Origin of the sequence: Streptomyces sp. NPDC005374 (assembly GCF_042872225.1) — a bacterium.
Classification (GTDB): Bacteria; Actinomycetota; Actinomycetes; order Streptomycetales; family Streptomycetaceae; genus Streptomyces.
The window spans coordinates 168,807-224,327 of record NZ_JBIAKA010000011.1; the positions used below are offsets into that span (position 1 = coordinate 168,807).

The window sequence follows — 55,521 nt, forward strand, 5'->3', positions numbered from 1 at the left end:
TCTCGGGTTCCTTCGGCGGGGACCGGCTCGGAGCCGGGAACGGGCCGGGAGTAGTTCGGCTGCTTCCACAGCAGATGGGCCTTGGCCTCGATCTCGGGTGTGTGCACCCGTTCCGTCCACCGCGACGGCTCGACGGGCTGGACTGCGATCGACACCGCACCTTCCTCGACCCCGAACACCCGGGTGACGGTGTCGGTCAGGGCGGCGACCAGCTCGGATCGCTCGGCCTCGGTGAAGGTGCGGGGGAAATGGCTGATGGTGATGTGCGGCACGGCCGCGTCCCTTTCGGTCGGGACCTCGCCCCGCGGCGGGGGAACTCACGGGGCGAGGAGTCTCAGTGACGGTGTGTCAGATCCCGTATGCGGGCGATCAGTTCGTTCACTCCGTGCTTCTTGAGCACGCCGTAGTGGTCGCCGTCGAGGTCCACGAGCACCGGCGGCCGGGCCGAGTAGCCGGAGCTGGCTTCCAGGAAGGAGTAGTCGTCGCCGCGCGCCCTGAAGACCGTGACGGGCGCCTCGATGCGGCGCTCGCGCAGTTCGCGGAAGCTGTACTCGAACTCGTAGGTCCCGGCGACGATCCGGGTGATACGGCGGATCGTTTCCTCACCCAGGGCCGGCAGCCGGTCGTGGACGAACTCGACGAAGGAGTCCTCGTCGGTCACCTGCCGCAGACAGGCCTGTACGGCGGGGCCGTGGGTGGTGCCCGCGAAGACGGAGAACAGGATGGTGACGTAGGCCGGGTTGGCGAAGGACGCCTCACGGCCCCACTGCCGCCCGTCCCCTGATCCGACCTCGGGGTTGCCGGGGCAGATCAGCAGCAGGCTGTCCACCTTCTCGCCGGACCGCTCCAGCTGCCACGCCGCCTCGAAGGCCACGCGCGCGCCGAAGGAGTAGCCCCACAGCGTGTACGGTCCGGACGGCTGGGCCCGGCGGATCTCCGCGACGTCCGCCGTCGCCATCTCCCGGATGGTGCCGTGCGGCACCTCGCCGGGGTTGATCCCGTGGGCCTGGATCCCGGTCACGGGCCGGTCCAGGCCCACCCCTTGGGCCAGCAGGCGCAGGTTCATCGGGTAGCCGCCGAGGCCCGGCCAGCAGAAGACCGGATCGCCGGGGCCGCCGTGCAGCGGCACCAGCCGGGAGCCGGTCTCCGGGGCGCCGCGGTCGATGCGGGCGGCGAGGTCGGCCAGCTTCGGCGACTCGAAGATCACCTGGAGCGGCAGGCCGGCGTCGAACTCCCGGTTGATCCGGTTGACCAGCGCGACGGCGTGCAGCGAGTTGCCGCCCGATGCGAAGAACTCGTCCTGGACGGACACATCCTCGTACTTCAGCATCCGGCCCCACTCGGCGGCCAGCCAGCGTTCCGTCGCCGTGGCGGGGGCGACGTACTCGGCGGCGCTGCGGATCGCGGCGACCTCCGGGAGCGCGGCCGTGGCCTTGGCGTCGATCTTCCCGTTGGCGGTCAGCGGTAGTTCGTTCACCACCACGACCCGGGCCGGGATCATGTAGTCGGGCAGGAACCGCGCCATGTCGTCGCGGATCAGTTCGGCCGGGCCCCGGGTGTGCACGGCGTCCTCGGCCATGCCCTCGTGCGCGGCCTGGTCGGTGCTGATCCGGCCGCCGACGAAGAAGTACGAGGCGGGAGCGGGAGGCGCTCCGGCGGCGGCCAGCAGATCGTCCAGGCGGCGGGCGGCCGGCAAAGGATTGCCCGACTTGGAGGAGTAACCGGAGGACATCAGACCGAAGCCCGCGGTGCGCTGGAGGCGGTGCAGCAGGGTGCCGAGGACGATGTAGTGCCGCCACGCGTCGGTGGCCCGGGAGACGGCGCTGATCCCGAAGGCGGAGCGCTCGTACACGCTCTGGTTGATGGCGATGACGTGCCGCTTCTCCACGACCCCGGAGCCGACCGGGTCGAGCCGTCCGTCCCGGTGGCGGTAGAGCCCCGCCGGCAGTCCCGCCACCAGGTCCCCGTGGGCCTGGACGAACAGCTCGGCCTCCTCCGGCCGCTCCCGGTCCCGGTACGGGGTGATCTCGAAGGTGCCCAGGTACCGGTCGCCGTCGGCCGCGTCGAGCCGGTCCGCGACCGCCGGGTCGAAGCCCACCGGGGCGATGGTCAGGCCGAGTTCGGGCAGAACCTCCTCGAAGACGCCGAGCATGTGGCCGGCCTCGAACTCCAGGACCTCCAGGATGTTGTTCTTGTACACGGGCTCGATGGCCTGTGTCCGCCCGAGGAAGTGCACCCGCAGCACCGGACGGGACGTGCCGTGGCCCGGGTCGCCGACGCGCACCAGGGTGTGGTCGGCGGGGTGGTGGTAGTAGACGCCGGACAGCCCGAACAGGCCGTCGATCTCCAGATACGTCTGGGTGGCGTACAGGGCGCCGGGCGAGGCGTAGGCGTACTTCGGCAGCAGCCGTTCGTCGCTGCGGAACGGGCCGAACCAGCGCAGGAGCCGGCCGAGCTCCGTCAGCGTGAGCTCGCTGAGCGCCCGGGGCGCGCAGAGCGTACGGCGGCGCGGGGAGAGCAGGGCGAGCACGTCGTCCGCGGTGACCGCGCCGCCGTCGTAACGGCGGTAGGTCTTGCGGGCGAAGGCCTCGCGGCGCTGTGCCTCGGTGGCCTGCCGGCCGGGCAGTTCGAGCACGGGGCGGCCTGCCAGTTCGGCGGGGCCGCGCAGTCCCGGGTTGGAGAGCTGGGCCCTGACCTGGACCTTGGACGCCTTGGACCGGTGGTGGGCGGCGTCGTCGCGGCCCTGGTCCATGACCGCGGCGGTGCGCTCGTTCAACTCCACTGCCGCGACGAGGGACTGGCCGCCGGTGCGGGGATCGTCGGTGACGACGGCGGCCGCGCGCCGCACCCAGGTGTGCTCCTCGATCCGGGACGCCACCTCCTCCAACTCGACCCGGTAGCCGCGCAGTTTGACCTGGTTGTCGGTACGGCCGGTGAACTGGACGGTGCCGTCCGGGTTCCACTGGCACAGGTCGCCCGTGCGGTACAGGCGTTCCGTCGGATTGAACGGCGAGGTGAGGAAGCGTCCGGCGGTCGCCTCGGGCAGGCCGATGTAGCCGCGGGCGACCTGGACGCCGCCGACGAACAGCTCACCGCTCTCGCCGATGTCGACCGGCTGCATGTTCTCGTCGAGGATGTAGCAGGTCACGTTGTCGGCGGGCACGCCGACCGGCAGGATCCCGGCCGGTGCGGCGTCGAGGGCGTCGGGGTCGATCCAGTGCGAGGTGGCGTTGATCGTGGTCTCGGTCGGGCCGTAGAGGTTGACCAGGGTGACGCCCGGCAGGGCCGTGAACAGCTCCTGGGCCAGTGGGCGGGTGAGGGCCTCGCCGCCGGAGAAGAGCCGGGTCAGGGAGGTGCAGGCGCCGAACTCCTCGGTGTCGACGAGGGCTTGGAGCAGGGTGGGCACGGCCTGGAGCGCGGTCACCCGGTGCGCGCAGATCATGGCGATGACGGCCTCGGGGTCCCGGAAGATACCCGGGGTTCCCATCACCACCCGTGCTCCGGCGGCGGGGGCGAGGATCTCCCACTGTGCCGCGTCGAAGCTCATCGGCGTCTTCTGGAGGATGGACACCCCGGGGCCGAGGTGTCCGCAGTTGGCCAGCCAGCGCAACTGGGAGACGATGCTGCGCTGTTCGATCATCACCCCCTTGGGCCGGCCGGTGCTGCCCGAGGTGTAGATGACGTAGGCGAGATGGTCGCCGTGCGGGGCCGGCAGGGGCGACGCCGCGTCCTCGGGGATGTCGGTGAGGTCGAGGACGACCGTGCCCTCGGGAGCCAACTGCCGTGCCTGCTCGCGCAGATGGGGCTGGGTGACGATCACCCGGGCGCCGGAGTCCTCGACCATGTGTCTGAGCCGGGCCTCCGGGTAGTCGGGCGAGAGCGGCAGATAGGCGGCGCCGGCGGTCAGGATGCCCCAGGCCCCGGTCATGAGGTCCGCGGAGGACTCGGTGTAGAGCCCTACGCAGGTGTCGGGCGTGACGCCGAGTCCGACGAGCCGGGAACCCAGCCGGTCGGCCAGGGACTTGAGCTCGTGGAAGGTCAGACTTCCGTCGGCGGTGGTGACTGCCGTGTCGTCGGGGCGCAGTCCCGCCTGGTGGGCGAGCAGGCCGCGCAGCGACGCGGGCTTGAAGGACACACCGGATATGGGTGCCTCGGTGTTCATGCGGTGATTCCCCCGAATCATTGATGAGAGTCGATCAGACCCGGCTCGCCACGCGTTCGGGCGGCGCCGGGGCGGGTCTGCGGTCCCGGCCCCGCGGCTGGGCGAGGACGACCGCGCCCACGACGGCGGCCGCGCCGAGGAGTTGGAGCGGGCGCAGGGTCTGGTCGAGGAAGAGGTAGCCGAGGACCGTCGCGCACAGCGGTGAGGCGAAGGACAGGAAGGAGGCGGCGAGGGCCGGCAGCCGGGACAGACCGCGGAACCACAGGACGTAGGCGATGAGCGCGCCGATGACGCTGAGGTAGAGGAAGCCGCCGACGTTGGTCCAGGTGAGGTGGTCGGGCAGGCCTTCGCCGGCGAGGGTGACGGGCAGCAGGACCAGTCCGCCGACGGTGAGCTGCCAGCCGGTGAACGTCAGCAGTCCGACGCCCTCGGGACGGCCCCACCTCTTGGTGAGCACGATGCCGGAGGCCATGGACAGGGCGCCGAGGAGCCCGGCCAGGACGCCGACGCCGTCGAGACCGGCGCGCGGCTGCAGCACGAGCAGGGCGACTCCGGCGGCGCCGACCAGGCAGGACACCAGGTGGACGGGCTGGATCCGGTCCTTCAGCAGCGCCGAGCCGAGCAGCAGCACGATCATCGGCTGGATCGACATGACCAGCGCGGCCACTCCACCGGGCAGGTGGTAGGCGGCGAGGAACAGCAGATAGAAGAAGGCGCCGATGTTCAGGACACCCAGGACGACGGCCCGCCACCACCAGATGCCCCTGGGGAGCGTCCTGGTCATGAGCAGCAGGAGAAGTCCCGCGGGCAGGGCGCGCAGGGTGGAGGCCAGCAGCGGCCGGTCCGGCGGCAGGAACTCGGTGGTGATGAGGTACGTCGATCCCCAGACGGCGGGGGCGAGCGCGGTGAGGGCGGAGGTCGCGGCGAGGCGCTGACTGCTCACGTGGTGGCTCCGGAGTCGGTCGTCCCGAAGAAACGGTCGCCGAAGTCGCCGATGCCCGGGACCATGAACGCGTGCTGGTTGAGCCGGTCCTCGATCGCGCTGGTGACGATCGTGACCTGGGGGCGTTCGGTGCCCACCCGGCGCAGCCCCTCGGGGGAGGACAGGAAGTTGATCATGATGATGTGCTTCTCGGGCACCCCGGCCTCGCGCAGCACGTCGATCGCGGCGATCGCGGAGCCGCCGGTGGCGAGCATCGGCTCCAGCAGCAGTACGTGGCCGTCGGCGATGTCCGCGGGCAGGTGCTGGTAGTACAGGTGCGGCAGTTTGGTCCGCTTGTCGCGCTGGATGAGGATCTTGCCGACGCGGATGCCGGGGTGGAGGTAGCGCAGTTCGCCCTCCATGGCCTCGCCCGCCCGGATGACGGGCACCGCGCAGATCTTCGAGGCGAACTCGAGTCCCTGGTAGGTGGTGCCGACCGGGGTGGTGACGTCCTTCTTGGTGAACGGCAGGAGGTCGAGGCCGGCTTCGAGCAGCTGCCGGATGACACGGCGCGAGTGGAAGACGAAGTCCTCCCGGGTGCAGTCCTTGTCCCGGACGATCGTGTGGATGGCGCGGAGCTGGTCGGTCTGCGGGAGCAGATGGACGTTGTGGCCCGTGGTCACGGCGTGGGCTCCTTCGGGTCTGTTGGGTCCGACTCGTACGACTCGCTCGACTCTCTCGACTCGTTCGGCGAGGGCACGGCGAAGGGAGGGGCGTCCGGGCCGGATCGCGGTCCGGACGCCCCCGCTTCGGTGCTGCGCTCAGCCGATCTCGTCGAAGGCGCGACGAGCCTCGGCGACGAACTTCGCGACCTTGGCACGGTCCTTGCGCCCGTCGGGGCCCTCCAGGCCGGTGTGCGCGTCGACGGCGGCGGGCCGGACCGCGCGGATGGCGTCGCCCACGTTCTCCGGGTTCAGACCGCCGGCCATCATCAGCGGCTTGGGCGAACGCCGGACGAGCTCGGCGGAGACGTTCCAGTCGTGGGTGAGGCCGGTGGCACCCTTGGCGCCGGTCCTCGGGTCGAAGGTGTCCGTGATGTACATGTCGACGAAGGCGTGGGTGTCGTCGACGAGCTTCAGCAGTTCCTCGGCGTTGTCCTGCTTGACGACGAGGGACTTGAGCACGAAGAGGTCCGGCCGGATCTCCTTGAGGCGGCGCAGCTGCCCGGTCTCCACGTCACCGTGCAACTGCACGGCGACGACGCCGAGTTCGTGGCAGAAGTCGCTGATCTCCTGGGCGTCGGTGAGATAGCTGATCAGGACGCCGGCGTGCGGGGCTTCGAGGCCCTTGATGATCATCGCGGCGTCCTGCTCGGGAATGTCGTCCTTGCCGGACGGCAGACGCAGCGCGAAGCCGATCCAGTCGGCGCCCTGCCCGATGATCATGTCCGCCTCGGCGGCGTCGATGACGCCTGCGACCTGGACGAGCTTGTTGACTGTGGTCACGAAGACCAACCCCCCTGTTGGTGCGCGGAGTTCGCGCTTGGTTGTGATGTGGTGTCAGCGTCCGTACGTCTCGCTGAAGCAGGTCAGCGCACGGTCCCGGCGCCCCGGGTGAAGCCGGCTCTCGGCCGGGTGACCCAGCGGCATGAGCAGGGCGATGTGCAGGTCGTCGCGGCCGTCGATGCCGATGGCCTTCTTGACCTCCCCCTCGTCCCAGCCGTTCATCGGGCTGGTGGCCAGACCTGCGGCCTCGGCGGCGACCATGAGGAAGGACGCGGCGATCATGGCGTCCTTGACCGCGTACTCCCGCTCCAGGCCCCGGCCCGCAAGGTCCTCGTAGAAGAGGCGGGTGTCGTCGGGCGAAGCGGCGGCGAACCGTTCGGACCACGCCCCGCGATGCGTCGCGGTGTCCCACACGTCGCCGCGGTCCTCGCGCCAGGCGGCGGACTCGGCGACGAACACGAGCATCACCGGCGCTTCCTGCGGATGCGGCTGTCCGCCGGTGGCCGCGGTGAGCGCCCGGCGCCCCTCCTCCGAGGTGACGGTCACGACGGAGCGGGCCTGCAGATTGAAGCTCGACGGCGCCTCCAGGGCCAGATCCACCAGCTCCGCGAGCAGCGCGCCTGGTACCGGATCGGGCCGGTAGTGGCGAATACTGCGGCGGGAACGGATGATCCGGGAAACGGTGGCGTGATCGACGTTCGGTGCGTTCACGACCTTACCCCCTGACTTTTCGATGTCGAACTATCTGACGTCGAGAAGCTATGCCATGAACTACACTTGCGTCAAACACTTCGTTGTCAAACTAAATCTGAACGGGAGGTGACCTCATGCGTGACTCCGTCGACGAGTTCATGGACCAGTGGGCCGCCCAGCGCACCGATCTCGACCTCGACGCCATGGGCACGGTGGGCCGCATCCTGCGGCTGTCACGACTGGTGAACGCCCGGCTCAAGGACTATTTCACGCAGTACGACATGGAGACGTGGGAGTTCGACGTCCTCGCCACCCTGCGCCGCAGCGGGCAACCGCTCACGGCCAAGGCGCTGGCCGGCAGCATCATGATCGGCTCGGCCGCGCTCACCAACCGCATCGACCGGCTGGTCGCCCGCGGTCTGGTCACCCGCGAGTCCGTGCCCGGCGACCGGCGCAGCCTGCACATCGCCCTCACCGACGAGGGGCGCGACCTGGTCGACCGCACCGTGGAAGGGCACGTCCAGAACCAGCTGAAGATCCTCGCGGGCCTGACTCCGGACGACCGCGAGGACCTCACCCGCGTCCTGCGCACCCTGCTGGTCTCGCTCGGCGACACCCGCTGAACCCGCCGCACACACAACGCCTCGCCGCCGCCCGGCAGTTACGGCACGGACGACGACGAGGCGGACACGGGGTCACCGGCTCGGCCGGCTCACCGTCAGTAGGCGACGGGCCAACCGCGGAACGACCAGCCGTTCCAGGAGGAACGCCTCCACGCTGGGCGCCAGCTGCTCGAAGCGCTCCGCGTCGATCCAGTCCGGGCCCTCTTCCGGTGCGCCGAGGACACCGCCCGCGCGGTCGAGGAAGACCGGTGCCTCCTGGACCATCCCGACACAGTAGAACTTCTCGGGGGACAGAGGCAGCGGGGAGTCGACCACCGGCTCGCAGTAGAACTGGTGCTCCTCGGCCTCCTCCAGACCGAAGAGCTGCACGGACGGTCCGCAGCCCACACCGTCCAGCACCCGGCAGAAGTCCAGGAACTCCCGCGGCACCCCTCCGGCCTCCGCGACCGCCGCCGTCTCCTCGTCGATCGTCCCTCCGAGCGTGAACCCGAGGAGGTCCACGCTCTCCGCCAGTGCCAGCCGAAGGGCGTCCACCGTCGTGATCAGAGGGGACGGCGTATCGCTCTCGCTAGTCATCCGGCCACCGCTTCATGTCGATGTTGATCGGATCTCCGTGCGGGAGATCCAGGGCGGCCGTGCACTGCGGGTCGGTGAAGGCCTGTTGCGCCGTGAGGTCGCCGCGCAGCAGGCTACGGGCCCGCTCCTCGTCCTTCGCGACACCCAGCAACTCCCCCTCCTTCCCGGCAGTCGCTCCAGTATCCAGCAGCGGCCCGGGAGCGGAGGTCGGAGTGAGGGACTCAGACCCGGCCCGCTCTTGCGGCCACGGCCGCCCACCCCGGCAGATCGACCTCGGCACGCACGGTCTTTCCCGGCGGCGGCTCCCGGTCCAGTACCTCCCACCGGTCGGCGAGGGCGTCGACGAGGACGAGCCCGCGACCCCCGTCGCCGAGCGGCCGCAGCGGTCGTACGACGGGAAAGGGCTCGTCGCGGGTGTCGGTGACCTCGATACGGACACTGCCGGTGACGAGAGCGAGTCGCAGCTCGAAGTCCCGCCCCGGGACCCGGCCGTGGGTCACCGCGTTCGCGGCGAGTTCGGCGACGATCACGGCGACGGCGTCGGAGACCGGGGTGCCGTGCGGGACGCCCCAGTCGTGCAGCTGGTTCAGGGCGAGGTGGCGGGCGAGGCGGGCGCCGCGCGGGGTGGGACTGAGGCGCTGAGTGAACATACGTACGGTAACCGGCGGTTGGTGGGTGCGAGGTGCGGTCATGGACCCAATCTGGCGGTCCTGCCGGGCCCTTCACCAGGTGGGGCGCGCGTACGCTGCGGCAGCGTACGCGGTCACGGACTGGACAGTACGAGTTACGTACCGTGACCATGAGCGCGGGAGGTGACCGACTGTGGTCGAAGGTGGCGGTGAGCCGGAGTCGTCGGACAGCATGCGGACGTTCGGGGCGGTGCTGCAAGCCCTGCGGGAGCATTCGGGGTTGAGCCGGGAGGAGTTCGGCGACCTGGTGGGCTTCTCCAAACACACTGTGGCGTCAGTGGAGTTGGGTCGCCGGATGCCGGATCTGGTGCTCGTGGAGCGGGGCGAGGAGGCGACGGGGAACACGGGTGCGCTGCGGAAGTCGTTCCCGAAGCTGGCTCGGCAGCCGGGACTGGCGGCGTGGTTTCGGCAGTGGGCGGGGCTGGAGGCGACGGCGATCACGCTGTACACGTATGAATGCCGGTTGATTCCGGGGCTGTTGCAGACGGAGGCGTACGCGCGGCAGCTCTTCACCGACGAACTCCCGCCGCTGGACGACGAACAGATCGAGGCACAGTGGGTCGCCCGGGCGGAACGACAGAAGTTGCTGCGGGACCGGCCGAACACCGCCTACAGCTTCATCATCGAGGAACATCTGCTTCTCCGTCGCACGGGCGGAACGCAGACGACGCGGGAGCTCGTGGAACACCTGCTGGAGGTCTCTGAGCTGCGGAACGTCGAGATGCAGGTCATGCCATCGGTACGCGAGTCGCACGCTGGACTGCATGGCCCAATCCGCCTGGCGGAAACCTCGGAGACCCAGTGGTTCGCCTACAACGAAGGCCAGTTGAGCGGCTTGTTGATCTCCGACCCGAAAGCGGTCAGCGTGCTCCAACGGCGGTATGCCAGGATGCGTTCACAGGCTCTCACCATCTCGGACTCCGTGAGCCTGTTGCAGCGGATGCGAGGGGACCTATGAGCACCAGTGAACTGGCCTGGTTCAAGAGCAGCTACAGCAGCGGCTCCGGCGACGACTGCGTCGAAGTCGCGCTCTCCTGGCGCAAGTCCAGCTACAGCAGCAGCGGCGACGGCGACTGCGTCGAGGTGGCCGCCTGCCCCGCCACCATCCACATCCGCGACTCCAAGAACCCGGACGGCCCCCACCTCACCGCCGCCCCCACCCCGTGGGCCGACTTCCTCACCCACGTCACGAAGTGAGCGCGTCCCGCATCCCCTTGGCGGTGGCCGCCGGGTCGTAGCCGTCGGGAACGCCCTCGACCAGGATGATGTCGCCTTCGATGTGCCATGAGCGCAACGGGGCGATCTCCTGGTACGCGGCGGAGTCCCACCAGGCCCGCGCCTCGGCGATTCCCGGAAAGCCGATCACGACGACGTGCCCCGGCCAGCCGCCCTCCTTCACCTCGTGCTGGGTGCCGTGCACCAGGAAGCGGCCGCCGTACGGCTCGAAGGTGCCCGGGATGCGCTCGATGTACTCGGCGATCTCCGGGTGCGGCGCGGCGTTCCGCAGGTGGGCTATGGCGTAGGCGGTCATGGCGTCCTCCGGGTCGGTGCGACGGGGTACGCCGGTGAGCCTGGCACGCTGCCGGACCGGGGTCGATGACCTCAGAGGTAACCGCCGCCCCCGAAAACCACCTCGCCGACCACCGCGCCCCTCAGGGGCGATGCGTTCTCAAGCTGTGAGTCCGAGCGTGGCGATTGCGTGCTGGGGGCGTGACCGGTAGTAGTCGACTGCTGCGGATCCGGGCAGGCGGAGTCGATGCCCTGGCAGTGGCGCTGCAGGACACCGACCAGGGAGGATGGCACGCGAACGCGACCCCTGTTCTGATCAAAGGCTTCGAGAACCTTGATCATCGGCCCAGTGCCCGCACGAGCGCGTCGACGGTCACACCGACGATCGCCCGGAGTTGCTCCGGACTCGACCCGGCCCTCCCCATCACCGCGAGAGACTGGTTCACGGCCGCTACGTGCACGGCGAAGTCCTCGGCGTTCTCGTCGGACATTCCGCCGGCCTTCAGCGCGGTGCGCAGGCGCGGGCGCTGTAGGCCGAACAACTCTTTGGCACGCTCTGCGACGCTCGGGCTCAGCGCCGGACTCGCCATGACCGACTGGGCCATCAGACATCCGTCGGGCACGGCGGGGTCGGCGATGCGCCCCAGGGTGACATCGAAGAACGCACGGACGGCGGCGACGGGGTCCTCGGCCGCGCACGAGAGGGCGGCGTCGAACTTGCCGCCGTAGCGCGTGGCGTAGCGATCCAGGCAGCGAAGGAAGAGCGCGTCCTTGTCGCCGAGCGAGGAGTAGATCGAGCTGCGGTTCAGGCCGGTCGCCCGGGACAGGTCGTCGAGCGAGGTGTCGGCGTAGCCGGAGCGCCAGAACTGGATCATCGCGGCGTCGAGCACCGTGTCCATGTCGAACTGCTTCTTGCCTGCCATGCGGCCCATTCTCGCATCTTGAACCGATCAGTCCAAGATGTGCTAGCGTCAAATCACGGTCCACTTGCCTCGATGGAGGATTCCCATGACCAACCCCGTCCCCGCCCTGCCCCTGCATGACCTGACCGGATTCACGCACCGCTGGGTCGACGCCGACGGCGTCCGCCTGCACGCCGTCGAAGGCGGTCGGCCGGACGGGCCGGCCGTCGTCCTGCTCACCGGGTTCCCGCAGACGTGGTGGGCCTGGCGAAAGGTCATGCCTGCTCTCGCCGATCGGTTCCGGGTCATAGCGATCGACCGGCCGGGCCAAGGCAATTCCGAGCATCCGGAGCTCAGCTACGACACGCACACGGTCGCCGCGCACATCCAGGCCGCTGTGAACGCTCTCGGCGTGCGGGACTACTGGCTCGCCGGGCACGACATCGGCGCCTGGGTCGCCTTCTCCCTCGCCCTGAACTACGAGAGCCGACTGCACGGGGTCGCGCTGCTCGACGCCGGAATTCCCGGTATCACCATGCCGGAAGCGATCCCTCTCGACCCGACTCTGGCGTTCAAGGCCTGGCACTTCGCGTTCCACGTGGTGCCCGATCTTCCCGAGACGCTGATAGCCGGCCGCGAGCGGGAGTACATCAGCTGGTTCCTGAAGACCAAGTCCCTCGCGCCCGACGCGTTCGAGGAAGCAGAGCTCGACCACTACGGCGCGGCCCTCGCCGTCGATGGCGGCCTGCGCGCCGGCCTCGCCTACTATCGCGATGCCGCCGAGTCCGCGCGCAAGAACCACGCGGCGCTCGAGCAACGGCGGCTGACCGCGCCCGTCCTCGGAATCTCCAGCAGCCACGGCTCGATCCCGGATATGGCGGCCTCCATCAGCCCGTGGGCCGAGAACGTGACCGGCGCCATCGTGCCCGACGCTGGTCACTACATCCCCGAGGAGCAGCCCGAGGCCGTCGCCGCCGCCCTCACCGACTTCTTCAGCGGCCGTTAGTGCTCTAGCAGGAGGGCGATCCCCATTGCCGTCGGGGCCCGTCAGTTACGGGCCCACCCCGCGCGCCTACGGACGTGCCGTGAACCGCCCGTCGCCCCGCTTGTGCAGCCAGCCCCTGGCGGCGAGCTTGGTCATCTTCACCCGCAAAGGTTCCAGCTTGCCGTGTACCGAGGCGTCCAGCCCCAGCCGCTCGCCGACCGCCCTGACCTGCACCGGGCCGCCCGCCTCCCGCACGATCGCCAGGATCTTGCGGTAGTCGCCGGGCAGCCCGCCCTCGACGGCCGCGCCGCCGCGGTGCGGGATGAGCAGGACCGCCCGCCCGGCCACCTTCGCCGATGCCGGAGCGACAGCCCGGCATCGGCCCGGGCCTGCTCGGCCAGGCGGTTCAACACTCCGCTCCGCGATCGCCAGCTCGTGCCGCTCGGCCTGCCTCCTGGAGTCGCTTGCCCAACTCCTCGGCGAGAGCGTCCAGTTCGCTCCGGCGGGCGGTGATCCGCTGCCGCTCCTGCATCCCCGCGCCTTCCCGCATTCTCACGGTGTGCCGACCTGCTGACGGATCTCGCTGGCTGAGAACGCATCAGCCCTGCCGCGCCCCTGGGTATGTTCGCCCCGTGTGCCACTACGCCGAGACCTCCCACAAGCTGCACTACGCGTGCGTGTCCTGCCGCGTCGCTTTCAAGCGACACCCGGCTCGCGGCGGACACCGTTGCCCCGACTGCTCCCAGCCGATGACCTGCGCCGGCCACGACTTCGCGGCACCCAGGCGCCGTAACGTCAAGGCGTGGACCGTGGTGGCCACGGTCCTGGCGGCCGGCCTGCGCTACGAGGGCTTCGAACCCTGCGGCTGCGGCCGAGAGCCGAAGTTCCGACCCCGGACGCGAGCCCAGCTGCGAGCCCGACGTGCGGCAGCGGCCCGAACCGGCATCCCCCTGGCCGACATGCTGCAACGCCGCGACCCGGAAAACCCCGCATGACCTGCCGGCTCCCAACCGTCCGCGTCGACGCGCCTTGCCGCGACAGCGGTGCGCCATTTCGGCGAGCCTATTCGTCATCGGCGGCGGTCAAGGGGCTTGGCGGTTCCGTCGGCCAGCCGTTCTACCACGGTTGTGCCGCAACATCGTTTCGTTGACAGGCCTGCGGGTTGCGACATGATCGTTCTGCGTAACCAACAGAAACATTCATCGCAAGCCACGGGAACCTTGCATCGGAAGCGCCAGCCTACCCAGATCAGTCACAGAATCTGATGCCTCGTCAGCAGCGCAGGCGGGACATACCGCTTGGTTCGAGGACCCACCTGCGCTCGGACCTGCTACGTGGCTGCCGGGAAACGACTGCCACCTTGTGTACCGGCGACCCATTGGATCCCTGTGGGCCGGTTTCCCTCAATCTCGCAGTATTCCTCGACCACTTTACGGACTTCCGCAATCGGGAGAACGCATTGCGGGTCGAAATACAGCGGACTGTAGTGATCCGACATCACTTCTGGATCGATTTTCGGGGGGTTCTCGCTGTCGGACAGCCAGAAGTGATCACCCAAGTCGTCTTGCTGGTCCTCCGGGTTCCGCTTGAACCGCCTGGCGTCATCCCATCCAGCGAACCAGACGACACCGCCAAAGCAGCTTTCTATATTGGCACTGACCTCCAGAATACTCACTGGAGCCTGATCGCCTTCACTCTCCAGGAATACCCATTCCGCCTTCACACGAATATCCGAATCCGGATCCCTATTGAAGACCTCGTCAAGAGATCGCGAGACGTCTTCAGGACCATTGAGTTGACGAGTTGCACCGAGGTGGTCGAATGACAGAATCAACGCTTCCCTTCATGAAATGATTGAGGTCAGCCCGGCTGCGCGCAGTGCGGCCCTAATCCTGACCCTCTTCTGCGTAGAGTTCCCCCGTATAATGACCCTTGACCCATTGCACTTGCGTAGGCCTGAATCCGGTGCCCTCCCGATAGCACTCTTCCACCACTGGCCCGACGCTGGACAAAGGCAGCACGCTGACTCGGTCGAAGAAGGTAGGGCACCCCGGATCCGAAAGAACCTTGGGATCCAAGTCCGGATGGGTCGGGTTCAGAGACACCCATGCATGGTTCGCGACATCATGACCGAGCTCTGCGGATACCCGATGGGAAATAATTCCCTCACAATACCAGAGAATCCCCGCATATTCCGACGAAAAATCGATTCCGATCGAAAGCACGTTGTCTGGAGTTGATGCGTAAACCCTGTGTGCCGCCACGTCCCAGATGACCTGGAAAGCCAAGTCCACCGAGGACTTAATACTCCAGCTGCAGATCGTGATCTTCATGTCTGGGATGCGGCTTGCCGCCGATAATGGCTGGTGCGGGACCGGGCTTGGTGGCGACGTCGCCAGTCGGACCAGCCGATCCGGTGGGCTGCGTTGTGGGCCGGCCGAACGACGAGCGTGCTGAACAGGCGCTGGATCTCGCTGCATGCCGTGCGGGGCAGCCTCCCCGGCCCACTCCGCGATCGTCCAGCAGTTCTTGCGCGGCAGGCCCGACAGCAGGCCCAGCACCAGCCGCCCGGCCCGCAGCCGCGGTTCGACCCGCGCGAACCGGCCCGCTATCCGGCCCATGGCCATCTCGAACGCCTCCCGCCAACGCACGGAATCTATGCTGTGGCCCGCGGCCACCGTCTCTTCGTCAGTCCACACAACTCACGGTGATCAACGGTGGTGGCACCTCCACGGTCTCCTGTCAGTGCCGGACGAGACAGAACGGGTGTCCTGCCGGATCCGCGAAGATGCGCCAACTCCGCTGGCCATCACCCGCGTCGAGCAGCGTGGCGCCCCGCGTGAGGACGTCGTCCTGAGCTTGTTCCAGGTCCTTGACCTCCAGGTCGAGGTGGAACTGCTGAGGGTGAGCGGAGTCCGGCCACCGCGGCGGCTGATAGTTGTCCACGCGCTGGAAGGCCAGTACGAACCCACCATCGGTGTGGAGTGTCGCCCAGCCCTCCCCGAGCGCCCACCGCGGATCCGGCTGGTTCACTACGCCGCCGAGAAGCGACTGGTAGAACCGGGACAGCCCAACGACTTCGGCACAGTCCAACACCACGCACTGCAGCTTGGCGATCACGAAGGGCAGCGTCTCACGACACCTGATCACGATCTACAGCTGGAGTACTGGTACGGCTGATGGGGTTGGACTATCCGTTGTGTGCTTCGGGCTCGGTCGCCAGGGTCTGTTGGGTGGCCGCCCACGACGCCAGGAGCGCCAAATTGTCAGCGGTCGGTGTGCCCGCGGGTGCGGTGTAGATGTTGAGGTGCAGGCCGGGTTCGGCGGGCAGTTCCAGGGGTTCGACGTCCAAGTCGAGCCGACCCACGATCGGATGGCGCATACGCTTGCGGCCGGACCGGTGCAGTCGCACGTCCTGAGATGCCCACCGCTGCCGAAACAGCTCACTGCACGTTGACAGTTCGCCGACCAGGGCGATCAACTCCTCGTCGTGCGGATTGCGGCCGGCTTCCATGCGTAGCTTCGCGGCCACGCCACCGGCGACTTGGTCGTAGTCGACAAAGAAATCTCTGGCCGTCGCGGGGGTCAGATAGACGAACCGCGCTATGTTCGCGGGCCGTCGCGGGTCGGCCAAGACCGGTGAATACAGCGCGCGAGCGAGTTGATTCATGGCGAGCACGTCAAAACGGCCGTTACCGATCCAGGCCGGCGCATCGGAGATCGCGTCGAGCACCTGCTGCAGCGTCGAGCGCACCGCCACGGCAGGCCTGCGCCGGCGTGGGCTGCGGGGCGCCCCGGATTGGCGCGCGAGGTGGAACAAGTGGTCGCGCTCGGCTTCGTCGAGCTGCAAGGCGGAGGCCAACGCCTCGAGCACGCCGTCGGAGGCACCGGCGAGGCTGCCGCGCTCCATGCGCACGTAGTAGTCGACCGATACCCCCGCCAGGAGCGCGACCTCCTCGCGGCGCAGACCTTTGACCCGGCGGTTGCCGCCGTAAGCGGGCAGGCCCGCCTGCTCGGGTGCGATGCGGGCGCGACGTGAGCTGAGGAACTCCCGGATCTCGGTGCGTGGATCCATCGCGGTTGTCTCCTGACCGTAAGCCCGTCCCGCAGACTAATGGATACCGGATGCGGTCGTTGCGGTACCGCCGTCCACCGGGATGATGGCACCCGTGAGGTAGGATCCGGCCCGGCTGGCGAGAAACACGGCGGCACCCGCCATGTCGTCGTCGCGGCCGAGCCTGCGCAGTGGGGCCGACGCCGCGATCGTGTCGCCGATGGCATCGAGCGTGGAGTCCATCATCTGTGACGGGAACACTCCCGGTGCTATCGCGTTCACCGTGACGTGCTGTGGGCCCAGTTCCCTGGCAAGTACCCTGGTGAGTTGATGGAGTGCCGCTTTGCTGCCGGCGTACGAGTAGTTGGGCGACGGGGCGACGTGGATGGCGGCGATGCTGCCGATGTTGATGATCCGTGCGGGATCATCGGCGGTGCCCGCCTTGCGAAGTGCCGGTAGCAGTGCCTGCACCAGCCAGAACGGCGACTTGAGGTTGAGGTCGAGCACTGCGTCCCAGGCCTCGTCCGGGAACGTCGCCAGTGGCTCGCGCCGCATCGCTCCCGCGTTGTTGACAAGGATGTCCAGGCATTCCGAGTCGGCCTGGACAAGATCAGCGAGGCGCTGGCACTCGTCGTGCCGGGACAGGTCGGCGGGAATTGCTCGCACGTCGCCGAATTCGGACAGTAGACGCTGTGCCTCCGCGCACGTGTCTGCGTTGCGTGAGCTGATGACGACGCGGGCGCCCGCCTGGAGAAGGCCGCGCGCTATCATCATCCCAATGCCTCTGGTGCCGCCAGTGACAAGGGCGTACTTTCCCCTCAGATCGAAAAGTTCTGCGTGAGTGGTGAACTGACTGTCCGCCATTGGTCTCCGACCCTTCTGTCGTAAAAGAACGCGCCGACACGGTCGCTTATTCGGGGCAGCTGAATTGAATGACGAGAGTAAAGCTGCAGTGCGTATCCATGGAGTTTTGTCGGCGCTTTCGGCTCAACCAGGTTGACAGGCGTTTGGGACGTCGGGGAGACCCTGGTGATACAGGTACTGTCAGACCCCCCTTGCCTGGTGCGCCGAGTCCGGATCACCCCGGCTCGATTCCCGTGGATGGTTCACCCAGAAACGAAGAAGTGCCTTGTGATCTGCGATGATTTCCCAGCCTCGATCGTTCATGAGTCCCCGTCAGCTTGCTGGTGGGGACTTTGTGTCTGTGCGGTGGGGCCTTTTCGGGACTGGGGCAGGTTGAGGGCCCGGCTCGCGCGCCGGGTGGGCCGTGGTCGGCGAACGCGACGAGCGGATGGTGGCCGAAGGTCTTCTTCCACGTTGGGGTGGCGTCCTGCTTCTCGGAGTACGCAAGGACCAGCACCCCGTCGATGTCCACGATCACCTGGCCGTCGGCGGCCGGAATGTCCGCGCTGGCCAACTCCCATACCCGCGTGCGTACTCCTCCAACAACCCCCCGACCGCTGGCGGGACATCCTTGCCACTCTCCCCGAGGAGGCCGTGCCGATGGTGGCGGCCCAGTGGTACGAGATCGAAGAGATCGACTTCGCCGACTACCTCGACGTCAAGGACACAACGGACACGTTCATAGCCCTGGCGCGCCGGGCGCGGACAGCGGGCGCCCACCTGTACTTCCGATGCACCCCGTGAAGCTGCTCGCAAAACGCTGGCTGTCGCGGGAGGCCAAGCGGCGCGTCGATGTCGCTCACCGCCGCCGCCCTCCTCATCGAGATACACAACGAATGGATCGCCTTCTCCCGCCGCTGCCTCCCAGGGCACATGACCCGCCAAGAAGCGCGCGGCCCCGCCGTCCCGTCGAAACCAAGCGGTTCGACAGTGACGGCGGGGCCCACGCCCGCGTGTCAGCCGGAGGAAACGGCCGGTCCGAAGTCCGCCTCCAACCGCTCCCTCCACCCGGCATCCGCAAGCCCCGCCCCCACCAGCACGTCCCGCCAGTCCTCCTTGGCCAGCTGAACGGCGTCGAGGATCCGGTCCACCCGGCCCTGTCCGCACAGCAGGGTCGCGGCCGCGATCCGTTCCTTGTCCCCCTGGTCGCCCCGGTCGGTCAGGTGGTTGACCAGTTCGGTGAGGAGATCCCCGACCACCTCGCCCTCCCGACCGGGGAAGTCCTCGGCGATACGCCGTTCGACCCGCACGGTAAGCCCCATTCACCCTCCTTGTTGTCATACGCCCCGATAAGCTACCGCGTCCACCTCGAAGCACCCCGCAACCTGTCTCGCAAGAAACTTGACGGTCCCTCACTTTGCCGAACCCACAGCTCACCGACAGCCACCATCCCTAAGATGCCGTGTTCATGACAGACACCCCCATGAACGACGCCCCCATGAACGACACCCCCATGAACGACACCGCCCCGATCGGCCGCCGGACCGTCCTGGTCGCCACGGGCGCCACCGCGGCGACCCTCGCCGTGGGGGCCGCCGTCTCCAGGACTCCCGCGGCCCCCACGGCCGACACGGCAGACACCGCTCCCGTCGCCGCCGCGGCGGTCTGCACCCTCACCAAGGAGATGACCGAGGGCCCCTACTACCTCGACGGACAGTACGTTCGCGCCGACATCACCGAGGGCAAGACCGGCTTCCCGCTCAAACTCGCCCTCACCGTCGTCGACGACGACACCTGCGCCACGATCAGCAACGCCCTCGTCGAGATCTGGCACTGCGACGCGCTGGGCGAGTACTCCGACTACGTCGGCGCCAACGGCCACAGCGAGCCCGACAGCGGCACCTTCCTGCGCGGCGGGGTCCTCACCAACTCGGGCGGGGTCGCCAACATCACCACGGTGTACCCGGGTTGGTACGTGGGCCGCTGTGTGCACATCCACGTGAAGGTGCACGTGAACGTCACGCTCACCTCCGACGGCTCCTTCACCGGCGGTACCGAACTCCACACCGGCCAGCTCTTCTTCGACGAGGCGATCACCGCCAAGGTCGGCGCGCTGTCGCCGTACTCGGCCAACAAGGTCACCCGCACCACCCTCGCCCAGGACGGGATCTACGACGACCGCGGAGCCTCCTCCGGCCTCCTGACCCTCACCGCACTGGGCAGTTCACCCTCCGCCGGCTACACCGGCACCCTGACCCTCGGCGTCGAGCGCTGACGCGACGGCTCATCCCCACGCGCCCTGGGCGACCGTAGGCCAAAAGCACGGTGGCCCAGGGCGCGTGCTTCCGGCTTGATAGCCTCTCCGGCTCCACGACGACCGGGAACGGGAGACGGGCGATGGCAGGAGCGGGACCGGCGGGGCCGGCCGGGTCGGCGAGCACTCCGGGATCCTGGTCCACGGGCATGCGGTTCGGCGTTCCTGTCGGAGGGCTGGTCGCCCTGGTCTCCGTCGCCGCCATCGACAGGGTGTGGGCGGACTGCGACACCGGCGTCAACACGGCGGCCGACAGCCTCGCCCTGCTCTTCCTCGCGCCGCTCATCTGGATCGCCGCCGCCCTGCCCTGGGCCGTCCTGCACGGCACCCTGGGAAGGCGTCACCGCGGCGCGGCACTGGCCGCGGGGCTCGCGTTCACCGTGTGGTTCACCTGGTTCCTGGTGACCTGGCTCGGCGTCCTGGACTCCTACCCGGACCCGACATGTCCGGGCAACGTCCCTCCCTGGTGGCCGAGTTGGCTACCTTCCTGACCGACAGGGGCCGTCCGCCACCCCGTCGGGTGACGGACGGCCCCGTCTCACCTGGCGCCGCTCACTTGGCGGGGCACGGCTGCCACGCCATGTGGTAGACGGTGCTGATGTCGCCGTCCGTCGAGTCCATGGTCATGAAGCTGACCTTGGACGGCGAGGAGGTGCCCGCGTTGACGCGGATCTCGGTGTTGATGTTGAAGTTGCGCTGAACTCCGCAGGGGGCCCAGACCAGTTGGGCCCAGTCGGTGGTGTCGGTCGCCTGCCAGTTGTCGTTGTAGACGCCGGCGAAGTTGTGGGTCTTGAAGGCCGTCTGCGAGGAGCCCTGGAAGTAGTACGAGGCTCTCTGGACGGCGCTCGCGCCGGACTGGAGTGCGGCGAAGCCGCGGTAGTCCGCCTGGGCGATGGCGTAGGTGAAGCCCGAGGGGACGTGGACGATCAGGTTGAGCTGGCAGTTCTTGCGGAACGCCGTGGGGTCGGAGTTGCCGCCGACCTGGGCGAGGTAGTCGCTGTAGGTGACCGTGAACGCGGTGTTGTCCTCGGAGACGGCGACGGCCGCCGTTCCCGCGGGACAGCCGGAGCCGTTCACCGTGGCCACGTCGATGACGATCTTGTCCGGGGGCGGGTCGACGAACCCGCCGGACGGGTTGTGCGCGGGCATCGCCGCGGTGACGAGGGCGGCGATGGCGCCGCCAAGGAGCAGTCCGCTTGCCATGGGGGGTCTCTCCTCTGCGCTGAAGTGTTGAAGCGTGGAGAACCTGTGTGTTTTCTGTGGAGCACCGCGGCGTTGGAATCGTAGGGATCCTGTCGTGACCCTGACAGTGCGAACTCCGGCCATTCACCCCGGCCGGATCACACGCCCCGCCCCGGGACCCAAGGCCTACGGGTTCTCCCAGGCCGCCGGTTCGGCCGCCAGCCGCTGGACCGGCTCGGGCAGCGCGTCGCCCGCGATGTCGGCGACGGTGACACCCTCCAGGATCTTGCGGACGTTGGCCCGCAGGGCGATCCACAGCGGGAGCAGCGGCTGCGCGGATCCCGTGTACTCCAGGCCGGTGGGCCGCTCACCGCGCACCGACACGATGGGCCCGTCGACGGCCCGGATGACGTCGGCGACGGTGATGGCCGACGCCTCGCGGGCGAGCCGGTAGCCGCCGCCCCCGCCACGCCTGCTGTCGACGATTCCGCCGCGCCTGAGATCGCCGAGAATCCCCTCCAGGAACTTGTGCGGAATGCCCTGGACCGCGGCGATGGCCTCGGCCTTCACCGGCCCCGCGTCCTGCCTCACGGCAAGCTCCAGCACCGCCCGTACCGCGTAGTCCGCCCGTGCAGAGATCCTCATACGACAATTGTGCGGCGTCCGGGCATAGACAATGGCCACATCACCATGACCCCACCACTCACAGCACGGGCGAATCGGCCGGGCGTACGGTCCGGGGGCGGACACAAGGAACGGGCACGACCAGGAGGCGCTCCCTTGGAGCTGAGCAGACGTACATTCAGCGCCCTCGCCGGCACCACGGCGCTCGGCTTCGCGCTGAGCGGCAGCGGTGGCGAGACCACCCGGGCGTACGCCTCCCACAGCGTGCCCACCGGGCCCGCGCCCGGCGCGCCCGCCGCCGACCGGCTGCGGCACAAGGTCGGCTTCGACAGGTACTCGCTGCTGGTCGACGGCCGGCGCCTGGTGCTGTGGTCGGGCGAGATGCACCCCTTCCGGCTGCCGAGCCCGTCGCTGTGGCGGGACGTCCTGGAGAAGATGCGCGCCCACGGCTTCAACGCGGTGAGCGTGTACGTCGCCTGGAACTACCACTCCCCCGGCCCCGGCCAGTACGACTTCACGGGCGTCCGCGACCTCGACCTGTTCCTGCGCACGGCCACCGAGACCGGCCTGTACGTCATCCTGCGCCCGGGCCCGTACATCAACGCCGAGGTCGACGGCGGCGGCTTCCCGGGCTGGCTGACGGCCACCGCGGGCCGGGCCCGCACCTCCGACCCGACCTATCTGTCGTACGCCGACGAGTGGCTGACCGAGGTCAACGCCATCGCCGCCCGGCACCTGTTCACCAAGGGCACCGGCACGGTCCTGCTCTACCAGATCGAGAACGAGTACGACGCCTTCACCGACGAGTCCCTCGGCCGGGACTACATGTCCCACCTGTACAAGAAGGTGCGCGCCGACGGGATCGACGTACCGCTGTTCCACAACGACAAGGGGCGGAACGGCTACTGGACCCCCGGGTCCTTCAACACCGGTGGGCAGGAGCGCGGTTGGCTCTACGGCTTCGACGGCTACCCGGAACCGGCCCAAGTGCCCCAGGACTGGGGGGACTTCGGTGCGGGCGGTCTCAAGGGCGGGGCCACGGCCAGCCCCAGGACTCCCGGGTTCATCCCCGAGTTCGGCGGGGGCTGGTTCGACCCGTGGGGCGGGGCCACCTTCGACGGCAAGGGGTACGCCGAGGCCCGGCACACCCGGGACGCGGCCTACGAGCGGCGCTTCCAGCTGACCAACCTCGCCAACGGCATCACCGTGCACAACGTCTACATGACGTTCGGCGGCACCTCCTGGGGCTGGCTGCCCGCGCCGCAGGTCTACACGTCGTACGACTACGGGGCGGCCATCGACGAGGCGCGCCGGCAGACGCCGAAGCTCGCCCCGACCCACCAGCTCGGCCATCTCCTGCGGACCGTCCCGGACTTCGCCAAGCTGGACCGGGCGGACGCGGTCCGGGCCGAGGACGAGCGGCTGAAGGTGTACCACCTGACCAACCCGGACACCGGCTCCCAGGTGTACGTCGTGCGCAACGACACCGACGCCCCGATCACGACGACGATGCCGGACGCCGGGATCGACGTGGGGTTCACCGTCGCCGCCCATGACGCCCGACTGCTCGCCGCCGACCTGCAGTTGGGCGCGCGCACCCTCAAGTTCGCCACCGCCCAGCCCATGATGTACCTCAAGGTCGGGCGGATGGACGTCGCCGTGTTCACGGCCCCGCACGGCGAGATGGCGCAAGTGCTCCTCGAGTGCCCGGAGGAGCCGCTGGTGACCCGGGGCGACGCGGAGCCCGCGTGGAACTACGACCTCGGCGTCCTCAGGATCACCGCGCCGATGGGCGTCGGCGGACTGGCCCGGGTGCGCCTCGAGGGCGGCGGCAGCGAGACCCCGATGCTGCTGGTCTTCGCCGACGACGCGACCGCGCTGCGCCTGTTCCCGCTGGACACCCCGACCGGGCCGGTGCTGGTGTACGGCCCCTCGCTGGTCCGCGGGGCCACCCTGGACGGCGTGACCGCCCATCTGACCGGCGACACCGTCGAGGGGACCGGCATGGAGGTGTGGGGGCCGCGGGGCATGGAGCGGATCACCTGGAACGGACGCCCGCTGCGCACCTCGGTCACCCCCATGGGCAGTCTGCGGGCCGACATGCCGCCCACCCCCGGGCAGCTCCCGGTGCCCGCCGTGGGCGAGGTACGGCTGCCCGCGCTGGGCGGCTGGCGGCGGCGCGTCGAGAACTTCGAGGCCGCCCCGGACTACGACGACTCCGGCTGGACGACGGCCGACCGCACGAGCTCGTTCAGCGTCACCCCGGTGCCGGACGGCGGCCCGGTCCTCTTCGCCGACGACTACGGCTTCCACTACGGCGACGTCTGGTACCGGGCGCGGCTGACGGACGCGGACGATCTGGAGTCGGTGTCCCTGGCGTACAGCACGGGCACGCAGGGGCTGCTGATGGCATGGCTCGACGGGAAACCGCTGGGCACGCACCGGATGCCGGTGCCGGACAAGCGCACGGCACGGAAGGGCAGTTGGGCGGCGAAGGCCACCTTCGACGTGCCGTCGGCCTCCGTAAAGTCACCCCGGGTGCTGTCCGTCCTCGTACGGCGGATGGCGCACGACATGGACGGCGGGTCCGCCGACTCCCACAAGGTGGCCCGCGGGTTGACGGCGGTCACCTTCAAGGGCGGTGCGCCCAAGACGAGTTGGCGTATCCAGGGCGAGACGACACCCGACCCGGTGCGCGGGCCGCTCAACAACGGCGGGCTGTACGGGGAGCGCAAGGGCTGGCACCTGCCGGGCTTCGCCGAGGACGGGTGGGAGGCAGCGGAGTTCCCCCGCGCGGACCGGCGCCAGGGAGTCACCTGGTACCGGACGACGTTCCGGCTCGCCGTCGACGCCGGCATCGACGCCTCCATCGGCCTCACCCTCGACGACGACCCGAAGCGCGCCTACCGCGTCCAGATCTTCCTCAACGGCTGGAACATGGGCCAGTACGTCAACGACGTGGGTCCGCAGCACACCTTCGCCCTGCCGAACGGCATCCTGCGCACCCGCGGCACCAACACCCTGGCGCTCGCGGTGCTGTCGGACGGGACGACGGAGTCGGGACCGAAGGACGTACGGCTCAAGGCCATGGGAGCCTCGGCCGGAGGAGTGCCGGTGACACCGGTGGACTCCCCCGGCCTCGGGTCCGTCTAGGGGCTGTCGTCGCATTCCCGTCGTCCGCCCGGAGGGCGGGCCGCGCGGCGTCAGGTGCGTGCTCTCGGCGTGCCGGACGCAGGCCCTCGTACTGGTTGTACGTGGGTCTGTGGCCGGTGCGCCGAGAGGGCGTGCATGGCGTCGCGCGGCAGGCGGGAATGCGACGACAGCCCCTAGGCCAGCCGGATCACGTTCCAGGACAGCGGTTCCAGTACGGCGGTGAGGGTGTCGTCCTTCAGCGCGGTGCCCTCGGCCGCGTGCGGGGCGACCCGGTCGGGGGCGTCGAGGGTGTTGCGGGCGTCCGGGTCGGTGTCGGCGAGGACGCTGTGCTCGACGACGTTCGTCAAGTCCAGTCCGTTCAGGGCGACTTCGAGGGGCAGTGCCTCGGTCCGGCCGCGGTTGACCGCGAACACGGTGACCGAGCCGTCCTCGGCGCGGACCGCGGTGGCGTGCAGGAGGTCCGCCTCGCCGTACTTCTTCGTCCCGTACGTCGGCGAGTCGACCCGCACGTCGAGGACCTCGCCGCGGCCGTACCGCGAGGCCTGGGCGAACGGGAAGAACGTCGTCTGGCGCCAGGCCGGGCCGCCCGGCTCGGTCATGATCGGCGCGATCACGTTGACGAGCTGGGCGAGGCAGGCGACGGTGACGCGGTCGGCGTGCCGCAGCAGCGCGATGAGGAGCGAGCCGAAGACGACCGCGTCCATGACGCTGTAGTTGTCCTCCAGGAGACGCGGGGCCTCCGCCCAGTCCCGCGCGCCGGAGTTCTCGATCTCGTGCCACTCCGAGATGTACCAGACGTTCCACTCGTCGAAGGAGAGGTTGATCTTCTTCTTCGACTTCAGCTTCGCGCCGATGTGGTCGGCGGTGGCGACCACGTTCTCGATGAAGGACTCCATGTCGACGGCGGAGGCCAGGAACGAGTCGACGTCACCGTCCTCGGGCTGGTAGTAGGCGTGCAGGGAGATGTGGTCGACGAGGTCGTACGTCTCCTCCAGGACCGTCGCCTCCCAGGCGGCGAAGGTCGGCATGGACTGGCTGGAGGAACCGCAGGCGACGAGTTCGACGCCCGGATCGATCTGGCGCATCGCGCGGGCGGTCTCGGCGGCGACCCGGCCGTACTCCTGCGCCGTCTTGTGGCCGGTCTGCCAGGGGCCGTCCATCTCGTTGCCCAGGCACCAGAGCTTGATGCCGAAGGGGTCCTTGTCGCCGTGCTCGGCACGGAGATCGGACAGGGCCGTGCCGGCGGGGTGGTTGGCGTACTCCTGGAGTTCGAGGGCCTCGGCGACGCCCCGGGTACCGAGGTTGAGGGCCATCATGGGCTCGGCCTGGGGGCCGATCTTCTTCAGGAAGGCGATGTACTCGGAGAGGCCGAAGCGGTTGGTCTCGGTGGAGCGCCAGGCGAGGTCGAGGCGGCGGGGGCGGGTCTCGGCGGGGCCGACGGAGTCCTCCCACTTGTACCCGGAGACGAAGTTGCCGCCGGGGTAGCGGATGGCGGTGACGCCGAGTTCGCGGACGAGGTCCAGGACGTCCTGGCGCAGGCCCTCGGCGTCGGCGGTGGGGTGGTCCGGTTCGAAGATGCCGGTGTAGACGCAGCGGCCGAGGTGTTCCACGAAGCTGCCGAAGAGGCGGGAGTTCACTTGGCCGACAGCGAAAGCGGGGTCGAGGGTGAAGCGGGCGGTGGTGCTCATCGGTGCCTTTCGGTGCAATGTCGTCTGCAGGTGATTCGTGGCTTGTCGCGCAGTTCCCCGCGCCCCTAAAGGACGATCGGCCAACCGTTTCTTGTCCAGCCGAGGTGGTTGATCCCAAGCTTGGGCGTGCCTGATTCCTCTGCGTCGTAGTAGTGGTACGCCAGCACATCGCGACCCTTGTCCCGGAAGACCGACTCGCCTCCCGTGCCGACGTACCTGCCGTGGCCTGCCAGCAGCAGGTCGCCGCCGCCCTCCAGGAGCGGCTTGCCCGTGCTGTCCACGTAGGGGCCGGTCACGGACGTCGATCTGCCCACCTTGATCTTGTACGTGGAGTTCACTCCCGCACAACAGGCGTCGTAGGACGCGAAGAGGTAGTAGTAGCGGCCGTGCCGGACGATGGCCGGTCCCTCGACCGCGTACGGCGCGTCCGGGCGGGTGGCCAGGTGGTGGACGGTGGCGTCGGGGCGGGCCTTGCCCGTGACGGGGTCCAGCTCCACCATGCGGATGCCGGTCCAGTACGAGCCGAACGACATCCACAGCCGACCGTCCGCCCGGACGATCGCCGGGTCGATGGCGTTGAAGGAGTCGCTCGTCTCGGAGGTGAAGACCTTGCCGTGGTCGGTCCAGGAGCCGGGGAGGCCGGACGGGGACGTGGCCACGCCGATCGCGGAGTGGTTGGTGCCCCAGGACGAGACGGCGTAGTAGAGCCAGTACCGGCCCGCGCGGTAGGAGATGTCCGGCGCCCAGGGGTCGCCGGTGTCGTTGTACTCGTACCACCAACTCGGCGGCGTGGCGAAGGCGTTGCCGGCGTCGTCCCAGTGCCTGAGGTCCTTGGAGAGGCGGGCGCCGATCACCCCGCCGGTCGAATAGGCCGCGTAGCCCCCGGACTTGAGGCGGATGACGGTCGGGTCGTGGATGATCTGCTGACCGGTGACGGGGAGCGGATCGGGATAGGTGGCGTCCGCGCGGGCCGTGGTCGGGAGCAGGGCGATGAGGGCTGCGGTCAGGAGGGTCGCGTATCTCAGGCGCTTCAACTCGGCTTCCTTTACTGTCCGGCCAGACCCGTGTGGGCCACGCCCGCCACGATCTGGCGCTGGAAGAAGACGAACACGATGATCAGCGGCAGGCCCGCCATGAGGCCGCCGGCCATGAGCTGGGCCCACTGGATGCCGTAGGAGTTCATGACGGTCGCGATGCCGTTCGGCATGGTCATCAGGTCGGGGTTGTTGGTCACCATGTAGGGCCACAGGAAGTTGTTCCAGGAGGCGATGAAGGTGAAGATGCCGACCGCCGCCAGGGACGGCCGCGCGAGCGGGACGACGATCGTGAAGAAGACGCGCCAGCGGCCCGCGCCGTCGATGAAGGCCGCCTCCTCCAGTTCGCGCGGGATGCCCTGGAAGAACTTGTAGAGGATGTAGACCATCGCGGCGGGGGCGCACTGGGGAAGGATCATGCCCCAGTAGGTGTCGACCATTCCCATCTGCTGGACGGTGGTGAACAGGGGGACGCCGAGGACGGCCGGGGAGACCATCAGGCCCGACATGACGAGACCCATGAGCGCGTTCTTGCCGCGGAACTCGGTGCGGGCGAAGCCGTATCCGGCGAGGGCGCTGACCGCGAGCACGACGGTGGTGACGCAGACCGACACCACCAGGGAGTTGACGAACCAGTTGGTGACGTTGCCGGTGTCCCACAGGGCCTTCCACGCCTGGACCGTCCAGACCTTCGGGAGCCAGTGCGGGGGGATCTCGGCGGCCTCCGCCTCGGACTTGAGCGAGGTGAACAGGGCCGCGGCGATCGGCGCCAGGAAGACGGCGGAGACGGCGACGCCGATCAGGGTGAGGACGATCTGGCTCGGTGTCCAGGGGCTGCGGGGCTTGATCCGTACCTGGGTGCCGCTCATCGGGCGCCCTCCTCACGGGTGCGCAGCAGCCACATCCGCGTCAGGGCGACGACTGCGATGATCACGAAGAAGATGATGGACATGGCGGAGGCGTAGCCCACGCGGTAGCTGGTGAAGCCCTGTTCGAGGGTGTACTGGACGAAGGAGCGGGTGCTGAGTTCCGGTCCCGGCGAGAAGTCCATCATCACGACGGCCTGGTCGAACAGTTGCAGTGAGGCGAGGATCTGGAGGGCGATCACCAGGCCGGTGATGTTGCGGAGCATCGGCAGCGTGATGTGGACCATGCGGTGCCAGGCGTTGGCGCCGTCCAGCTTCGCGGCCTCGTACAGGTGGCCGGGGATGCCCTGGAGCGCGGCCAGGTAGAGCAGGAAGCTGAAGCCGACCGTCCACCACAGGGTCTCGATCACGATGGCGAGCATGGCGTACGACTTGTCGGTCAGCCAGGGGGTGTCCAGGCCGAAGGTCTGGTTGATCAGGCCGATGCCCTGGGTGAACAGCCACTGGAACATGTTGGCGGCGACCGTCGAGGGCAGCAGGAACGGCACGAAGAAGCACAGCCGGAACAGCCACTTGCCGCGCTCGATGTGGTGGGCGAGCATCGCCAGCAGGAAGGCGAGGACCGTGATGCAGGGCACGACCAGCAGCGTGAAATAGGCGCTGTGGCCGAGCGCGTCCCACATCGCCTGGTCGCCCAGTGCCTCGCGGTAGTTGTCGAGGCCGACGAAACTCGCGCCGTCGCCGGAGATGTTGGCGTCCGTGAAACTGAGGTAGACCCCGCGCAGCAGCGGCCAGATCACGAAGAGCACGAAGAGCCCCAGGAACGGGGCGACGAACCAACCCCCGTGCTGGAAGCCCTGCTTGCGGCGGACGGTCGCCGTCGCGGTGGCGGTCCTGGCGCGTGTGCCCGTGAGCACGGTCTGAGCGCTGGTCGTCATGCGACCGCACCTCCCTGCGCGGCGGTCCTGCCGTCCATGGGGTTCTTCGAGGCGAGGAGCTTGGTGAGATGGCTCTTCATCGTCTGTGCGACCTTGTCCGGCTTGGCGGAGCCCATGGTGGAGGAGACGACGACCGGCCCGAGGTCCTGGGCGAGGACGCCGGTGGAGCCCGCGAACCACACCTTTGGCTCGGTGGCCTGGTGGTCCATGGCGCTCACGTACTCGTTCTGCGGGGTGAGCTTCTTGTAGGCGGCCGTGGAGAGCGTCGGGGTGTACGCGGGGATGTGACCGCCGGCCGCCCACTGGAGGGCGTGTCGGACGACGTAGGCGGCGAGTTCGTGCGCGCCCTCGTTGGTGGCGCCGCCTCGGTTCGCCTGGTGGGGCAGGACGAAGGCGTGCGACTCGGCGTGGGTGGCCTGCGTGCCGAAGACGGGCGGCAGCGGGGTCGCGCCGTAGTCCAGCTTCGCTCCGGAGAAGACCGGTACGGACCAGTTGCCCTCCCAGGTGAAGGGGGCGCCGTTGATGAACTGTTCGCCGGTGGGGGCGCCGGGGATGACGTATCCGTCGGTGACGTGTCTGCGGAGGAACTCCAGGACCTGGGTGGCCTTGTCGGTGTCGAAGAGGACCTGGGTGTCGCCGTCGTCGAACCACCTGCCGCCGAGCTGCGTGTAGAAGGCGACGAAGAACCACCACTGGAAGTTCTGGTCGTTGGTCCACAGGCCGATCGTCTGGAGGCCCTTCTTCTGGACCGCCTTGGCCTTCTTGAGGACGTCGAACCACTCGTCGGTGGAGGTGACCGGGATCATCCGGCCGTCGTCGCCGAGCAGTCCGGCCTTGCCCAGCACGTCCTTGCGGTAGAAGCAGAGCTGGACGTGGATGTCGAGCGGGAGGGCGTAGAGCTTGCCGTCGATGACGCCGCGCTTCCACAGCGCGGGGTTGAAGTCCTGCTCGCGCACACCGTACTTGGCGAGCAGGTCGACGTCCCAGGGGTCCAGGAGGCGGCCGGGCGAGAACCCGGTGACCCGGCCCATGTGCATGACGCCGAGGTCGGGTGCGCGGTCGCCGGCCGCGGCCATGGCGAGCTTGGTGTAGAAGGGGTTGCCCCACTGGAGGGTGGAGTCCTTGACGTCGATGTCCGGGTTGGCCTTACGGAAGGCGTCCAGCATCGCGATCATGTTGGCGCCGTCGCCGCCGCTGAAGAGGTTCCAGTAGCGCACCCGGGTGTCCGCGCCGGAGGCGAGCGCGTCGGCGCCGGTGCCGAGGGCGGCGAAGCCGAAGCTCGCGGCGACGGTCAGTCCCCCGGCTGCTGCGAGAAGGTGCCTGCGAGTGAGGTCAGGTCGTCCCATTCCCTGCCCGATCTGTTCGGTATCTCGGATTACGCTCGTAACTTCGAACGGGACCGTAGGCAGGAAGCGCTTTCTAGTCAATGGGGTACACAGCAAAATCGGATCGCATGACGGGGACAGTTCGGGGCGCGTACTCTCGAACAGCCCGTCCTACGGCGGCGGGAGAGCTCTGGGGGTGGGATGGACATCGCGGGCGCGCGCAGAAGTGCGGCCCGGATCGCCTCGGCGCTGCGGCGCACCCGTGCGACCTCGGCCATGCGCGAACTGGTCACCCACCTCACCACCGCGATCCGGGCGAGACCCCGCCCCCCGGCCGACGTGCCCGAGCTGTGCCGGGCCCTGTGCCAGGAGATGAGCGCCCGCCGTGGAGGCCGGCCCCTGGACCTGCGCTTCGAGCGGTTCCCCGACGAGATCGCGGTCACCGGACTGTGGGTGGAGTTCCAGGACTTCGACCTCGTCATCGTGGAGGAACGGGCCGAGGAGATGCAGCAACTGGTCATCCTGGGCCATGAGTTGTGGCATCTGCATGCCAGGCACGCCCACCAGCACACCGTCGCGGCGACCGCGCTCGCCGAACGTCCCGGCTGGGACTCCGCCGCCCTGACCGTGGCCGCCCGCAACGGCTCCCGCGAGACGGACGAGGCCGAAGCCGACGACTTCGGGCACCGGCTGGCGGCGGCGCTCCGGCCGCTGGTGTCGACGCGGGGCGCCGCGGCCCGGCCCGACACCGTCCAGAGATCCCTCGGCTACCGCGGAGGCGGAGCACGGTGAGCCCCCACCCCCTGGCGCCGGTGGCGGCCGCCTCCATCACCGGCCTGTACGTCTCCTTCTGGCTCCCCGGCCTGGTCCTCACCGCCGCCCTGGTGATCAAACTGCCCAGCATCCTCAAGCTGTGGCGGGACCCGCTGCTGCGCGCCGTGGCCGGCCTGCTGCTGTTCGCCTGCGCGGTGTTCGTCTTCGCGGCCCCCAGCACGATCGCCTGGACGAACCGCGTCACCGGCGTCCCCAACATCGCCGCGCCCTGGGTGTACTCGCTGCTCACCGCGCTCTGCGCGTCCTGGCTGCTGCTGGTCGTGCACTGGCGCAACGGCCGTACCGAGCGCAACGCCCGGACCCGGCGGGCGACCCGCTGGGTGGTCTGCGCGTACGCGGGTGTGGTCGCCCTGCTGTGGGTCCTGTTCGCGCTCGCCGACGTGCCCGTGGAGCAGATCCGGGACCTGGACACGTACTACGCCACCACCCCGTACATGCGGGAGATGATCCTCCTCTACCTGCTCGGACACATGGTGGCCAGCCTGATCACCTCGCGGCTCGTGTGGAACTGGATCCGCACCGACGGCCTCGACGCCTGGCTGCGCTGGGGGCTGCGCTTCCTCGGGGCGGGCTTCGCGACGAACCTGCTGTTCAGCGTCGCCAAGCTCACGGCGGTCGTGGCCCGCTGGACCGGGCACGACCTGGACTGGCTGAACACCAACATCGCGCCGTCGGCCGCCTGTATCGCCGCCACCCTCGTCGCGGTCGGCTTCATCGTCCCGCACGCCGGCCAGTACCTCCACGAACGCTGGCTGATGCGCCGCCGCCACCGCGCGCTCAGGCCCCTGGCCCGGCTGGTGCGGACCGTCGCGGGCGGCCGTGAGCCGCTCGCCCTGCGCGCCACCCCCGAGATGCGGCTGATCCGCCGCGAGACGTTCATCCGGGACGCCCTCCTCCAGCTGGCGCGCTTCCTCGACGAGGAGTTGCGCGTCCGCGCCCACGAAGCCGCCCTCGGCCTCGGTCTCGAGCGTGGCAGGGCCCAGGCCCTGGCCGCCGCCGTGACGATCCTGGACGCCGTCGAGACCAGGCGGAACGACCCGGACGCCGCCGGCACGGGCGACACCGACACCCTTTACCTGTTGCAGGAGATCCAGGCCGTGTCCGAGGCCCTGCACCACACCGACGAGATCAAGGCGGTCCGCGCCGCAGCGGCCGTCCCGGCAGAGAGCATGTCCACGCATGAGTGAAAGCCCCTCCCCCGCCCGAGTCGCCGTGGTCCTCGGGGGATCCCATACGGGCATGCTCGCGGCGGCCGCGCTGGCGGGCCTCGCCGACCGGGTCGTCGTGGTCGAGCGGGACGAACTGCCCGAGGAGCCCGCGCCCCGCAAAGGTCTGCCCCAGGCGCGGCACGCCCACATGCTGTGGTCGGGCGGGGTACGGGCCATGGAGGAGCTGCTGCCCGGCCTCACCGGGACCTTCCTGGACGCGGGGGCGCGCAGGGCACCCGTCACCACCGACATGGTCGCCCTCTCGGCGTTCGGCTGGTTCAGGCGCTGGCCCGAGTCCCACCACGTGATCCTGGCCGGCCGCGACCTGCTGGACGCGACGGTCCGGGCACGGGTCCTCGCGGACGGGCGCATCGAGCTGCTCGGCGGCACGGAGGTGCTGGGGCTGACCGGCGGCGCGCAGGCCGTCACCGGAGTCCGGGTGCGGGAACGCGACGGCAGCGAACGGACCCTGGAGGCGGACCTGGTCGTGGACGCGACCGGGCGGTCTTCCGGAGCGCCCCGCTGGCTGGCGGAGCTCGGGCTGCCCGCGCCGGAGCACCGGGAGGTCGACTCCGGCCTGGCGTACGCGAGCCGCCTCTACCTCGCCCCCGAGGCCGCCCGCGGCGGCTTCCCCGTCGTCAACGTCCAGCCCGACCCGCGGGAGCCGGGGCCGGGCCGGGCCGGTTTCCTGCTGCCGATCGAGAACGGCCGGTGGATCGTCACCCTCAACGGCACCCGCGGCGGCGAGCCCTCTGCCGCCGACGACGACTTCGTACGGTTCGCCCGTGAGGAGCTGCGGCATCCCCTGATCGGTGACCTGATCGCCCGTGCGGAGCCGCTGTCCGGCGTCTCCTTCACCCGCACCACCGTCAACCGGCGGTACTTCTACGAGCGGATGTCCCGCTGGCCGGAGAACTTCACGGTGCTGGGTGACGCGCTGGCCGCGTTCAACCCGGTCTACGGTCACGGCCTCGCGGTGGGTGCGCAGAGCGCGCTGGCCCTGCGGGACCTGACGCGAAGACACGGGCTGGGTGCGGCCGGGCTGTCCCGGCGGGTCCAGAAGGCGGTGGCCCGGCCGGTCGGGGCGGCGTGGGACCTGGCCACCGGGCAGGACGTGTTCTACCCCGGGGCGACGGAGGGCGGGCCCACGCTGCGCGACCGGCTGGTGTCCGCGTACGTGTCCCGGCTGATGTACACGGCCACGGGGAACGGGCGGATCGCCCGCCGGGTGACCGACGTGACGTCGCTTGAGCGGCGGGCGGAGGTGCTGCTGACGCCGGCGGTCGCGCTGGCGGCGGCGGTCGGTCCGTTGAAGCCCTCGCTGACCGAACCGCCGCTGACCGCCGAGGAGTTGAAGAAGGCGGGGCTGCAGTAGTCGGGCTGTAGTAGTCGGCCCGCGGCAGTCAGCTGGTGGAAGTCAGCCCGCGAAGGACGGCTGCTCCAGCCCCTTGCCCGCCCCCGGCACCACCAGCAGCGAGCCCGCCACGGGGTGCGGGGCGGCGAGGCCCACCCGTGCCGTCGTGATGTACAGGTCGGTGAGGTCGGGGCCGCCGAACGCGCAGGCGGTGACGCGCGGGGCCGGGAGGGTGATCACCCGGTCGAGTTCCCCCGCGGGCGTGTAACGCCGTACCGCTCCCCCGTCCCACAGTGCGACCCAGACGCAGCCGTCGGCGTCGACGGTGAGGCCGTCGGGAAAACCGGCGCCGTCCTCGATCCCGGCGAAGGGCCGGCGGTTGCCGATGCGGCCGTCGTCGTGGTCGAAGACGTCGACGCGGCGGGTGGGCGAGTCGACGTAGTACATGAGCCGGCCGTCCGGGCTCCAGCCGGTGCCGTTGCTGACGGCCACGTCGTCGAGGACGACGTCCACCGAGCCGTCGCCGCCGATCCGGGACAGGGAGCCGCCGCCCGGTGCCTCGTCGTAGCGCATGGTGCCGGCCCACAGGGAGCCGTCGGGGGCGACGGCGGCGTCGTTGGCGCGGCGGCCGGGGACCGGCTCGTGGTGCAGCCAGCGGAAGGTGTCGTCCGGGTCCAGCAGGGCCACGCCGTCCCGCAGGTTCAGCACGAGACCGCCGGCCGCGCGCGGCTTGACGGCGCCGATGTGCTGGTCGAGGGTACGGGCCGTGCGACGGCCGGAGGCGGGGTCGTAGGTGTGCAGACGGGCCCCGAGGATGTCGATCCACAGGAGCCTGCCGCCGGCGGCGTCCCAGGTGGGGCCCTCGCCGAGGGCGGCCTCGGCCCGCACCGCGATCTCGTAGGTCATCCCAGGCTCCGGTGGCCGAGTCGCTCGGAGAGCTCGGCGGCGCCCTTGACGGCGAGCTGCTCCAGTTCGACGCGGCGCTCGTCGCTCCAGCGGATCATCGGGACGGAGACGGAGAGCGCGGCGACTACCTGCCCGGTGCGGTCGCGGACCGGGGCGGCCACGCAGGAGACGTCCGGATTGGACTCACGGTTCTCGACGGCGACACCACGCCGGCGGATCTCGTCCAGGGCCTCGCGCAGTGCGCCGACGTCGGTGATGCTGTTGGGCGTCATACCGACGAGCGGCACGTCGTCCTGGATGCGGGAGGCGAGCTGCGGCGCGGGGAGGGAGGCGAGGAGCATCTTGCCCACGGAGGTGCAGTGGGCGGGAAGCCTGCGCCCCGCGGCCGACACCATCCGCACCGCGTGCGTCGAGTCGACCTTGGCGATGTAGATGACGTCGGTGCCCTCCAGGATCGCCACGTGCACGGTCTCGTCACAGGTCTCGGCGACGGACCGGGCGACCTGCTGGCCCTCGGCGGCGAGGTCGAGCTGCTCGGCGTACCTGCTGCCGAGCTGGTACGGCCGTACCCCGAGCCGGTAGCGTCCCGGCTGGCCGGGAACCTGGACGATGTACGAGCGGGCGGCCAGTGTGGTCACCAGCTCGTGCACGGTGGTGCGTGGCAGCTGGAGCCTGCGCACTATGTCGGGAGCGGAGAGCGTCCCGTCCCCCTCGAGGAAGAGCTCGAGAATGTCGAGAGCCCGGGTCACGGCAGGTACGAGGCGTCCCACAACCAGCCCCCTCCCTTGATGTCTAAGGCGTCTGCGTTCGAAATTTCAACAGACGATCGGCATGACGAACACAGGCTAGCGACAGGCGGTTTCCCCGGGCAATGGGGCGACAGGTCAAGCCGGGTCACGAACTCCCCATCCAGTCCGTTCACGGAGGAAGGGTACGGGGGCGGGGGGCCGGGACTACTGTGTGCGTGTGCGGCACATCACACTGCGTGGTGTGTCCTGGGGGATGTGGTTCCAGGGGGGATCTCGTGCACGAAATGACCAAGGGGTCGAACACTGCCCTGTCGGCCCTGAGTGAGAACACCGGTTCGGTGATCGTGAGCCTGGGCTGGAGCAGCCCGACCGGCGACGGTGACGCGGACGTCTCCGTCTTATTGCTGGGCCCGGACGGCAAGGTCCGCGGCGACACGGACTTCTACTTCTACAACAACCCGGTGGCGGCCGACGGAAGCGTGCAGCTGCTGGACAAGACACCTACGGAGGGCGGGAACGAGGACCGGATCAGCTTCGACCTGACCGCGGTTCCACCCGAGGTGAGCCGCCTCGTCGTGGCCGCCAGCCGCTACGGCGGCGCCCACTTCGGCGAACTGGACGACCTCCGGGTGACCCTGTCCGACGCGGTCGGCGACAACCTCCTCCAGTTCAGGATCAGCGACGCCGGAACGGTGAGCGCGATCATCTTCGGCGAGCTCTACCGACGGGACGGCGACTGGAAGTTCCGGGCCGTCGGTCAGGGCTACGACTCGGGACTGGCGGGGCTGGCGACGGACTTCGGCGTCGACATCGACGACGACGCGGAGGCCGCCGAAGAGGACGTGGACGGCACGTCGGCGCTCGCCGCGGAACCGGAACCGGCCGCGAACGGCGAACCGGCCGGCCCGCCCCCGGTCCCGGCTCCCGAGCCGGATCGCCCGGCCTCGCTGGGCGCCGTCCCGACTCCCCGCCGATCCGCCGACGAAGCCGCACCACCCGGACCGGCCGCCCGGCCCCGTACCGCCAAGAAGAGGGCAAGCCTGCCCGGCACGCCACCGAAGTCCCTGGCGGAGAACGACTCCTGGAGACCCGCCAGGCTCTTCCCCGTCTCCGCGCTCAAGAACGACCGGGACCGGGAGATGCGAGCCACCTCGGTGCTGTTGTCGGTGATGACCCAGGTACCGCGGTTCGGCAGGCGCCTCACCGCCGCGTTCGGAGCACCTTCCGGTCGTATGGAGACGTTCACCGAGGTCTCCCTGCCGCACGGCGACACCCCCCGGCGGCCCGACGGAGTGATCCGCATCGAGCGGGCCGGCAAGCTGTGGACGGCCCTCGTCGAGACCAAGACCAACGGCAACGCCCTCAAGGCCGACCAGGTGCAGGCCTACATGGACATCGCCGCCCGGCGCGGCTACGAGGCCGTGATCACGCTGTCGAACGACGTGGCGCTGGAGGGCAGCCCCCTGGTCGACGTCAAGATCGACCGGCGGCGCAAGCATCAGGTGGCCCTCTGGCATCTGTCGTGGGCCGAAGTGGCCCACCAGGCACAGATGCTGATCCGGCACGAGGGCGTCGGCAACGCCGCGCGCACCTGGCTGCTCCAGGAGCTGCTGCACTATCTCCAGCACGAGAACTCGGGCTGTCACGGTTTCCAGAACATGGGCGCGGCCTGGGTGCCGGTACGCAACGGCATCAGCGACGAGACCCTGTGCCAGGGTGACCCCCGGGCCCTCGAAGTCGTCGAGAGCTGGGAACGGCTGGTGCGCCAGGTGTGCCTCAGGCTCGGCGGCGAACTCGGGCAGAAGGTGCTGCCGGCTCAGCGCGCCAGACGCGGCACCGACCCCGGGACCCGCCGGGTGCAGCTCGCCGACCGGTTGTGCAGCGAAGGCAGGCTCCAGGCGGAGCTGCGCGTCGAGCGGGCACCCGGCCTGCTCACGATCGGCGCCGATCTGCGCACCGGCAGGCTGCGCACCTCGATCGAGATTCCGGCACCCGAGCAGGGTTACCCCCTCACCTGGGCCAAGCGTCTGATCCGCCGCCTCGCCGAGGCACCGGCGGACCTGCATGTCGAAACGCTGGTGGAAGGCGCGGCGGGCGGCCCCCGGGGCACCCTGGAGCGGCTGCGCCCCGAACCGGCGGACATGCTGCCGAAGGGTGCCGCGACGATCACCGGCTTCCGGCTGTCCCTGCTCAAGAACATGGGGAGCAGCCGCGGCAACGCGGAGGCCGGCTTCATCCGCAGTGTCGACGATGCCGTACAGCGCTTCTACACGACGGTGATGGTCCACCTGGATGCTCCCGTGGCCCGGCGGACGGGGGTGCGGGACCGGGCGGGCGTCTGAAACCCCCGCAACGGTTCGCTTCTCACGCCAGTTCGCCGCGCAGCCGTCGCGCGCGCAGTACCAGTTCCAGTTCGAAGCGGCGGTCCGGGTCGTCTATCTCGTCGCCCCAGAGTTCTCGGATCTGGCGGAGGCGGTAGCGGACCGTCTGGGGGTGGACGCCCAGGCGGGCCGCCACTTCCGGTGCTCCGCCCCGGGTCTCCAGCCAGGCGAGGAGGGTCTGCGCGAGGCGGCGGCCGTGGGTGGGGCCGCAGTGTCTGAGGGGGGCCAGACAGCGCAGGGCCAGGTCGTCCATCAGTTCCTCGGGCTGCAGCAGGACCAGGGCCTCGGTGTGTTCCGTGCAGTGGAGGACCTCGCCGGCGGGGAGCAGGGCGCGTTCCATCAGGCGTACTGCGGCCTCGGCCCAGCGGAGCGACTTCGCCGCGTCGGCGAGGGGGACCGGGGGGCCGATCGCGCCGGCCCAGCCGGTCAGGGCCCGGTGCAGGAGTTCGTGGCGGCCCGCCGCGTCCGGCTCCGGTACGACCATGCGGGGCTGTTCGTAGTCCATGTCCAGGAGGACTCCCTGGCCCACCGCGGGGGCCACCGCCTCCCGGGCCGGGCGGATCAGGACGCCCACCGCCACCTTCTCGGGCAGCGGCCAGCCGATGCGGGCCGCGCGTTCGGTGAGGGCGTCCACGGGGTCGCCCCGGTGGCGTTCGGCCAGCAGTAACTCCATCAGGCGGCGCTGCAGGCGCAGGCGTTCGCCCGCCTGGCGTGCGGCCGCCTCGGCGTAGCCGCGGACCGACTGGTCCACGAGGCCGTCCAGGTACTCGTAGCCCGCGTCGACCAGTTCGTACATCGCCGGCGGCGGGATCTCCACGCGCTGGCCGATGTCGGCGAAGCGCCGCCAGGCCAGGCGTACGCCCATGCGGTAGATCGCCTGGAGGGAGTCGAGGCTGCGGCCGTTGAGGCCCTCGCCCCTGCCGAACTCCTGGAAGACGCCCGGCGGGACGGTGGGACGGCCCTCCGCCGTCTCCAGGTGCTGGACGAAGACCTCGATCGCGCGGCGGATGCCGACCAGGGCCATCGGTTCCCCGGACTCGTCGAGGACGACCGGCAGATGGGGGTACTCGCGGCGGATCTCGCGCATGATCTCCTCCGCGAGAGCCGGTGCCTCGGCCAGCGCGATGGCGGCGAACCGGCGCACCTGGAGGCGGGGAACGTCGTGCCAGGCCGAGCGGGTGTTCACTGCTGCCGGGCGGGCGGGCACGGGTCAACTCCCCTGGTCCGTCTGCTCGTAGGTGATCAGTGGTGTGTTGGGCTGCTCGGGTGTCGCCTCCAGCAGCGCGACGATGCCGAGCGTGGCACCGAGGGCGAGCAATGCGGCGGCGACGACGGTCAGTGCGGCGGCGAGCAGTCTGGACATCGCAGGGGCAGCCTCTCTCGAGCGGCTCGGTCCGGTGTACTTCCCCACCCGGAGCCCGACCCGGAATCCCATCCGGTACCCACCTGCCTGTCGGCCCAGTGTCGGCAAGACACTGATGCCCCGTCAAGACATTGACACTCCGTCAAGAGACGCCTACGGTTCCCCGCTCGAAGAGCGACCCGAACTCCGTCAACTCACGCCCCTGGAGTGTCCGGATGCGCCGTACTGCCTCTCCAATCTCCCTGATTCTGCTGGGACTCGGCACGTTTCTGCTGGTACTGGCGCCACTGCTCGCCTGGTACGTGACTCCACGCGCGGCCGTGAACCCGATCAACATCGACCAGACCGCGGTCTACCGCGGCACGGGCAGCGTCTTCGACACCGAACAGGTGAAGACCGTCCCCGACCAGCGCATCACCGTCACCCAGCGGGTGCGCGGCAACGTCGAGGACAGTGAGCGCAGCGACGGGGCCGCGGTGTGGGACGTGACGACCACCGTCGACACCGACAAGTCGCTGCCGGCCGCCGATCCGCACGACGCCCTGGAGTTCGTCCCGCACCGGTGGGTCATGGACCGGAAGACGACCAAGCCGGTGCACTGCTGCGGGGAGAAGCCGTACATCGAGGGCGAGGCCTATCTGAAGTTCCCCTTCGACGTGCAGCGACGCTCCTACCAGTGGTGGGACAACTCCCTCGGGTCCACCGTGACGTTGCGTTACCAGGGTACGAAGAAGGTTCAGGGGTACACGGGTTACCGGTTCACCGGCACGGTCGCCCCGGCGAAGGTCGGGACGCGGCTGGTGCCGGGCACGATCGTGGACGAGCCCGGGCGGCCGCAGGTGCTGGCCGAGGAGTGGTACTCCAACCACGGCATCGAGCTGGTCGTCGACCAGCGCACCGGCCGGGTCGTCTATGCGCAGGTGGGCCCGAAGCGCACCCTGCGGGCGCCCGGCGCGAAGAAGGACGCCGTGGTCCTGCTGGACAGCCGGAAGATCGCGTTCACCACTGCGACGCAGAAGGAGGCGGTACGGCTCGCGAAACGGGACAGTGACCAACTGCGCGCGGTGGGCGAGACGTTGCCGGTCGGGGCGGCTGTGGCCGGATTCGTACTGGCTGCCGTGGGGGGCGTTTTGGTGGTACGGGGGCGCAGGCGTCCCGAGTCCACCGAAATGCGCGATACGCCCGAGCCCGTCCTCACGATGTGACTGGACGTCAGCTCTAATAACGCCGGAAATTGTCACGCAGGTGAGTAGCCACGGCGAACGGGTGGGCGAAAACTGTGCCACCCCACCCGAGCACAACCCGCCCACAACATCCTCCTAGGAAGCGCTCAGTCCCCCCACAACCAGCCTGAAACACACCGCTGAGTTCCGCACCCTGAGACGAGTTGGAGCACCCATGCCCCAGCACGTGCCCCATCTGCTGCACACCTCGCCATCCCTGGCGTCGCAGCAGCAACCCTCATCGCACCACGCGCAGCACCACTCGGCGCTCCCCCCACCTCCGCGCCGAATCGTTTTTCTCGCCCATCGTGACCTCGACAATCCTGCCGCCGGCGGCTCCGAGCTGCTCGTGGACCGTCTCGCCGACGGACTGACCCGGCTCGGCCACCAGGTGACCCTGCTGTGCGGCGGCCCGGCCTCCTACCGGGACTACCGGGTCGTGTCGGCGGGCGGCGAGTTCGGCCACTACCTGCGCGCCCGTACCGCCTTCGCCCGCCAGGTCGGGGAGACCGACCTGCTGGTGGAGGTCTGCAACGGCATGCCGTACCTGGCGCCCCTGTGGCACCGCGGCCCCACCCTGTGCCTGGTCAACCATGTGCACACCGACCTGTGGAAGATGCGGTTCGGCGGGCCCCTGGCCCCGGCCGCCCGGATCGGCCGAAGACTGGAGCACTGGGCACTGGCCGGTGCGGCGGCCCGCAACCACGGTCTTCTGGTCGCCGTCTCTCCGTCGACCGCTCAGGCGCTGCGGTCGATCGGCGTCGAGCGGGACCGTATCCGGGTCGTGCACAACGGGGTCGAGGAGCCGGGACCGCTCGCCGAGCGCTCGCCCGAGCCGCTGTTCGTGGCCGTGGGCAGACTCGTCGAGTACAAGCGGATCGACCTGCTCCTGAGACTCTGGGAACGGGTGCGGCCGGTGACCGGCGGCCGGCTGGTGATCGTCGGGGACGGACCCGAACGGGAGCGCCTGCAGCAACTCGCGGGCCCCGGTGTCGAGTTCACCGGGCATGTCTCGGAGGCGGAGAAGCACCGGCTGCTGTGCGCGGCCTGGTTGCTGCTGCATCCGTCCGCCGTGGAGGGCTGGGGGCTGGTCGTCACCGAGGCCGCCACCCGTATGACGCCGACCATCGCCTTCGACGTGCCCGGACTGCGGGACTCCGTCGCGGACGGGGAGACCGGGGTGCTCGCGCAGGGGGAGTCCTCGTTCGCCGCGGCCTGGTGCACGCTCGCCCTGTCGGGACATCGCCGTGAGCTGATGGGCAAGGCGGCCCGCGACCGGGCGGCTCGGTTCCGCTGGCATCGGACCGTCAGACAGTTCCGGGCGGTTGCTTCGGAGGCGGTGAGGGGCTGGGGGCCGTGAGGCGGCTGCGGGTGCGTCGTGGCTTGTCGCGCGCACGCGGCGGTAGCCGCAAATCGAGCACTGCCCCGCGCCCCTACGAGTTCAAGGACCCCTCGTTTCGACGTTCTCTGAGCCTCCTTCGCGCATTTCGGCACGAGCAGGATGATCCCGAGGCCTGCTACTCGCTGCTCGCCCAGGATGCCGCTGATCAGGTCGAGGCCTACGACGGTCCCCTTGCCGGCCGTACCGTCGTGGACGTCGGCGGTGGCAGCGGGTACTTCACCGAGGAGTTCCGCAGACGAGGCGCCGACGCGTTCCTCTTCGAGCCCGATCCCACCGAACTGGGAGAGAAGCCCCCCGACTCCACCGTGATCGCCGACGGATACCTGCTCCCCCTGCGGGACGCGGCCGCCGACGTCACCTTCTCCTCCAACGTCCTCGAGCACGTGGCGGATCCGCAGACCTTCCTCAGCGAGCTCATCCGCGTCACCCGTCCCGGCGGGCTGATCTACGTGTCGTTCACCAACTGGCTGTCCCCGTGGGGCGGTCACGAGTGGGCGCCCTGGCACTACCTGGGTGCCGAACGGGCCCGGGCCCGCTATCGGCGCCGTACCGGAAAGGCCGCCAAGCACACCCTCGGCGAGAACCTGTTCGCCGTGCACATCGGCCCGACCCTGCGGCAGGTGCGTGCCCGCGACGACGTCACGGTCGTCTCGGCGCGCTCCCGCTACTGGCCCTTCCTCGCGGAGACCGTCGTCCGGGCTCCCGGCATCCGTGAGGTGGCCACCTGGAACCTCCTCCTCATCCTCCGGCGGTGTCCACCATGACGACGTCCACGGTCCAGGCCCCTCCTCCGGCGGCCGTTCCCACCACCGCGACCCTGTCGGGCCCGCCGGAGGGCCCGCGGTCGCGGCGCTGGCTGCTGGGGTTCTGGGCCGTGGTGTTCGTGCTGTTCCTGGCGGTGCACCCGGGGCGGCAGACCTTCGACACCAAGCTGGGTGTCACCACGGACCCCGGGCGGTTCCTCGCCGATCTCGGACAGCTCTGGCACGACCAGGGCTCCTTCGGCGGGATCCAGGACCAGTACGTCGGCTACCTGTGGCCGATGCTGCCGTTCTACTGGCTGGGCCACGCCCTGCAGTTGCCGGTGTGGCTGGTGGAGCGGCTGTGGATGTCGCTGATCGTGTCGGTCGCCTTCTGGGGCGCGCTGAGACTCGCCGAGCGGCTGCGGGTGGGCAACGGTACGTCTCGGCTGATCGCCGCCGCCACGTACGCGCTGTGGCCGACCTTCACCATCGTCATCGGCTCGACCTCCGCTGCCGCGCTGCCCGGTGCCTTCCTGCCCTGGGTCCTGCTGCCGCTGACCAACGAGCGCTACAGCGCCCGGATCGCCGCTCTGCGCTCGGCCCTGGTCATCCCCTTCATGGGCGGCGTGAACGCGGCCTCCACCCTGGCCTGTCTGCTCCCCGTCGGGCTGTATCTCCTCTCCCGGCCGCCCGGCCCACGGCAGCGCAAGCTGATCGCCTGGTGGGTGCCGGGCGTGATCCTGGCGACCGCCTGGTGGGTCATCCCCCTGCTGCTCCTCGGGTTCTACGGCGAGAACTTCCTGCCGTACGTCGAGAACGCGCGGACCACCACCGAGACGATGTCCGCGACCGAGGCCCTGCGCGGCGGCGGGAACTGGGTCGCCTATCTGCACCTGGGGGAGGCGTGGCTGCCGGCCGGGTGGACCGTGGCGTCCTCGGTGATCGTCATCCTGTGTTCGGCGTTCGCGGCCGGCCTCGGTCTCGCGGGCTTCGCCCGGCGGGACATGCCGGAGCGGCGATGGCTGGTGCTGACCGTGCTGACGGCCGTGCTGGTACTGCTCGCGGGGTACGGCGGCGCGTTCGGCGCCCCCTTCCACGGGCTCGTGCAGGACTGGCTGAACGGCGGCCTCGCCCCCTTCCGCAACATCTACAAGTTCCAGCCGGGGCTGGCGCTCGCGCTGGTCCTTGGCCTCGCCCACCTGGTGGGGGTGGCATCCGAACCGCGCGGGGCGCGGGAGGTCAGAAGCCGCAGGTACGCCCCCCTGGCCGCGGTCGTCCTGGTCCTGCCCGGGCTGCTGTGGCCGTATCTCAACGGCTCGATCCTGAACCCGGGTTCCTTCCAGGAGCTGCCCAAGTACTGGCACACCACGGCCGACTGGCTGGACAAGTACTCCCCCGACTCCCGTGCCCTCGTCGTCCCCGCGACCGCGCACGGCATCTACACCTGGGGCTCCCCCATCGACCAGCCCCTCGACGTGCTCGCCGAGTCCCGCTGGGCGCAACGCGACTACGTGCCCTTCGGCACCCCCGGCAACCGGCGCGCCATGGACGCGGTCGAGCAGGCGCTGATGACGGGCGGCGAGATCCCGGGACTGGCCGACTACCTGAGCCGGGCCGGCGTCTACTACGTCGTCGTCCGCAACGATCTCGACCCGGACCAGATCGGCGCCGTGTCGTCGTCGGTCGTCAAGCGGGCCCTCGAACAGTCCGGCTACGAGCGGGTGACGGGTCTCGGGCCGCTCATGACGGGCGGCGTGATCGCGCACGACACCCCGCTGCAGATCGAGGGGCTGTACCCGAGGCAGCGGGCGGTGGAGATCTTCCGGCCGGTGGAGTCCTCGGGCGTACCCCGGCCCGGACAGGCCGGACTCCTGCCGGTCGCCGACACGGCCCAGGTGTCCGGCGGCCCCGAGTCCCTGCTTCCGCTGGCGACCGAACTGCGGGGCCGGGCAACGGTGTTGACCGGCGACAACCATCCGGGTCTCGGCACCCCGTCGCTCCAGATCACCGGCGACGGACTGCGGCGCGCGGACACCCGGTTCGGGCTCGTCAACGCGAACACGTCTTACACGTACACCAGCGACGAGCGCAACGCCTCCGGGGCCGCCCAGGACGCCGGTGAGAAACCGCACCAGATCCTGCCCGCGAAGGGCCTCGACCACCAGACGGTGGCCGAACTGCGCGGCGCCCGCTCGGTGACGGCGTCGTCGTACGGCAACTGGCTGTTCCATCTCCCGCAGTTCGACCCGGTCAACGCCTTCGACGGCAACCCGGACACCGCGTGGGCGGAGGGCGTGGCGGGCTCCCCGGACGGACAGTGGCTGCGGATCGGCTTCTCGGACCGCGCCTACGACATGCCCTCGTCGTTCAAAGTGACGCCGTTGCCGCAGGAGAGCGTGCGGTCGGCGGCGACCAGGGTGCGGGTGCAGACGGAGAACGGGTCGCGGACCAGTCTCCTGCGGGCGGACGGATCGACGCAGAGCGTCAAGTCACCGCCCGGGGCAACGAGTTGGATGAAGCTGACGATCGTCGACTCGGTGGCACGGCGGACCGGTCTCGCCGGTGCCGGGTTCTCCGAGATCGCCCTGCCGGACGTGCAGGTGACCCGGCTGCTGCGGCTGCCGACCGACACCGACTCCACGAGCTCCGACTCCGGTTCCGGGGACTCGCCTGCCGAAATCGTCTCCCTGCACCGGGTGCCCGACCCGGCCGGGATCTCCCCCACGGGCACCGAGGCGGGCCTGCACCGCCGCTTCTCGACGGCGACCGCGGGGACCTACTCGGTCCAGGCGAAAGCGGTGCCGGTGACCGGGGAGGAGCTCGACAAGCTGCTGTACGAGGTCGCCCCGGACCAGCGCAACCGCATCACCGCGACCGCCGACTCCACGGCGGCCCTCGGCACCGGCCTGTCCGCCCGCAACCTCACCGACGGTGATCTCACCACCGCGTGGATCGCGGGCGACCGCCCCACCATCCACCTGAGCTGGAGCGGCAAACAGCCCATCGGGGAAGTGGTGCTGGCGCCCGCGGGCGGTCTGTCCACCCGTCCCACCGAGGTCGACATCAGCTCGCCCGACGGTGCGACGGTCGCCGGGGTCGACGAGAACGGCGCGGTGCGCTTCCCGGCGATCACCACCGACCGCCTCGACATCACGATCACCAAAACCGCCCCGCTGATCCTGCACAACCCCGTCGCGGACGAGGACCTCCAACTGCCGGTGGGGCTCACGGAGGCCTACCTCCCGGCCCTCGACCAGTACCGGACCCCGCAGCCGAAGGCCACCCGGAAGTTCTCGCTGCCGTGCGGACAGGGACCGGTGGTGGCGGTCGACGGGAAGCTGTACCGGACCGGAGTGTCGGGCCTGGTCCGGGACCTGACGGAACGGCGCTCGCTGGACGTGACGCTCTGTCAGGGAGACAGTTCCGACGCCGAGTTGTCCCTCACCTCCGGTGAACACGTGGTCGAGGGCGGGGACGCCGGACCGCTCACCCTGACCGACCTCACGCTGACCCGCGGCACGGTCGCCGAACCCACCTCCCTCACCCGGGAGTTGCGGATCCAGGACTGGCTCGGCGACAAGCGCGAGGTGAGCGTGGGATCGGGAGCGGCCTCGTACCTCACGACGTACGAGAACCACAACGACGGCTGGAAGGCCACGCTGAACGGGAAGTCCCTCTCCCCGGTACGGCTCGACGGCTGGCAGCAGGGCTGGCGGATCCCCGCGGGAGCCGGCGGCGTGGTGAAGCTGTCGTACGAACCCGCGACGACGTACCACGGTGCTCTGATCGGCAGCGGGGTCGCCCTGGCCGCGCTGGTGGGGCTCGTACTGTGGCGCCGACGGTCCCCGAACCCTGACGAACCGCAGCGGGTGCCCCCGACGCCGGGGCTGTGGCTCGGGGTGGTGGCGCTCACCCTGGTCGGCGTGGTGATCGCGGGCTGGTTCGCCCTGCTGATCCCGGCACTGGCCCTGCTCGCGTCCCGACGGCACGGGTTGCTGGTGCCGATCGCCCTCGTCGCGACGGCCTGCGCGGGGATCGCCGCGGCGGTGGGTGCGGGCGAGCCGGTGGGGGCGGCCGACGGCGCCTTCGGCCACGTGGCCCAACTGCTGGCGCTGATCGGGTTGTTCGCGGCGCTGGTGAGTGTGCGTGAGCCGGTGACGTCTCCGGATTCCGAGGCACCGACACAGCAACTGCCGCCGGTCGAGGTGAGCAAGGGGAGGACGGAACCGACATGACCCCACCGACGCGCATCCCGTTCCCCGTGGTGGACGAGATCTCCCGGCACTGCCTCCAGGAGGAGGAACCGGAGACGGTCCACATCGAGGTGCACCTGCCGGGGCGACTGGACCAGTCCCGGTTGCGGAAGGCGTTCCTGGAGGCCCTGCACCGCCATCCGCGGATCCTGATGCGGGAGGCCCCGGGGGGTTGGTACCGCCGCCGCTACGAGTGGGAGCTGACGGAGGAGCCGGACGTGGCGGTGGTGAGCTTCCCGGAGCCGGGGAGGAACGCGCTGCGGGACGCGAGGACTCGTGCTCTGACGGAGGCACCCCCGCTGTCGCTGTCCCCACCGATACGGCTGGAGGTGGTGGAGGGGGCCGGTCCTGTGGAGGGCAGCGAGGCGACCGACCTAGTCGGACAGCACCCACCTGCTTGGGGGCGCGGGGCTGTGACATATGCGGCTCCGCCGCGTGGGCGCGACCAGCCCCCACTCAGCCGCACCCAAAACACAACCGTTCTCTTCCTCACCATCAACCACACCGCGTTGGACGGCCCCGCCTGCCTCCGCATAATCGCCACAACCGCCGAAATCTACGGCGGCAAGGACAACGCCCCGGCATCAGCCCCCACCCGCGCCCAAGACCCCCCCGCACCCCCCGACAACACCCCCTCCAACTGGACCCGCCCGGCCCGCGTGGCGCCCGGCGCCCCCGAGAAATCCCCCGGCAACGGCCTCCTCGTCACCGAACTCCCCCTCCCCCACCGCCCCAAGGGCTCCCCCTACACGGTCAACGACCAGCTCATGGTCACCACCGCCCTGACGATCGCCCACTGGAACAGGGAACACGGAGAAGCCCCCCGCCCCCTCCGCATCACCATGCCCGTCGACGACCGCCCCAGGGACACGACGATGCCGATAGGAAACGGCACTCGCCTGGTAGAAGTCCCTTTCGCACCGGCCGAGTTGCCGACCGACGAAGACGACATGCCCGAGTTCCTGCGCCGCACGGCAGACCGCACACGCGCCCTCAAATCCCTCCCCCGCCCCCAACTCGGTCACGGCGCGAGCCTGCTCACCGCCCCGGTCACCCCGGTGGCCTGGCGGGCGACGCTCACCCGGGGCCTGCGCAGGGCGGCGGCGCCCTGGACCTCCACCACGCTGCTCAGCAACATCGGCCGTGTCCCGTACCCGTTGGACTTCGGTGAGGAGGCCGGTCGCGCGCACGCCGTGTGGTTCTCGGCGCCCGCCAGGATGCCCCGCGGCCTCACCGTCACGACCGCCTCGACCGCGGGCCGGCTGCATCTCGCCCTGCGCTGGTCACGGGCCCTGCTCAGCCATGGCGACGGCGCCCATCTGAGGGACCTGTTCGAGCACTATCTGCATGCCACGGAGGTGGCCCCGTGAACACCACCGCACCCCCGCGCCGCAGTGGTCTCCGCGACTTCTACGAGGACCCCGCCGTCCCCGTCGCCTCCGGCACCCCCCGCTCGCTGCGCCAGGCCCGCATGCTGGCCACGGCCCTCGGACCCGCCGGAACGACCCGGCGCACCGTGCTCGACATCGGCTGCGGCGACGGCACCGCGGCCGCCACCGCGGCACCGCTTCTCACCGGCCACAGCATCGTCGGCGTCGACTGGTCCCAGGACGCCCTCAAGCGCGCCCGCACCCGGCTGCCGTACGCCGTGCGCGGCGAACTCACCGGCGCCGGGCTGCCGTTCGCCTCCGTGTCCGTCGACGCCGTGCTGTTCAGCGAGGTCGTCGAGCATCTCGTCGACCCGGACGCGGCACTGGACGAGATCCGCCGCATCCTGCGCCCCGGAGGTCATCTCATGCTGTCCACACCGAACTTGGCGGCCTGGTACAACCGCGGGCTCCTGCTGGCCGGTGTCCAGCCGGTGTTCTCGGAGGTCAGCCTGCGGGCGATCCACGGCAGGCCGGGACGGGAGGTCGTGGGGCATCTGCGGCTGTACACGGCGCGTGCGCTGCGGGAGTTCGTGGCCGCGGCCGGCTTCGACGTCGTACGGCTGGAAGGGGCGCCCTTCCACGGTGTGCCGCGGGTGCTGCGGGGCCTGGACCGGCTGGCGTGCGCCAGACCGTCGCTCGCGTCGATCCTGCTGCTGCACGCGCGGAAGACCTAGGGGGCCGGGCCATGTGGTGGGGAGTGGCGGCGGCCCTGTTGGCGAACACCCTGTACAGCGTCGGATTCGTCCTGGAGAAACGAGCCCTCACCGCCCTGCCCGAGGTGTCGATCCGGCAACCGGCCAAGCTGCTGGGGCTCGTCATCAGAAGCCCGCTCTGGATCGGCGGTTCACTGTCGCTGGCCGCCGGGTTCGGGGCCCAGCTCGCGGTCTACCGGACGCTGCCGATCGCGGCCGCGCAGGGCATCTTCGTCTCGGGTCTGGTGCTGCTGGTGCTGCTGTCGGCGCGGCTGCTGGGCGAGGAGACGACCGGGCGGGAGCGGTACGCGCTGGGCGCCATCCTCGTCGCGCTGCTCATGGTCGTCCTGTCGCTGAAGGAGGGTTCGGACCATGTCAGCCGGGACGCCCCGTACCCGCTGATCCTCCTGGTGTGCGTGCCGTCGCTTGCGGCGGGCGTGTGGCTGTACGGGTCCGCCGAGCGGCGCACCCGGCACCGGCACCGGATGCCGACGACCGGCGTCGAGTACGGCGTGGCGGTGGGACTGCTGTACGGGGTGAGCTCGCTCTCGATCAAGGGCGTGTCGAGTTATCTGTCGTCAACTGGACTTGGTGGAGCGGTACTTGAACTTTTGAGGTCTCCCTATCCGTATCTCCTGTTGTTCACCGGAGCGTTCGGCCTGGTGATGTCGCAGGCGGCGCTGCAGCGCTGCCGGGCCTCGCTGATCGTGCCGGTGTGCACGACGGTGACCTGCCTGTACACGGCGGTGCTCGGCACACTCTCGTTCGGCGAGTCCCTGCCCCACGACCCGCTGCGGCTCGCGCTGCGCCTCGCCGGGACGGTGCTCGCCGTCGCCGTACTGCTGGCCATGCCCAAGCACGATCCGGCGCCCAAAGCCCCCGTAGGGGCCAAGGAGTTGACACCCCCATGAACCCCGACGACCCGCTGCTCCAGATCCTGGCCTGCCCGCTCGACAAGGGGCCCCTGCACCTCGTGCCCCCGGACGAGGCCCTGTACAACCCGCGGCTGCGCCGCCGCTATCCCATCGTCGACGGCATCCCGCAGCTGCTGCCGTCCTCCGGGGAGCAGGTGACGGACGACGAGCACGAGGACTTCCTGTCGCGCTGCACCGGGGCTTCCCCCCAGACCCCCGGGACGACTCCATGACCGGACCGGCTCGCACCTGGGCGGCGAGAGTGGCCCCCCATCTGCCCACCCGCCTGGTCGCGGCCGCGGCCCGGGCCGTCTACCCGCGCTTCGAGCCCGAGTTGGCACGCCTCGCCGACCTGTGCCCGGCGGACTGCGGGACGGCGGTGGACGTGGGCGGCTGGTACGGGCCGTGGACGCGACGGCTGGCCGGACGGGCACAGCGCGTGGTCACCGTCGAACCGGTGCCCCATCTGGCCCGGCTGCTGACCTCGGCGGCCCCGGCGAACGTCCGTGTCGTACAGGCCGCCGCCGCGGACCGTCCGGGCACCGCCCGGCTGTGGCTGCCGCCGGACGACGCGGGTGACCGCGGGGTGTCCTCCCTGGTCCGGCGGGACATCCACGGCCGGGCGGTGGACGTCCGCTGCGTCACGCTGGACGAACTGGGCCTGAAGGACGTCGGCTTCATCAAGATCGACGTGGACGGGAGCGAGCTGGCGGTGCTGCGCGGGGCCACGGGCGTCCTCGCCCGCGACCGGCCCGCCCTCTTCGTCGAACTGGAGTCCCGGATCCAGCCCGTCGGCCCGGTGGTGACCTATCTGTCCCTGCTCGGCTACGACGGCTGGGTGCTGCCCCGCGCCACCTGGGTCCCCCTCGCCGGCTTCCCGCTGGAGGCACACCAGGAGACCGCCTCGTACGTGGTCTCCCAGGGCCTGTTGCGCCGGGTCCTGCCCTTCCTGAACCGCCCTCGGTACGTCAACTCGGTCCTCTTCCTCCCCGACGGCCGCCGCCCCGGTGTCAGTGCGGTGGGGGACGATGGGGATCATGCCCTCCGGAAAGCCCCCGGCTAGCCCCTTCACCGTCCACGACTTCCAGCTCGTTCTGCTGCGCCGCATGGCCGACCACAACCCCGGCCCGGTGGAGGACGCCCGGCACACCCTGGGCGTCTCGATCACCGACATGCGGGAGGCCAACAAGCGCTGGCAGGCCATGGTCCGCGCGCCGCGGTCCCGTGCCGCCGCCTCCCGGTACCGCTCGGTCCTCGGCACCCCGGAATCCGTCCTCACCCGCAAGGTCGGCGACCTGGAGTGCGAGGCCTGGCTCTGGCCGGTCCCCCTCTGGCCGGACCTGCGCTTCGAGGTGCTCCTCTCCCCGACCGGCGCGGTCTGGAACGAATGGCTGATCCGCGCGCCGGACGCCCCCGCCCCCACCCTGCGCACCCTCGCCGACCTCACCCCCTGGTCCTGCACGGTCGACGAGGCGGCCCGCGCCTTCCCCCCGGCCCGCCCCCTGGAGGGCACGGCCCCGACCCGCTGGGGCCTGGCGTTCACGGCCCCGGACGCGGAGGGCGTACGGCGGGAGGTGGTGGCCGAGTTCACCTGGGGGCTGCTCCAGCGACTGACCTCACGCTGACCGGCCGACGACGACCCGGTCCGCGGCCTCCACCACGTCCGCCACCACACAACTGACGTTGTCCGGGCCACCGGCGGCGTTCGCGGTATCGACCAGGGAGTGGGCTCTGCCCTCCGATCCCTGGCAAGCCGCCTGAGGGAACATCGGCACGCGCCCGGCACCCGGTGGCGGGGCCCGAATGCAGGCCGACAGGGGCGCGGGCAGCGGGCATTGGCCCCGTCTTCCGCCCCACCTTCACCTCTGGACGTATCGGGCCACTGTGTACGCGGTCGGGCCGGTGAGCCCTCCATCTGCGCCGTCCCTCATGTCCAGGACATCGAAACCGGCACCCTCCGCGTAGCGTTCCAGTTCACGGGGAACAGGACGCGCCCCGCACGTTCATTGCAGGACAGCTTCTCTAGGCTGCCGGTCGAGCCATACGTCATGCGAAAGGAATCCGCCGTGCCCCGAGTAGCCCTTGCCACCTACGACCCCCGGCCCGCGCCCAGCAAGGACGCCGACCTGCCCGTGCTGGTGGCGGCGCTGCGTGCGGCCGGGGCCGAGGCGGAGGCCGTGTTCTGGGACGACGGTGATGTCGACTGGGCCGGGTACGACCTCGTCGTCATCCGGTCCACCTGGGACTACAGCTGGCGGGCGGCCGAGTTCGTGGCGTGGGCCGAGCGGTGCGGCCGGATGACACGGCTCGCCAACCCGGTAGAGGTCGTGCGGTGGAACACCGACAAGCGGTACATCGGGGAGCTCGCGGAGGCGGGGGTGCCGGTGGTGCCGACCCGCTATCTCGCGCCCGGCGACCCGGTTTCGCTGCCCGACGAGCACGAGTACGTCGTCAAGCCCACCTCCGGGGCGGGAGCGCGGTATGCCGCGCGGTACACGTCCGGACAGCACGAGACCGCCGTACGGCATCTGGAGCGCATGCACGCGGAGGGGCTCACGGCGATGGTGCAGCCATACATGCGGGGCATCGACGCGGGCGGGGAGCGGGCGCTCCAGTTCTTCGGGGGCCGCCTCCTGCACGCCAGCCGCAAGCGGGCCGTCCTCAGCCCTGACACCGCGTTCGACGCGGACAAGGTCGCCCACCCGGGCCTTGAGCCGTGGACGCCGACGCCGGCCGAACGCGAGGTCGGAGAGCGCGCCCTGGCCGCCGTACCGAACGCGCCGGAACTGCTGTACGCGCGCGTGGACCTCGTCGACGGGGAGGACGGGCGGCCGCGGGTGATGGAACTGGAACTCGTCGAACCGAACCTCTTCCTGTTCCTGCACCCGGAGTCGGTGGGGCCGGTGGTGGACGCGCTGCTGGCGGCCGCCCGGGGGTGAAGGGGCCCGTCCGGCGGAACATGCCGGACGGGCCCGTAACCGTGGCCCTGCGGAAGGTCAGCGCTTGAGGGTGAAGGTGAAGTCGTCTGAGAGCCTGCCGCTCAGCCGGACCGCCGAGACGAGTCGGCCCTCCACGATCAGCCTCTCGACCTCGGCTCGCGCACGACGGCAGCCGTCGGCGATCAGCCGCATCGGCCGGACGGGGATCCGCGCCGCGAAACGGACCGAGACGTCGATCACCTCCCGGTCCAGGTGATCCGATCCGCCGGTGTCGAGACGCCACGCGCCGTCCCAGTCGAGGGCGATGCGATTACGCCGCTGCAGGACCGGATCCTGCAGCAACTCGGCTGCCAGAGCAGGGTCGTTGGCATGCAGCCGGTCCAGCAGCTCAGGCCTTACGGAGCGTACGTTCATCCGCTCCAGGACCGTGAACTTCGCCGTGTCCCCGCACCCGGTACAGAGCGCGAGGAGCCAGGCGTCGATGAGTTTGTGGTGTGCGTTGACGCGGAATTTGCCGTTCGCCCGGAAGAACTCGGACGCGCATGTGTGACAACGGCGGCGAACGAGCGGCAGGCAGGTGGGCACGACCACCCAGTTTTCGAGCACAGAAATACACCGGTTCCAGTGAGAAGTCCGCAGCAAAAAGCAGCGCGGCGCACTTGCGCGACGCGCGACAGATCAGCACTCGGGAGGTCTCACACGGTGTACAACGGCACGTCCTTGCCCAGACGACTCGGTCGGCAGCACGGTAGTGGGACCGGCGGCACGGCTCCACCTGTTTTCGAACGCCTCATCGGCGGTCCGGCGTAGGCGAGTTCCGTCCCCGTCGGATGCCGTGACATCGGCGCTGCCGCTCCTACTCGTCGTCCTCCGGCTCCCAGTCCAGCAGCCGTACCTTCGCCACCGTGCGGACATGGCGGCGCATCGCCGAGGCGGCCTGGCCCGGGCGCTGGAGGGCGATCGCTTCGAGGATCGCGCGGTGCTGGGCGAGGGAACGCTCGGGGCGGTGCGGCTGGCGCAGGGACTCGGTGCGGCTCTCGGCGATCTGGTCGGCGATGGAGCGCATGAACTCCGCGAGCAGACTGCTGTGCGCCGCCGTCGTCACCGCCGCGTGGAACAGGCGGTCGCCCTCGATGCCGTGGCCGTCGTCCTCGATCTCCCCGGCCATCCTGGCGAGGGCCGTCCGCATCGCGGCCAGGTCCTCGTCGGTGCGGCGTTCGGCGGCCAGTTCGGCGAGCTTGGTCTCCAGGGCCTCGCGGGCGTCGAGGACGTCGGGGAGGCGCTGCCGCCGCTCGACCATCTTCTCGACGGGCTCGACGTCGAGGCTGTCCCGGACGAGATACGTCCCCCCGCCGTGCCGCGCCTCGATCAGACCCTGGACCTCCAGCACGACGATGGCCTGCTTCACGGAGGCGCGGCTGACACCGAGTCGGGTGGCCAGGTCACGCTCGGGCGGAAGCCGGTCGCCGGCCTGGAGCCCGGCCTCGTCGACGTACTGGCGCAGCCGGTCGAGCACCTGCTCGTACAGACGTGGCTTGGCCATGGGGCGCAGGGCGTCGGTCACGGGTCCCCCTCTCGTTCGTCGGGAGAGTAACACCGGGTGGGGCGGCCTGTGGGGCGGTCTGCGAGCGCCTGTGGACAAGTGGCCGAGTGGTCTAGTGGTCGACTGGACGAGTGGCTGATTGGCAAAGTGGCTGAGCCAATTTTGCGCGAGCCCTTGACGTCCCCGGCGTCCCCCACCACGCTAGCCAGCCATCCCCCCATGTGGCCTAGTGGCTCAGCCAATTACCGACTGAACCACTCATCCACTCAACCGCTCCGGGGCCCAACGACGGGAGCCCGTATGTCCCCCGAACTCATCTCGATCCTCGTCCTGGTCGTGGTGTTCGTCATCGCCACCACCCGTTCCGTCAACATGGGCGCCCTCGCCTTCGCCGCCGCCTTCGCGGTGGGCGAGTTGGTCGCCGACCTCGACGCGGACGGGATCTTCGCCGGCTTTCCGGGCGACCTGTTCGTCGTCCTCGTCGGCGTGACCTACCTGTTCGCGATCGCGCGGGCCAACGGCACCACCGACTGGCTGGTCCACGCGTCCATTCGGCTCGTGCGCGGACGGGTGGCGCTGATCCCGTGGGTGATGTTCGCGATTACCGGCGCGCTGACGGCGATCGGCGCGGTCAGCCCGGCCGCGGTCGCGATCGTGGCGCCGATCGCGCTGAGTTTCGCCGCCCGTTACGGGATCAGCCCCCTGCTGATGGGCGCGATGGTGGTGCACGGCGCCCAGGGCGGCGGCTTCTCGCCGATCAGCATCTACGGCACGATCGTCAACGGCATCGTCGAGCGCGAGAACCTCCCGGGCAACGAGGTGTTCCTCTTCCTCGCCTCACTGATCGTCAACCTCGTCATCGCGGGCGTGATGTTCGTGCTGTTCGGCGGGCTGAAGCTGTGGGCGCAGGGGGCGGTGCCGGTGGACGGGGCCGCCCCGGGCACGGGCCTCCCCGAGAAGGGCGACCGCCCGGAGAACGGAGGCAGCAGTTCCGGCCCCT

At 70.0% G+C, this 55,521-nt stretch carries 55 protein-coding genes and 2 pseudogenes (2 of these 57 running past the window's edge); 25 read left to right on the plus strand and 32 right to left on the minus strand.

Annotated elements, in window-relative coordinates:
* The 6 genes from ACFYRX_RS27750 to ACFYRX_RS27775 all read right to left on the minus strand — a co-directional run.
* On the minus strand, positions 1-272 hold the 5' portion of the coding sequence (locus tag ACFYRX_RS27750; RefSeq protein WP_389105063.1) for a tautomerase family protein. 13 nt of this gene lie to the left of the window's left edge; the window shows 272 of its 285 coding nt (coding positions 1-272); the start codon lies at positions 270-272; its stop codon lies beyond the left edge, outside the window.
* A gap of 62 nt (positions 273-334) precedes the next feature.
* Entirely contained in the window at positions 335-4,162 is a 3,828-nt protein-coding gene (locus tag ACFYRX_RS27755; RefSeq protein WP_389105066.1) for an amino acid adenylation domain-containing protein, read from the minus strand.
* Positions 4,163-4,196: 34 nt separating this feature from the next.
* A complete protein-coding gene (locus tag ACFYRX_RS27760; RefSeq protein ID WP_389105069.1) occupies positions 4,197-5,105 on the minus strand; it encodes an EamA family transporter in 909 nt (302 codons plus the stop codon).
* Positions 5,102-5,767: a uracil phosphoribosyltransferase gene (gene upp, locus ACFYRX_RS27765; RefSeq protein ID WP_389105071.1), complete on the minus strand. Its 666-nt coding sequence runs from the start codon at positions 5,765-5,767 to the stop codon at positions 5,102-5,104. Before upp ends, ACFYRX_RS27760 begins: the two co-directional genes overlap by 4 nt.
* Before the next feature lie 138 nt (positions 5,768-5,905).
* Positions 5,906-6,589, minus strand: coding sequence for a phosphoribosylanthranilate isomerase (locus ACFYRX_RS27770; RefSeq protein ID WP_389105074.1), 684 nt, complete (start codon positions 6,587-6,589; stop codon positions 5,906-5,908).
* Positions 6,590-6,643: 54 nt separating this feature from the next.
* A complete protein-coding gene (locus ACFYRX_RS27775; protein ID WP_389105077.1) occupies positions 6,644-7,300 on the minus strand; it encodes a nitroreductase family protein in 657 nt (218 codons plus the stop codon).
* Positions 7,301-7,416: 116 nt separating this feature from the next.
* On the opposite strand from ACFYRX_RS27775, the gene ACFYRX_RS27780 reads away from it, so the two are divergent.
* Positions 7,417-7,905: a MarR family winged helix-turn-helix transcriptional regulator gene (locus ACFYRX_RS27780; RefSeq protein WP_389105080.1), complete on the plus strand. Its 489-nt coding sequence runs from the start codon at positions 7,417-7,419 to the stop codon at positions 7,903-7,905.
* A 72-nt stretch (positions 7,906-7,977) separates the two neighbouring features.
* Here ACFYRX_RS27780 and ACFYRX_RS27785 read toward each other — a convergent pair whose 3' ends face one another.
* From ACFYRX_RS27785 to ACFYRX_RS27795, 3 genes are all read right to left on the minus strand, one after another.
* Complete coding sequence (locus tag ACFYRX_RS27785; RefSeq protein WP_389105083.1) at positions 7,978-8,481, minus strand: hypothetical protein; 504 nt, start codon at positions 8,479-8,481, stop codon at positions 7,978-7,980.
* Positions 8,474-8,632 carry a hypothetical protein gene (locus tag ACFYRX_RS27790; RefSeq protein ID WP_389105086.1) on the minus strand — a complete coding sequence of 53 codons (159 nt, stop codon included), beginning with the start codon at positions 8,630-8,632 and terminating at the stop codon, positions 8,474-8,476. The genes ACFYRX_RS27785 and ACFYRX_RS27790 overlap by 8 nt, the downstream gene beginning before the upstream one ends.
* 70 nt (positions 8,633-8,702) lie before the next feature.
* Positions 8,703-9,173, minus strand: a complete 471-nt coding sequence (locus tag ACFYRX_RS27795; protein WP_389105088.1) for an ATP-binding protein — start codon at positions 9,171-9,173, stop codon at positions 8,703-8,705.
* A 169-nt stretch (positions 9,174-9,342) separates the two neighbouring features.
* Here ACFYRX_RS27795 and ACFYRX_RS27800 point away from each other — a divergent pair, with 169 nt between their 5' ends.
* Together ACFYRX_RS27800 and ACFYRX_RS27805 are read left to right on the plus strand one after the other, a co-directional pair.
* Positions 9,343-10,128, plus strand: a complete 786-nt coding sequence (locus ACFYRX_RS27800) for a Scr1 family TA system antitoxin-like transcriptional regulator (RefSeq protein WP_389105090.1) — start codon at positions 9,343-9,345, stop codon at positions 10,126-10,128.
* Positions 10,125-10,367, plus strand: a complete 243-nt coding sequence (locus tag ACFYRX_RS27805) for a DUF397 domain-containing protein (protein ID WP_389105093.1) — start codon at positions 10,125-10,127, stop codon at positions 10,365-10,367. The genes ACFYRX_RS27800 and ACFYRX_RS27805 overlap by 4 nt, the downstream gene beginning before the upstream one ends.
* On the opposite strand, the gene ACFYRX_RS27810 is transcribed toward ACFYRX_RS27805, so the two are convergent.
* Together ACFYRX_RS27810 and ACFYRX_RS27815 are read right to left on the minus strand one after the other, a co-directional pair.
* Positions 10,357-10,701 carry a DUF1330 domain-containing protein gene (locus ACFYRX_RS27810; RefSeq protein ID WP_389105096.1) on the minus strand — a complete coding sequence of 115 codons (345 nt, stop codon included), beginning with the start codon at positions 10,699-10,701 and terminating at the stop codon, positions 10,357-10,359. The two genes, ACFYRX_RS27805 and ACFYRX_RS27810, sit on opposite strands and share 11 nt — an antisense overlap.
* 316 nt (positions 10,702-11,017) lie before the next feature.
* Positions 11,018-11,602 (minus strand): TetR/AcrR family transcriptional regulator, encoded by a 585-nt coding sequence (locus ACFYRX_RS27815; RefSeq protein WP_389105098.1) that lies wholly within the window; start codon positions 11,600-11,602, stop codon positions 11,018-11,020.
* Positions 11,603-11,687: 85 nt separating this feature from the next.
* On the opposite strand from ACFYRX_RS27815, the gene ACFYRX_RS27820 reads away from it, so the two are divergent.
* A complete protein-coding gene (locus tag ACFYRX_RS27820; RefSeq protein WP_389105100.1) occupies positions 11,688-12,587 on the plus strand; it encodes an alpha/beta fold hydrolase in 900 nt (299 codons plus the stop codon).
* A gap of 66 nt (positions 12,588-12,653) precedes the next feature.
* Here ACFYRX_RS27820 and ACFYRX_RS27825 read toward each other — a convergent pair whose 3' ends face one another.
* Positions 12,654-12,914, minus strand: coding sequence for a hypothetical protein (locus ACFYRX_RS27825; protein ID WP_389105103.1), 261 nt, complete (start codon positions 12,912-12,914; stop codon positions 12,654-12,656).
* A gap of 284 nt (positions 12,915-13,198) precedes the next feature.
* On the opposite strand from ACFYRX_RS27825, the gene ACFYRX_RS27830 reads away from it, so the two are divergent.
* The gene (locus tag ACFYRX_RS27830) at positions 13,199-13,561 is read left to right on the plus strand and encodes a hypothetical protein (RefSeq protein WP_389105106.1); all 363 of its coding nucleotides are present in this window, start codon (positions 13,199-13,201) and stop codon (positions 13,559-13,561) included.
* 335 nt (positions 13,562-13,896) lie between these two features.
* On the opposite strand, the gene ACFYRX_RS27835 is transcribed toward ACFYRX_RS27830, so the two are convergent.
* From ACFYRX_RS27835 to ACFYRX_RS27860, 6 genes and pseudogenes are all read right to left on the minus strand, one after another.
* Complete coding sequence (locus ACFYRX_RS27835; RefSeq protein WP_389105109.1) at positions 13,897-14,400, minus strand: Imm1 family immunity protein; 504 nt, start codon at positions 14,398-14,400, stop codon at positions 13,897-13,899.
* Between the two features lie 640 nt (positions 14,401-15,040).
* Positions 15,041-15,187: pseudogene (locus ACFYRX_RS27840) on the minus strand (IS701 family transposase); the annotation flags it as partial.
* 121 nt (positions 15,188-15,308) lie between these two features.
* Positions 15,309-15,686, minus strand: a complete 378-nt coding sequence (locus ACFYRX_RS27845) for a VOC family protein (protein WP_389105112.1) — start codon at positions 15,684-15,686, stop codon at positions 15,309-15,311.
* 70 nt (positions 15,687-15,756) lie between these two features.
* Positions 15,757-16,641, minus strand: coding sequence for a helix-turn-helix transcriptional regulator (locus tag ACFYRX_RS27850; protein WP_389105114.1), 885 nt, complete (start codon positions 16,639-16,641; stop codon positions 15,757-15,759).
* A gap of 36 nt (positions 16,642-16,677) precedes the next feature.
* Entirely contained in the window at positions 16,678-17,484 is an 807-nt protein-coding gene (locus tag ACFYRX_RS27855; protein ID WP_389105117.1) for an SDR family oxidoreductase, read from the minus strand.
* A 391-nt stretch (positions 17,485-17,875) separates the two neighbouring features.
* Positions 17,876-18,058, minus strand: a pseudogene (locus ACFYRX_RS27860) (IS1380 family transposase); the annotation flags it as partial.
* A 65-nt stretch (positions 18,059-18,123) separates the two neighbouring features.
* On the opposite strand from ACFYRX_RS27860, the gene ACFYRX_RS27865 reads away from it, so the two are divergent.
* Positions 18,124-18,267 (plus strand): hypothetical protein, encoded by a 144-nt coding sequence (locus tag ACFYRX_RS27865; protein WP_389105120.1) that lies wholly within the window; start codon positions 18,124-18,126, stop codon positions 18,265-18,267.
* Positions 18,268-18,479: 212 nt separating this feature from the next.
* Here ACFYRX_RS27865 and ACFYRX_RS27870 read toward each other — a convergent pair whose 3' ends face one another.
* Complete coding sequence (locus ACFYRX_RS27870) at positions 18,480-18,785, minus strand: hypothetical protein (protein WP_389105123.1); 306 nt, start codon at positions 18,783-18,785, stop codon at positions 18,480-18,482.
* Positions 18,786-18,961: 176 nt separating this feature from the next.
* Here ACFYRX_RS27870 and ACFYRX_RS27875 point away from each other — a divergent pair, with 176 nt between their 5' ends.
* Together ACFYRX_RS27875 and ACFYRX_RS27880 are read left to right on the plus strand one after the other, a co-directional pair.
* The gene (locus ACFYRX_RS27875; protein ID WP_389105548.1) at positions 18,962-19,738 is read left to right on the plus strand and encodes an intradiol ring-cleavage dioxygenase; all 777 of its coding nucleotides are present in this window, start codon (positions 18,962-18,964) and stop codon (positions 19,736-19,738) included.
* A 122-nt stretch (positions 19,739-19,860) separates the two neighbouring features.
* Positions 19,861-20,268 carry a hypothetical protein gene (locus tag ACFYRX_RS27880; protein WP_389105126.1) on the plus strand — a complete coding sequence of 136 codons (408 nt, stop codon included), beginning with the start codon at positions 19,861-19,863 and terminating at the stop codon, positions 20,266-20,268.
* A gap of 61 nt (positions 20,269-20,329) precedes the next feature.
* Here the strand turns inward: ACFYRX_RS27880 and ACFYRX_RS27885 are convergent, their stop codons facing one another.
* The gene (locus ACFYRX_RS27885) at positions 20,330-20,980 is read right to left on the minus strand and encodes a DUF4360 domain-containing protein (protein ID WP_389105129.1); all 651 of its coding nucleotides are present in this window, start codon (positions 20,978-20,980) and stop codon (positions 20,330-20,332) included.
* A 165-nt stretch (positions 20,981-21,145) separates the two neighbouring features.
* A complete protein-coding gene (locus ACFYRX_RS27890) occupies positions 21,146-21,604 on the minus strand; it encodes an RrF2 family transcriptional regulator (RefSeq protein ID WP_389105132.1) in 459 nt (152 codons plus the stop codon).
* 135 nt (positions 21,605-21,739) lie between these two features.
* Between ACFYRX_RS27890 and ACFYRX_RS27895 the strand changes: the two genes are divergently transcribed.
* Positions 21,740-24,736, plus strand: coding sequence for a beta-galactosidase (locus tag ACFYRX_RS27895; RefSeq protein WP_389105134.1), 2,997 nt, complete (start codon positions 21,740-21,742; stop codon positions 24,734-24,736).
* Positions 24,737-24,909: 173 nt separating this feature from the next.
* On the opposite strand, the gene ACFYRX_RS27900 is transcribed toward ACFYRX_RS27895, so the two are convergent.
* From ACFYRX_RS27900 to ACFYRX_RS27920, 5 genes are all read right to left on the minus strand, one after another.
* Positions 24,910-26,424 carry an alpha-N-arabinofuranosidase gene (locus ACFYRX_RS27900; protein ID WP_389105137.1) on the minus strand — a complete coding sequence of 505 codons (1,515 nt, stop codon included), beginning with the start codon at positions 26,422-26,424 and terminating at the stop codon, positions 24,910-24,912.
* 65 nt (positions 26,425-26,489) lie between these two features.
* Positions 26,490-27,458: an arabinan endo-1,5-alpha-L-arabinosidase gene (locus ACFYRX_RS27905; protein ID WP_389105140.1), complete on the minus strand. Its 969-nt coding sequence runs from the start codon at positions 27,456-27,458 to the stop codon at positions 26,490-26,492.
* Positions 27,459-27,469: 11 nt separating this feature from the next.
* Positions 27,470-28,327, minus strand: coding sequence for a carbohydrate ABC transporter permease (locus ACFYRX_RS27910; RefSeq protein ID WP_389105141.1), 858 nt, complete (start codon positions 28,325-28,327; stop codon positions 27,470-27,472).
* Complete coding sequence (locus tag ACFYRX_RS27915) at positions 28,324-29,262, minus strand: carbohydrate ABC transporter permease (protein WP_389105144.1); 939 nt, start codon at positions 29,260-29,262, stop codon at positions 28,324-28,326. The genes ACFYRX_RS27910 and ACFYRX_RS27915 overlap by 4 nt, the downstream gene beginning before the upstream one ends.
* Entirely contained in the window at positions 29,259-30,608 is a 1,350-nt protein-coding gene (locus ACFYRX_RS27920) for an extracellular solute-binding protein (RefSeq protein WP_389105147.1), read from the minus strand. The genes ACFYRX_RS27915 and ACFYRX_RS27920 overlap by 4 nt, the downstream gene beginning before the upstream one ends.
* Positions 30,609-30,788: 180 nt before the next feature.
* Between ACFYRX_RS27920 and ACFYRX_RS27925 the strand changes: the two genes are divergently transcribed.
* The 3 genes from ACFYRX_RS27925 to ACFYRX_RS27935 are packed head-to-tail and all read left to right on the plus strand — an operon-like array spanning position 30,789 to position 34,004.
* A complete protein-coding gene (locus ACFYRX_RS27925) occupies positions 30,789-31,379 on the plus strand; it encodes a toxin-antitoxin system, toxin component family protein (protein WP_389105150.1) in 591 nt (196 codons plus the stop codon).
* Positions 31,376-32,608 (plus strand): MAB_1171c family putative transporter, encoded by a 1,233-nt coding sequence (locus ACFYRX_RS27930; RefSeq protein WP_389105153.1) that lies wholly within the window; start codon positions 31,376-31,378, stop codon positions 32,606-32,608. Before ACFYRX_RS27925 ends, ACFYRX_RS27930 begins: the two co-directional genes overlap by 4 nt.
* The gene (locus tag ACFYRX_RS27935; RefSeq protein ID WP_389105155.1) at positions 32,601-34,004 is read left to right on the plus strand and encodes an FAD-dependent oxidoreductase; all 1,404 of its coding nucleotides are present in this window, start codon (positions 32,601-32,603) and stop codon (positions 34,002-34,004) included. The genes ACFYRX_RS27930 and ACFYRX_RS27935 overlap by 8 nt, the downstream gene beginning before the upstream one ends.
* Positions 34,005-34,046: 42 nt before the next feature.
* Here ACFYRX_RS27935 and ACFYRX_RS27940 read toward each other — a convergent pair whose 3' ends face one another.
* Positions 34,047-34,889: an SMP-30/gluconolactonase/LRE family protein gene (locus ACFYRX_RS27940; RefSeq protein ID WP_389105158.1), complete on the minus strand. Its 843-nt coding sequence runs from the start codon at positions 34,887-34,889 to the stop codon at positions 34,047-34,049.
* The gene (locus tag ACFYRX_RS27945; RefSeq protein WP_389105161.1) at positions 34,886-35,659 is read right to left on the minus strand and encodes an IclR family transcriptional regulator; all 774 of its coding nucleotides are present in this window, start codon (positions 35,657-35,659) and stop codon (positions 34,886-34,888) included. The genes ACFYRX_RS27940 and ACFYRX_RS27945 overlap by 4 nt, the downstream gene beginning before the upstream one ends.
* A 263-nt stretch (positions 35,660-35,922) precedes the next feature.
* On the opposite strand from ACFYRX_RS27945, the gene ACFYRX_RS27950 reads away from it, so the two are divergent.
* The gene (locus ACFYRX_RS27950) at positions 35,923-37,980 is read left to right on the plus strand and encodes a TerD family protein (protein WP_389105164.1); all 2,058 of its coding nucleotides are present in this window, start codon (positions 35,923-35,925) and stop codon (positions 37,978-37,980) included.
* Positions 37,981-38,002: 22 nt separating this feature from the next.
* On the opposite strand, the gene ACFYRX_RS27955 is transcribed toward ACFYRX_RS27950, so the two are convergent.
* Positions 38,003-39,226: a PucR family transcriptional regulator gene (locus ACFYRX_RS27955; RefSeq protein WP_389105166.1), complete on the minus strand. Its 1,224-nt coding sequence runs from the start codon at positions 39,224-39,226 to the stop codon at positions 38,003-38,005.
* A gap of 3 nt (positions 39,227-39,229) precedes the next feature.
* A complete protein-coding gene (locus ACFYRX_RS27960) occupies positions 39,230-39,382 on the minus strand; it encodes a hypothetical protein (protein WP_389105169.1) in 153 nt (50 codons plus the stop codon).
* A 215-nt stretch (positions 39,383-39,597) separates the two neighbouring features.
* On the opposite strand from ACFYRX_RS27960, the gene ACFYRX_RS27965 reads away from it, so the two are divergent.
* The 11 genes from ACFYRX_RS27965 to ACFYRX_RS28015 all read left to right on the plus strand — a co-directional run bounded on the left by ACFYRX_RS27965 (position 39,598) and on the right by ACFYRX_RS28015 (position 52,978).
* Positions 39,598-40,587, plus strand: a complete 990-nt coding sequence (locus ACFYRX_RS27965) for a DUF3068 domain-containing protein (RefSeq protein ID WP_389105172.1) — start codon at positions 39,598-39,600, stop codon at positions 40,585-40,587.
* Between the two features lie 193 nt (positions 40,588-40,780).
* On the plus strand, positions 40,781-41,965 hold the full coding sequence (locus ACFYRX_RS27970) for a glycosyltransferase family 4 protein (protein WP_389105176.1): 1,185 nt from the start codon (positions 40,781-40,783) through the stop codon (positions 41,963-41,965).
* Positions 41,966-41,988: 23 nt separating this feature from the next.
* A complete protein-coding gene (locus tag ACFYRX_RS27975; RefSeq protein WP_389105179.1) occupies positions 41,989-42,771 on the plus strand; it encodes a class I SAM-dependent methyltransferase in 783 nt (260 codons plus the stop codon).
* Entirely contained in the window at positions 42,768-46,985 is a 4,218-nt protein-coding gene (locus ACFYRX_RS27980; RefSeq protein WP_389105182.1) for an alpha-(1->3)-arabinofuranosyltransferase family protein, read from the plus strand. The genes ACFYRX_RS27975 and ACFYRX_RS27980 overlap by 4 nt, the downstream gene beginning before the upstream one ends.
* Entirely contained in the window at positions 46,982-48,373 is a 1,392-nt protein-coding gene (locus ACFYRX_RS27985) for a condensation protein (RefSeq protein WP_389105185.1), read from the plus strand. Before ACFYRX_RS27980 ends, ACFYRX_RS27985 begins: the two co-directional genes overlap by 4 nt.
* Positions 48,370-49,107, plus strand: a complete 738-nt coding sequence (locus ACFYRX_RS27990; protein ID WP_389105187.1) for a methyltransferase domain-containing protein — start codon at positions 48,370-48,372, stop codon at positions 49,105-49,107. Before ACFYRX_RS27985 ends, ACFYRX_RS27990 begins: the two co-directional genes overlap by 4 nt.
* 23 nt (positions 49,108-49,130) lie before the next feature.
* A complete protein-coding gene (locus ACFYRX_RS27995) occupies positions 49,131-50,036 on the plus strand; it encodes a hypothetical protein (RefSeq protein ID WP_389105550.1) in 906 nt (301 codons plus the stop codon).
* Positions 50,033-50,272 carry a Trm112 family protein gene (locus ACFYRX_RS28000; RefSeq protein WP_389105190.1) on the plus strand — a complete coding sequence of 80 codons (240 nt, stop codon included), beginning with the start codon at positions 50,033-50,035 and terminating at the stop codon, positions 50,270-50,272. Before ACFYRX_RS27995 ends, ACFYRX_RS28000 begins: the two co-directional genes overlap by 4 nt.
* Positions 50,269-51,102 (plus strand): FkbM family methyltransferase, encoded by an 834-nt coding sequence (locus ACFYRX_RS28005; RefSeq protein WP_389105193.1) that lies wholly within the window; start codon positions 50,269-50,271, stop codon positions 51,100-51,102. Before ACFYRX_RS28000 ends, ACFYRX_RS28005 begins: the two co-directional genes overlap by 4 nt.
* Positions 51,077-51,664, plus strand: a complete 588-nt coding sequence (locus ACFYRX_RS28010; protein WP_389105196.1) for a hypothetical protein — start codon at positions 51,077-51,079, stop codon at positions 51,662-51,664. Before ACFYRX_RS28005 ends, ACFYRX_RS28010 begins: the two co-directional genes overlap by 26 nt.
* A gap of 441 nt (positions 51,665-52,105) precedes the next feature.
* The gene (locus tag ACFYRX_RS28015) at positions 52,106-52,978 is read left to right on the plus strand and encodes a RimK family alpha-L-glutamate ligase (RefSeq protein WP_389105198.1); all 873 of its coding nucleotides are present in this window, start codon (positions 52,106-52,108) and stop codon (positions 52,976-52,978) included.
* Positions 52,979-53,035: 57 nt separating this feature from the next.
* Here ACFYRX_RS28015 and ACFYRX_RS28020 read toward each other — a convergent pair whose 3' ends face one another.
* A complete protein-coding gene (locus tag ACFYRX_RS28020) occupies positions 53,036-53,584 on the minus strand; it encodes a DUF1062 domain-containing protein (RefSeq protein WP_389105201.1) in 549 nt (182 codons plus the stop codon).
* Between the two features lie 250 nt (positions 53,585-53,834).
* A complete protein-coding gene (locus tag ACFYRX_RS28025) occupies positions 53,835-54,542 on the minus strand; it encodes a FadR/GntR family transcriptional regulator (protein WP_389105204.1) in 708 nt (235 codons plus the stop codon).
* A 279-nt stretch (positions 54,543-54,821) separates the two neighbouring features.
* On the opposite strand from ACFYRX_RS28025, the gene ACFYRX_RS28030 reads away from it, so the two are divergent.
* Positions 54,822-55,521, plus strand: partial view of an SLC13 family permease gene (locus tag ACFYRX_RS28030; RefSeq protein ID WP_389105206.1) — the start only. It continues 728 nt past the right edge of the window; the window shows 700 of its 1,428 coding nt (coding positions 1-700); it begins with the start codon at positions 54,822-54,824; its stop codon lies off the right edge, out of view.

Excerpts from the sequence above, each read along its gene's own strand:
- ACFYRX_RS27940 (WP_389105158.1), bottom strand. The coding sequence starts at position 34,889 with ATGACCTACGAGATCGCGGTGCGGGCCGAGGCCGCCCTCGGCGAGGGC.
- ACFYRX_RS27800 (WP_389105090.1), top strand. The coding sequence starts at position 9,343 with ATGCGGACGTTCGGGGCGGTGCTGCAAGCCCTGCGGGAGCATTCGGGG.
- ACFYRX_RS27900 (WP_389105137.1), bottom strand. The coding sequence starts at position 26,424 with ATGAGCACCACCGCCCGCTTCACCCTCGACCCCGCTTTCGCTGTCGGC.
- ACFYRX_RS27890 (WP_389105132.1), bottom strand. The coding sequence starts at position 21,604 with ATGAGGATCTCTGCACGGGCGGACTACGCGGTACGGGCGGTGCTGGAG.
- ACFYRX_RS27960 (WP_389105169.1), bottom strand. The coding sequence starts at position 39,382 with ATGTCCAGACTGCTCGCCGCCGCACTGACCGTCGTCGCCGCCGCATTG.
- ACFYRX_RS27920 (WP_389105147.1), bottom strand. The coding sequence starts at position 30,608 with ATGGGACGACCTGACCTCACTCGCAGGCACCTTCTCGCAGCAGCCGGG.
- ACFYRX_RS27875 (WP_389105548.1), top strand. The coding sequence starts at position 18,962 with ATGAACGACACCCCCATGAACGACACCGCCCCGATCGGCCGCCGGACC.
- ACFYRX_RS27820 (WP_389105100.1), top strand. The coding sequence starts at position 11,688 with ATGACCAACCCCGTCCCCGCCCTGCCCCTGCATGACCTGACCGGATTC.
- ACFYRX_RS27755 (WP_389105066.1), bottom strand. The coding sequence starts at position 4,162 with ATGAACACCGAGGCACCCATATCCGGTGTGTCCTTCAAGCCCGCGTCG.
- ACFYRX_RS27870 (WP_389105123.1), bottom strand. The coding sequence starts at position 18,785 with ATGGGGCTTACCGTGCGGGTCGAACGGCGTATCGCCGAGGACTTCCCC.
- ACFYRX_RS27880 (WP_389105126.1), top strand. The coding sequence starts at position 19,861 with ATGGCAGGAGCGGGACCGGCGGGGCCGGCCGGGTCGGCGAGCACTCCG.
- ACFYRX_RS27805 (WP_389105093.1), top strand. The coding sequence starts at position 10,125 with ATGAGCACCAGTGAACTGGCCTGGTTCAAGAGCAGCTACAGCAGCGGC.
- ACFYRX_RS27950 (WP_389105164.1), top strand. The coding sequence starts at position 35,923 with ATGACCAAGGGGTCGAACACTGCCCTGTCGGCCCTGAGTGAGAACACC.
- ACFYRX_RS27885 (WP_389105129.1), bottom strand. The coding sequence starts at position 20,980 with ATGGCAAGCGGACTGCTCCTTGGCGGCGCCATCGCCGCCCTCGTCACC.
- ACFYRX_RS27780 (WP_389105080.1), top strand. The coding sequence starts at position 7,417 with ATGCGTGACTCCGTCGACGAGTTCATGGACCAGTGGGCCGCCCAGCGC.
- ACFYRX_RS27865 (WP_389105120.1), top strand. The coding sequence starts at position 18,124 with ATGGTGGCGGCCCAGTGGTACGAGATCGAAGAGATCGACTTCGCCGAC.
- ACFYRX_RS27970 (WP_389105176.1), top strand. The coding sequence starts at position 40,781 with ATGCCCCAGCACGTGCCCCATCTGCTGCACACCTCGCCATCCCTGGCG.
- ACFYRX_RS27965 (WP_389105172.1), top strand. The coding sequence starts at position 39,598 with ATGCGCCGTACTGCCTCTCCAATCTCCCTGATTCTGCTGGGACTCGGC.
- ACFYRX_RS27910 (WP_389105141.1), bottom strand. The coding sequence starts at position 28,327 with ATGAGCGGCACCCAGGTACGGATCAAGCCCCGCAGCCCCTGGACACCG.
- ACFYRX_RS27785 (WP_389105083.1), bottom strand. The coding sequence starts at position 8,481 with ATGACTAGCGAGAGCGATACGCCGTCCCCTCTGATCACGACGGTGGAC.
- ACFYRX_RS27855 (WP_389105117.1), bottom strand. The coding sequence starts at position 17,484 with ATGGCGGACAGTCAGTTCACCACTCACGCAGAACTTTTCGATCTGAGG.
- ACFYRX_RS27810 (WP_389105096.1), bottom strand. The coding sequence starts at position 10,701 with ATGACCGCCTACGCCATAGCCCACCTGCGGAACGCCGCGCCGCACCCG.
- ACFYRX_RS27925 (WP_389105150.1), top strand. The coding sequence starts at position 30,789 with ATGGACATCGCGGGCGCGCGCAGAAGTGCGGCCCGGATCGCCTCGGCG.
- ACFYRX_RS28010 (WP_389105196.1), top strand. The coding sequence starts at position 51,077 with ATGCCCTCCGGAAAGCCCCCGGCTAGCCCCTTCACCGTCCACGACTTC.
- ACFYRX_RS27935 (WP_389105155.1), top strand. The coding sequence starts at position 32,601 with ATGAGTGAAAGCCCCTCCCCCGCCCGAGTCGCCGTGGTCCTCGGGGGA.
- ACFYRX_RS27850 (WP_389105114.1), bottom strand. The coding sequence starts at position 16,641 with ATGGATCCACGCACCGAGATCCGGGAGTTCCTCAGCTCACGTCGCGCC.
- ACFYRX_RS27915 (WP_389105144.1), bottom strand. The coding sequence starts at position 29,262 with ATGACGACCAGCGCTCAGACCGTGCTCACGGGCACACGCGCCAGGACC.
- ACFYRX_RS27980 (WP_389105182.1), top strand. The coding sequence starts at position 42,768 with ATGACGACGTCCACGGTCCAGGCCCCTCCTCCGGCGGCCGTTCCCACC.
- ACFYRX_RS28000 (WP_389105190.1), top strand. The coding sequence starts at position 50,033 with ATGAACCCCGACGACCCGCTGCTCCAGATCCTGGCCTGCCCGCTCGAC.
- ACFYRX_RS27985 (WP_389105185.1), top strand. The coding sequence starts at position 46,982 with ATGACCCCACCGACGCGCATCCCGTTCCCCGTGGTGGACGAGATCTCC.
- ACFYRX_RS27795 (WP_389105088.1), bottom strand. The coding sequence starts at position 9,173 with ATGACCGCACCTCGCACCCACCAACCGCCGGTTACCGTACGTATGTTC.
- ACFYRX_RS27815 (WP_389105098.1), bottom strand. The coding sequence starts at position 11,602 with ATGGCAGGCAAGAAGCAGTTCGACATGGACACGGTGCTCGACGCCGCG.
- ACFYRX_RS28005 (WP_389105193.1), top strand. The coding sequence starts at position 50,269 with ATGACCGGACCGGCTCGCACCTGGGCGGCGAGAGTGGCCCCCCATCTG.